The organism is Rhodoblastus sphagnicola (assembly GCF_002937075.1).
In the GTDB taxonomy this organism is placed as follows: Bacteria; Pseudomonadota; Alphaproteobacteria; order Rhizobiales; family Beijerinckiaceae; genus Rhodoblastus; species Rhodoblastus sphagnicola.
Genome location: NZ_NHSJ01000116.1, coordinates 1 through 42,142, shown reverse-complemented (window position 1 = coordinate 42,142; position 42,142 = coordinate 1). Strand labels below are relative to the sequence as shown.

Below are 42,142 nucleotides of genomic sequence, written 5' to 3'. Positions count from 1 at the left end.
GACAACGGAAACAGCCTACAGGCGCCGCGTTCGCTACGGCGCTATGATGAGCGCGCTCACGCGGCGCACCAAAAATTGAAGAGGTTCATAGGAGGGACTTGACACCGAGGGGGCCATTACGGAAGCCGATATTATTCTATGCGCGTTGCGGTTTCAAAATCCTTATCGTGTTACACTGCCCACAGTTTGGACATTTCATGAAACGCTCCGTTACGGATGGGGTAACCCCAGTTCGCTGCAAAGCTCCTCAGTTTCCGACATAGGGCGAGGGCAATTCGTCCCGACGGCGCGGGTGACGCGAGGGTGCGTCCTATTCCCTGTTTCCGACATAGGGCGAGGGCAACGCAAACCATAGGCCGCCAGGGTCGCAATCCGGAGCGCCTGATGCGAGCCATTCCTTCATGACCGCATCCAAGATTTTTTCATTCGTCTCGCCATACTGCGGCTGGTAAATCCAAAAATATTTGGTTCCAGCGCCGCCGACGACGGGCTTGGCGCCTTTCGCTAACAACTCGGACACACAACGACGAACGAATTCAGATAGTTCATCGCCAGTCAGGCCGAATTCATGTCGGCCAGCGGGCACGATCTGCCACAAACCCACGGAATCAATCGGTAATTCGTATGGAAACGACTCGATGCATTCCAAAACTGTTTGGCCCCAATAACGGCCTTTTGCTTCAAGATCTAAGGTCATCGCTGATGCACTTTGTACCGGGTGTTCAGTTGGGGATTATCGCTCTTGATGACGTCAAGCGTAAGTCCATTCTTTGGACTCTGTCTGACACCGAAGACAGTTCCGTCGGTCCTTTGATACCAAGTTCCGTCATAATTTGAAGGCGAAGCAGTCTGAACGGCCCCATCCATCAATTTGGACTGAAGTTGATCAAATTGCTCCGAAGTCACGGTCCTGGTCGAGGGCTGGGCACGAGAATATATATATACCCGACGGGCTCGCCATTCGGCAGCAGAATGTCGCTCATGCTGAGGCTGCTTGTGGCCTCCTCCACAACTGCGGGCGCCAGTAGAGCCTCGCCTCCAAGCAAAGCTGCGGCGCCAGCCGCTCCGACGACAATCGGGCTGGTCGCAATGGCGCGCCAGCGCGGGCGCGTTCCAACTTGCTCCCCCGTGTCCTGGTCGTATTCAGGCACTGGCGCTTGCAGCCACTGGCTGGCCGCATCGACCGCAGCCGACCACGGACCACGATGATCCGGCTTGTTCGCGTTCTCTCTTCCGTTTTGGTCAGCGCTTGCGCCCGTCGTGGCGAATCGGCCCGTCGGATCGCGAGGATGCAAGCTTTCGTCCCAGTCGGCTTTGAATAGCTGGACGTTGGCGCCTTCGATTCCCGCCGCTTGCAGGATCGTCCAAGGCGAAACGCCCTTGGCGAGAAAGGTTGCGCCGATTTTCAGCATTTCGGCGTCGCGCGGGCCGCGCAACGGCGGCAGGCCGATCTGCGCGAGACGAATGACGGCGCCGACGTTATCGCCCTGCGCAAGACTCTTGGCGACGCCGTGCAGGCCATGCAGGGTGTTTGGATGGATCGCCCTGCCCCGCGCCAGCGAAAGCAGCGCGAAAATTTCCGGCTCGCGTCCCTCGACCGCCAGTTCGGCGGCGCCGTTGGCGCGGCGCGACAGCGGGGCCAGGACGATGTCGCCGAGGACGACGCCGCTTTCGGTCAATTGCGCCTCGCGGCAAAAGCGCGGCGCGGGGTGAAAAAACGGCGCGTTCATTCCTTGCCGTTCTCCTTCGCCATGGTGCGATAATATTCGAACACGCCGCCGCCGCTTTCTTGACTCAGAGCCAGCGCCGTCACCGCCCAGACCAGGGCGTCGACGCGGTCGGGGGAATAGCCGGACCTTGACCGATCGAAATCGGGCGTCATGGCGCACATCTGGTCTTCGAGGCGGGCGAAAACGCCGCAATGTTTGACGCGACCCTGTTCGTAGAGGGCCGCGACAGGTTCGGCGCGGGCGAACTTGCCCCGGCTGGCGCGCACGGCGCGGTAGGGGATGTTGGCGTCCACCTGGCGCAGCAGGGTTTCGATCATTTCGCCGCCGTTGTTGACTTCGGCGACGATGCAATCGGCCTGAAAATGTTTGTAGGCCTCGACGGCGCGGGTGGCCCAGCCGAGCGGGGTTTCGCCCTGGCGGGAGAGGTCGGCGAGGACGCGCACGCGGCGGGCCTCATCCAGGCCCGCCGCGATCATCCCGCATTCATCGGCGTTTTCCCCGGAGGTGGCGGGCGGATCAACGGCGATGACGATGCGGGTGAGCTTCGGTTGCGTGGCGCCCGCCTGCGCCTGTTCAAGCAGGGCGCGGGTCCAGAGCGCGCCGGGAGCGTCGAGGAGCATTTCGGCGTGCAGCTCCTGGCGGCCGAGGCGCGTGCCTTCGTATTTGCGCACCACGCGGTCGAGAAAATTTTCGGCGAGATTGCCGATGTTTTCGAAAGTGGAATGGCGGGTCGAGAGGGTGAGCGGGTCGGCCAGCAGGTCGCGCATCAGTTTGGTCGGGCGCGGCGTGGTGGTGAGGATGGCTTGCGGTTTTTTTCCCAGGCGCAGGCCGAACACCGCCTGGTCCCAGGCTTCGGGGTAGCGCCAGGCGGCGATTTCGTCGCACCAGAGTTTTTGATGTTGCTTGCCGCGGAGGCGTTCGGGTTCTTCCGCCGAGAACAGCAGCGATTTCGCGCCGTTGGGCCATTCCAGCCTGCGTCTGTGCGCGACGTAGCGAGGGCGTTCGTCGCGCGGGCACGCAGCCAGCACGCCGGATTCGCCTTCAACCATTACGTCGCGCACATCATCGGCGGTCGCGCCGATCAGGTTGACCATGGGGAACTCGCGCGCCCATTGGCGCACGGTTTCGGCCCCGGTCCTGGTCTTACCCCAGCCGCGACCGGCGAGCGGAAGCCAATAGACCCAGTCGCCCGGCGGGATGAGCTGGTCGGGTCGCGCCCAGAACGGCCACAGCGTTTTGAGCGATTCCAGTTCGTCCGCGTCGAGGCGGGAGAAAAAACTGGCGCGCTCCCGGGGAGAGAGGCGCGCCAGTTCGCGCGCATGCGTTGAGAGGAGACGCATGGCGGCAACTCATGAATTTGTGTTGGATTTTTCCGACTTCTGCTGCTGGCCGCGCGCGAGTTGCTCCAGCTTGTTGATGAGCGACTGGCGGGCCTCGTCGAGCGAGGCGCCGGCTTCCGTGTTGGCGTCGAGGCCGAGCAGTTTGGCGCGGCGGTCCATGATCGCCAGCACGCGCTGGGCGGCCGCGGAATCGCCTTTCATCGCCTCCTTGTAATGCGCGGTTTGCAACTGATCGAGGCGCATCAGTTCGAGCTGGCGCAGGTCGCGCGCCGGCTGGTTGGGGCTGGAGCGCAGCGCCTTGCCGACGATGGCGTAGATGCGGCTGACGGAGACGCGGGCGAAACCGGCCTCGGGGAGCTTTCTGGCGATTTCGTGGAAGGTGAGGCCGTGAAGGCGCATGTTGAGGATGGCGAGATCGCGGTTGACGCGATCCAGCGGTTGTTCCTCGGCTTGGGCTTCCTGCTTGGTCCTGGAGCGGGCCCCAATGGTCTTCTTCAGTTTTTCGCGCGGAGCCGGAGCCATTTGTGATCCGTTGTTTGGTCGCCCGGCCCGGAGGCTTGGCAACGAAAAACCCGGGGGCTTCGCTTGGGGAGCGAAGCGCCGCCGGGCGCAAATCTTCAACATGGATATTTCTAGCGGAAGTCGGTCGACCCGTCAATGGGCAAAATGGGATTTTTGCGATTTTTTGGGAATTAGCCCATTTTGATTGGGAGCGAGCCCGTTGGGCATTGGTGGGATTTCGCGTGGTGTGTGGTCTTCGATGGCTGGGCGAGGCGGCTGCGCCAGCCGCGCGGTGGCGGGCGCCTCTCATCCGACGCCTTGCGCGCCCACCTTCTCCCGCGAGGGGAGAAGGTGAGTCCCTCAGTTGACGGTGAAGCGGCCGGCGAAGCGGCCGACGATCTGGATTTCGTCCGCGCCGGCTTCATAGGGGGCGTAGGAGGAATTGACCGAGATGATGCGCACGCGCATCGGGTCCGAACCCATCACGATTTGCAGGCGCTTGATCACCAGGCCGTAGCCGTCCCACAACGCAAATATGCCTTCGGGACTCGGCGTGATGTAGCGCAGGTCGATGAAGACACGGTCGCCCTCGGACAGGCGCGGCTCCATGGAATCGCCGATCACCTCGAACACCCTGATGTGGCGGGGGCTTGCGTGCAGGACGCCCTGCATGATCGCGTCCGGCAGGGTCCATTCTGCGGCGATGGCGTGAGCGGCGTAGGAATTGCCGAATTCATCATGCACGAAGGCTTCGACCGGCAAGCCCCCGCCGCCGGCGCCGGCGCGGACATCGACCTCGAAAATCGTCGAGGCGCCGCTCTCCTTGTTGTCGATGATGCGGCGGTCGACATTGGTGTCGAAGTGGCGGGTGGTTGGCGGCTCGTTGGCCAGATCAAGGTGGGGGGCGGCGCCCTTGCCGGCGATCAGCCAGTCGAGCGAACGGCCCAGCGCCAGCGCCAGCTTGTTGAGGGCCGGCAGCGAACCGCCGCGCCCGCGCTTGAGCGCGTCGCGCACATAGGTTTCGCCCAGGCCCGCGCGCACGGACAGGGCCTTCATATCGAGGCCCTGCCGCGCCATCTCGGACTCAAGCCGGCTTTTCCACTGGTCGTCCATGATGGGACAATTCCCATATTTACGTTAACGCGTCCAGTGGGCATTTTCCCATTGACGCCACAACCTCGTTCTTATTATGTTCCACCAGCCGTTGCAAGGCGAACCCCCACCCAGAGCCATCTCAATGACGAATATTGTGCCATTCAGCAGCTTCACGCCCTTTTCCACCACCACCATTATCGCGCCCCGCTCGGGCGGAGTCACGCGCGCCGTGAAGGTCGAAAAGGCCAAGCTGCGTCCCGCCGCGCCGAAAACCGGACGTTTCGGGCTTGCCGCCGAGCCACGCCCGGTCGCGCGGAAAATCGAGGTCAAGGCGCCGCCGCCGCCCGCCGCTGCCCAACTCTATGTGCATAACGGTCAGTCCTATGTGCGCTCGGAAGTGTTCGAGCATTGGCTCGACGAGGCGGCGCGGCGGGTGATCGCCCAAAAACCCGGCCGCATGTCCGGATCCTACGCGCTGGAAATCGTCGCGCCGCGCACGACGCGCACCCGCCATTTCGGCGTGATGGAGCGGCCGCTGATCGAATTGCTGATGCGCTGCCGGGTCATCACCGCCGCTTTGTCGCCGGACCGGTTGTCGGTTTCCTATGGCGAGCTTGGCGGCGAACTGAGCCTGACCCTCACCGAATTTTCCGCCCCCTGATTTGAGGTTTTGTCCATGGCCAGGCCACGCAAGAACAAGGTGTCGCTCCCCAAACTTGCCTGTCTCGACGAGACAGGCCCCGAAGGCAAGGCGCGGAAAATGCTGAAGACGTTTCAACGCGCGGGCTATCGCGCGCCGGAGGGGCCGAGCGTCGAACGGTTGATGCGGGCCGGCGACGCGGCGCGTATCGAAAAATTTTCCGAAGTGGTGGAGGTGGCGCGCGGCGACACGTTCGAGGCGGTGGAGGTGGATTTCGTCCGCATGCGCCTCGACGACGGGCCGCTGGCGCGGTTGCGCGACCGGGGGCAACTCGACCGCGACGACAAGGCGCGCAATCTCGCGCTCGCCATGGCCGGCGAAAAGTACCGGCAGATGTACGCCCGATCGGGGATGGACCCGCTGCATTCGCTGGACCCGACGCGGGAGGTCGCCACGGCCTATGCGCCGGGGGCCTTGTGGCGCAGCGAGTCGCAGGTCGAGGCGCTGCAGCATTTCCGCGCCGCGCGCGACGCCATTCCCGAGGATTTCCGCGCGCCCATGGCCGCCATCGTGCTGGAGGATCGCGAGATCGTCGATGTCGGGCGGGAGATCGGGGCTTATCGGGACGCCAAAATGGCCGGCGCCGTCGCCCTGTTCATCCTGCGCCGCGGACTGGCCGCGCTGGCGCGGCATTACCGGATGATTTCCGCCGCGGATGCGGCGTGAAGTCGCGCCGCCGGGGCATGACCTCGGCGGCGCTCAAACCAGCGGCTTCAACGTCCGAGCGCGCGCCTGATCTTGTCGCCGCGCGAATACAGCACGCCAAGCGCCGCGCTTTCGATCGCCTGGACGACAAGCGCGTCCTTGGACAGATAGCCGGTTATGCCGGCGCGAAACGCGCAGCGGCGGACGTCCGGCGTGTCGAGTCCGGTCAGCAGGATGACCGGCAGATTGTGTTTGTGATTGAAATCCTGAATCAGCGCGATCGAGGTCTCCTGACCCAGCCAATAATCGACAAGGGCGAGATCGAATCGTTCGCGATCCAGCGCGGCTTTCGCTTCGTCGCTGGACCCGCATTGGGTGTAGCAAATGTCGAGTTGCTCGCCGCCCTTCGACGCCCTCACGATGATCTCCCTGTCGATCGGATCGTCGTCAACGAGAAGAATCCGCACGGTTTCGCGCATCGGCGGCGTCAGGTAATCAAATTCGCCGCGGCCGTCAAAGTCGATTTTCTGGACTGCAAACATTGCATTCCCCCCTCGAAAACTGGACCAACACGATTAGACATCGCGTGACGCGCGACGCCATTCTTTCAAAAATTTGCAATTTGTGATGCTTCAGGCGAACGTGGCGATGCTCCGGGAGATCTTGACGATGCCCCAGGCGCGCGCGGCGCCGCATGCGTGGACGCCAACGCATCCACGGCGTCCAATATCTCGCGGACGATGCGCGTCAGTTCGGTCATGGTGTTCGGCTTGACGAATATTCTTGTCGCCCCGAGATCCATCGCGGTCACATGGGCGGTTTCATTCGCCGTGGTCGTCAGCACAAAAATGGGCAGTTCACGCAATCCGGGCGCATGGCGTAGCGCCCTTAAAACGCCGATCCCGTCAAGCTTTGGCATATTGATGTCGAGTATAACCGCCGCCGGCAAGTCAACGCCCGCATCCTTCCGCGAAAGGAGCGAAACGGCGTCGACGCCATTATCGACGCGTCCGCATTGAATTTTCGCGCCAGCGCCCCAGCCAATCCTTTTCAGGGCATTCCTGATCAGGAAAACATCGTCGTCGTCGTCGTCAACAACAAGGATATATGGAGACTTTTCTTGACTGGAGACATCCAGCATCTTTTGGTTTCCTTCGCACACGCACTCAACAGACCCACGAGATTTTTTAAACTAGGAATGGTAAGCCAATACTTAATACACGCATAAGTTGTTTTCACACTGTTTACCATACGTCCGCACGCCCGCCCCTGGCGCCCGGCTGGCGCCGGAACGCTCATCAGGCAACAGAGCCTATCTTCCTGTTACACAAGTTTTTTTGTAACAATGCCGGCCGAGGATCGGCTGCGTCATGGATTGGTTGGCGCAGCGTCAGATTCGGATCGCCAGTCGCCGGCTCAATTCCTTGGCGATGGCGCGCTCCCGCGCGAACGGACCCGTCCCCGTGGCGACGATAGAGGCCGCGTGCGCAAAACCTTCGGTTCCGAAGCGGGCGCGGATCGATTCGTCCACCCAGGCTTTTTGCTGCGCCGCGCGGCGGCTTTTCAGGGCGCCGGCGCGCTCGGCCCAGGCGCGATGATCGGCCAACGCCTTGTGCAGGTCGGCCACGCCGGCGCCGTCGAGCGCGGAGGCGAGAATCACCGGCACGCGCCAGTCGTCGTCGCGCTCGAACAGGGTGAGAGCGCCTTCGACTTCGCTTTGGGCGCGCCGGGCGACATCGCCCATGTCGGCCTTGGTGACGACGACAATGTCGGGCAGTTCCATCACGCCGGCCTTCATGAATTGCAGGCTGTCGCCGGAGCCGGGCTGGACGCACAGGATGACGCTGTCCACCGCGAAGGAAATGTCGGCCTCCGATTGGCCGATGCCGACGCTTTCGATCAGCACGCGGTCGAACAGGGCGCGCATGAGAACGCTGGCCGCGACGGTCTGGTCGGACAGGCCTCCAAGGCGGTCGCGGGCGGCCATGGAGCGGACGAACACGCCCTGGTCCTCGGGGTCGGTGGCCATGCGGGCGCGGTCACCCAGCAAGGCGCCGCCGGTGCGGCGGGAGGACGGATCCACCGCGATCACGCCCACCGTTTCATTGCTGGCGCGCCAGTCGCGCAACAGGGCGTTGGTCAGTGTGGATTTCCCGACGCCCGGCGGTCCTGTGAGGCCGGCGGTGTGGGCGCGGGTTTGCGCCAATGCGGCGTCGAGAAGGTCCGCGAGTTCGGCTGTGCCCTCGTGGGTTTCGATCAGGGCCAGGGCGCGGGAGAGGCCGCGCTTGCCGCCGGCTGCGATGGATTTCAGATCGGGAAAGGGCGGCACGGCGGAACCTTTGGCAGAGTCGGGGCGCCGACTCGGTAAAGCCAAATGGCGGGGATGAAAAGGGCTGTTTCGGCGGGGCCTATTCGCCGAGCGCGTGCAGCGCGACTTCGCGGCGGTGGGCGGCGCGGCGGTGCTCGAACAGGTAGAGGCCCTGCCAGGTTCCCAAACCCAATTCGCCGTCCGCGAAGGGGATGGTCAGGCTGGTCTGGGTCAGCGCGGCGCGGATGTGGGCGGGCATGTCGTCGGGGCCTTCGGTGTCGTGGATATAACGGCCCCTGCCCTCCGGCGCGATCTGGCTGAAGAAGGTTTTCAGGTCGTCTATTACCGTAGGGTCGGCGTTTTCCTGGATCAGCAGCGAGGCCGAAGTGTGGCGGCAAAACACCGTCATCTGGCCGAGGCGCAGACCGGTGGCGCGCAGGAAGGCGCGGGCGTCCGGCGTGAATTCGTGGAGGCCGGGACCGCGGGTTTTTACGACAAGGACCTGCTGGGCTTGACGCATGCGCGGTCCTCCATCCTGCAACAGTGAGCCAGCGGCTTGGCGTGGATGACCGGGACAAAGCCCGGTCATGACGTGCGTGGTGTGGCGGGCGCCCCTGGCGGCTTGTTACGCCGTCGTCGAAGCGCCGTTGTGCAGGGCGGCTTGCGCGGCGGCGAGGCGGGCGATCGGCACCCGGAACGGCGAGCACGACACGTAGTCGAGGCCCGTGCGCTCGCAGAAGGCGATCGAGGCGGGGTCGCCGCCATGCTCGCCGCAGATGCCGAGCTTGATTTTTTCGCGGGTCTTCCTGCCGCGTTCCGCCGCCAGCGCCACCAGTTCGCCAACCCCCTCCTGGTCGAGCGTCACGAAGGGGTCCTGCGGCAGAATCCCCTTCTGGACGTAGGAGCCAAGGAACGAGCCGGCGTCGTCGCGCGAAATGCCGAGCGTGGTCTGGGTCAGGTCGTTGGTGCCGAACGAGAAGAATTCCGCCGTCTCGGCGATGTCGCCGGCGCGCAGCGCCGCGCGCGGCAGTTCGATCATCGTGCCGACCATATAGGGCAGCGTCACCCCCTTGGCCTTGAACACCGAGACCGCGACCGCGTCGATGCGCGCCTTGACGAGATCGAGTTCGCGCTTGGACAGCACCAGCGGCACCATGATTTCCGGCGTGACGGCGACGCCGGTCTTCTGCTGCGCCTCGATGGCGCCTTCGAATATGGCCTTGGCCTGCATCTCGGCGATTTCCGGATAGGCGACGGCCAGGCGCACGCCGCGGAAGCCGAGCATCGGGTTGAATTCATGCAGTTCGTCGGCGCGAGCTTTGAGTTTTTCCGCGCTGGCGCCGGTCGCCGCCGCCACCTGCGCGACTTCTTCCGGCTTGTGCGGCAGGAACTCGTGCAGCGGCGGATCGAGCAGGCGAATCGTGACCGGCAGGCCCTGCATGATCTCGAACAAGGCGGCGAAATCCTGCCGCTGCATAGGCTCCAGCTTGGCCAGGGCGGAGCGGCGACCGGCTTCGGTTTCCGCGAGAATCATCTCGCGCACCGCGACGATGCGCGATTCCTCGAAGAACATGTGTTCGGTGCGGCACAGGCCGATGCCCTCGGCGCCGAATTTTCGCGCCACGCGCGCGTCGGCGGGCGTGTCGGCGTTGGTGCGCACTTTCAAGCGCCGAACCTCGTCGGCCCAGCCCATCAGCACGGCGAATTCGCCGGACAGTTCCGGTTGCAGCATCGGCACTTCGCCGGCCATCACCTGGCCGGTGGCGCCGTCGATGGTGATGATTTCGCCCTTTTTAAAAGTCTGGCCGGAGGCGGTGAAGGTTCCCGCGGCGTAATCGACGCGAATCGTTCCCGCGCCGGAGACGCAGGGCTTGCCCATGCCGCGCGCCACCACGGCCGCATGCGACGTCATGCCGCCGCGCGTGGTGAGGATGCCCTCGGAGGCGTGCATGCCGTGAATGTCTTCCGGCGAGGTTTCGACCCGCACCAGGATCACCTTGTGGCCGCCGGACTTGAGCGCTTCCGCCTCATCCGAATCGAACACGATTTCGCCGACGGCGGCGCCGGGCGAGGCCGGCAGTCCCGTTGCGACGATGTTGCGCGGGGCCTTCGGGTCGAGCGTGGGATGCAGCAACTGGTCGAGCGAGGCCGGCTCGATGCGGCCGATCGCCTCCTGCCGCGTGATCAGGCCCTCATTGGCCATTTCCACGGCGACGCGCAGGGCGGCTTTGGCGGTGCGCTTGCCGTTGCGGGTTTGCAGCATCCAGAACTTGCCGCGCTCGACGGTGAATTCCATGTCCTGCATGTCGCGGTAATGCTTTTCCAGCAATTGCGTGGCGCGGACGAATTCGGCGAACACCTCGGGGAGCGCCGTCTCCAGCGACGGCTTGTCGGATTTGGCGCCGATGCGCGCGGTTTCCGTGATGTTCTGGGGGGTGCGAATGCCCGCCACCACGTCCTCGCCCTGGGCGTTGATCAGGAATTCGCCGTAGAGCGCGTTCTCGCCGGTCGAGGGGTTGCGGGTGAAGGCGACGCCGGTGGCCGAGGTTTCGCCCATGTTGCCGAACACCATGGCCTGGACGTTGACCGCCGTGCCCCAGCTCTCGGGAATGTCGTGGAGCCGGCGATAGGTGTTGGCGCGCTGGTTCATCCAGGAGGAGAACACCGCGCCGATGGCGCCCCACAATTGTTCGCGGGCGTCCTGCGGGAAATCCTTGCCGGTCTCGCGCTTGACCACGTCCTTGTAGCCGGCGACGACCTGGGTCCAGTCATAGGCGGACAGGTCGGTGTCCTGGGCGAAGCCCTTGCGGTCCTTGTAGAGTTCGAGGATCTCCTCGAAATTGTGGTGGTCGATGCTCATCACCACATTGGAATACATCTGGATGAAGCGGCGGTAGCTGTCCCAGGCGAAGCGCGGGTCGCCGGAGGATGTCGCGATGGCCTCGACCGCGACATCGTTGAGGCCGAGGTTGAGCACCGTGTCCATCATGCCGGGCATGGAGGCGCGGGCGCCGGAGCGCACGGAGACCAGCAGCGGATTGGCCGGATCGGCGAAATTGCGGCCGGTGAGCGCGCCGACCTGGGCCAGGGCCGCCTCGACCTGGGCCTGGAGATCGGCCGGATAGGTGTGGCTGTTGGCGTAGTAATAGGTGCAGACTTCGGTTGAAATGGTGAAGCCGGGCGGAACGGGCAGGCCGAGATTGGCCATCTCGGCCAGATTGGCGCCCTTGCCGCCGAGCAGGTTCTTCATTGCGCTGGCGCCTTCGGCCTTGCCATCGCCGAACGAGTAAACCCATTTCGCCATTTTCTTATTCCTCCCGGAGGTACGACAAAAGTTGCAGGCCACGCCAAGTGGTCTGGTTCTCCGGGCTGGCTTTGCCGAGAACGAAGACTCCGGGCGACGAAAAGAGCCAATTGCGGATGAATAACGCCCGCCGCGACCGCGTCAAGGATTTCCTAAACAAAAGGCTAACACCTGCGGAATGCCGCTGCTTCAGCGCGCCGATTCGATAAACTTTCGTCGCCTTAATTGCCCCGGCGGCCCGTTGAGTATAAAGCAGCCCTTCGTCCCGCCTGCCGGGGACCCGAGATATTGAGTGCGCTGTGACCGATTTGACGTCCACTTCCCTGCTCGACAAGGTGAAATTCCCCGCCGATCTGCGCCGCCTGCCGGAGAGCGATCTGAAAGCCGTGGCCGAAGAGGTGCGCCGCGCAACCATCGACACGGTCGCGGTCACCGGCGGCCATCTCGGCTCCAGCCTCGGCGTGGTCGAACTGACCGTCGCCCTGCACTATGTGTTCGACACGCCGCGCGACCGCATCATCTGGGACGTCGGGCATCAGGCCTATCCGCACAAGATTCTCACGGGGCGGCGCGACCGCATCCGCACCCTGCGCCAGGGCGGGGGCCTGTCGGGCTTCACCAAGCGCGCCGAAAGCGAATACGATCCGTTCGGCGCCGCGCATTCCTCCACTTCCATTTCCGCCGGCCTCGGCATGGCGGTGGCGCGCGACCTGCTGGGGACCGGCAATGCCGTGATCGCCGTGATCGGCGACGGCTCCATGTCCGCCGGCATGGCCTATGAGGCGATGAACAACGCCGGCGCCCTGCAATCGCGGCTGATCGTCATTCTCAACGACAATGACATGTCGATCGCGCCGCCGACCGGCGCCATGTCGGCCTATCTCGCCCGGCTGTCCTCCGGCCAGGCCTTCCTGAAACTGCGCGACGTCGGCAAGGCGCTGGCGGCCCACCTGCCGAGGAGCGTTGATCGCGCGCTGACACGCGCCGTCGAACACGCCCGCACCTATGTCACCGGCGGCACCCTGTTCGAGGAACTGGGATTCTATTACGTCGGCCCGATCGACGGCCACAATCTCGATCATCTGCTGCCGATCCTGAAGAACGTCCGCGACGCCGATCCCGGCGGCCCCGTGCTGCTGCACGTGGTGACGCAGAAGGGCAAGGGTTATCCGCCGGCCGAGGCCGCCGCCGACAAATACCACGGCGTCAACAAGTTCGACGTGGTGACTGGCGCGCAGATCAAGCCGAAGGCCAATGCGCCGTCCTTTACGAAAGTTTTCGGGCAGGCGCTGGCCAAGGAAGGCGCCAAGGACGAAAAAATCGTCGCCATCACCGCGGCCATGCCGAGCGGCACCGGCGTCGATCTGTTCGAGCATGTGTTCCCGGAGCGCACATTTGACGTCGGCATCGCCGAACAGCACGCCGTGACCTTCGCCGCCGGCCTCGCCACCGAGGGATTGAAGCCGTTCTGCGCCATCTATTCGAGCTTTTTGCAGCGCGGCTACGATCAGGTCATGCACGATGTGTCGTTGCAGAACCTGCCCGTGCGCTTCGCCATCGACCGCGCCGGCCTTGTCGGCGCCGACGGCCCGACGCACGCCGGCTCGTTCGACGTCGCCTTCCTCGGCGTGCTGCCGAACATGGTGATCATGGCCGCCGCCGACGAAGCGGAGCTGGTGCATATGGTCGCGACCGCGGTCGCCCATGATTCCGGCCCGATCGCGCTGCGCTATCCGCGCGGCGACGGTTTTGGCGTCGAAATGCCGGAGGAAGGCGTTCCGCTGGAGATCGGCAAGGGTCGCATCGTTCGCCAGGCGACCGGGCAAGGCGACAAGGTCGCAATCCTGACGCTGGGCGCGCGCCTTCACGAGGCGCTCACCGCCGCCGACGAACTCGCCGCCCAGGGCGTTTCCGTGACAGTGGCCGACGCGCGCTTCGCCAAGCCGCTCGATGTCGAACTGCTGCGCCAACTCGCAAGCTCGAACCAAGCGTTGATCACCGTGGAGGAAGGCTCCATCGGCGGCTTCGGCTCCTTCGTCATGCAGCAACTCGCCGAGGACGGGTTCCTCGACAATGGGCTCAAGGCGCGCGCGATGGTGCTGCCCGACGTCTATCTCGACCACGACAGCCCGGCAAAGCTCTACGCCAAGGCCGGGCTGGACGCGGCGGGGATTGTCGCCAAGGTTTTGGACGTTCTGGGCAAGACGAAGGCGGCCAAATCAGCTTGAGGCCTTGAAAGGCTCGTTTGGCGGGATCGAGGATCGCGCCCCCGCATAGGGCGACCATAAGGACGCCCGTGTCAGGCGCATGTCGCGATGCAGCGGACGTTCCGCTGCTTGTTCTCATCCCCAAGGGATCGCACTCATGCCCAAGCGCGCCGATCTGGCTCTGGTCGCCCGTGGCTTGTTCGCGAGCCGCGCCAAGGCGCGCGAGGCGATCGAGGCGGGGCTGGTGCGGCTCGATGGCGCCTTGGTGCGAAAACCGTCCGAACCGGTGGCCGACGCGGCGCAGCTCGACGCGGAGGCCCCCTACCCCTGGGTCTCGCGCGGCGGCGTGAAACTGGCGGCGGCGCTCGACATTTTTGGCATCGATCCCGCCGGCAAGCAGGCGCTCGACATCGGCGCCTCCACCGGCGGCTTCGCCGACGTTCTGCTTTCGCGCGGCGCCGCCCACGTCACCTGCGTCGATGTCGGCACGGGCCAATTGCACGAAAAAATCGCGCGCGATCCGCGTGTGACCGCGCTGGAGAAATTTGACGCGCGAAAACTGACTTTGGCCGACCTGCCGGGGGCGCCACAGATCGTCGTCTGCGATGTCAGTTTCATTTCGCTCACCCTTGTCCTGCCGCCTGTTCTTGCCCTGGCCGAACCGGGGGCCACAGCCGCGCTCCTCGTCAAACCGCAATTCGAGGCGGGACCGAAACACGTGAAAAAGGGTTTTGTGCGCGACGCGCGCGTCCACGCCGAAGTGTGCGACAAGATCAAGGCGCTGGTCGTAGACCTCGGCTGGCGCGTTCTGGGCGTCACGCCCTCGCCGATTTCCGGCGGCGATGGCAATATCGAATTTTTATTGGGAGCGCGCCGCGCGTGATCGACCTCAACGCCCACCTGACCATCGAAAAACTGACCTCGCGCGGCGAAGGCATGGCGCCAGGACCCTCAAAATCGCCGGTGTTCGTGCCCTTCGCCCTGCCCGGCGAGGAGGTTCTGGCCGAAGTCGATGGCGAGCGCGGGCTTCTGATCGAGGTGCTAAAGCCCTCGCCGAACCGGGTGGCCGCCCCCTGCCCGCACTTTTCCACCTGCGGCGGGTGCGCCGTGCAGACCCTATCGGCGGCCGCCTATGGCGAATGGAAGCGCGGCCTTGTCGTGGACGCCCTGCGCCACGCCGGGGTGGTTGCGGATGTCGCGCCCTTGCGCGCCGCCTGGGGCGACGGCCGGCGCCGCGCGACGTTTCACGCCCGTTTCGATGCGCGCGGGCGCGCCCATGTCGGCTTCATGGAGGCGCGCAGCCACACCATTTTCGAACTCGACGCCTGCCCCATTCTCGCGCCGGATATGGCCGGGGCGCTGGCCGCCGCGCGCGAAATCGCGCAAGCGCTGGCCGGCAACGAGAAGCCGCTCGATCTGGTCGTGACCGCCAGCCGGACCGGGCTCGATGTGGATTTGCGCGGTTGCGGCAAGCTCGATTTCCACACGGAACAGGCTTTGATCGCGGTGGCGCAACAACGCGATCTCGCGCGGATTTCCAACCATGGCGCGGTCATGATCGAGCGCCGCGCGCCCGAAGTTTTGTGCGGACGGGCGGTGGTCACCCCGCCGCCGGGGAATTTCTTGCAGGCGACGGCGGCGGGCGAGGAAGCCTTGACCTCTGTCGTCGTCGAGGCCTTTTCGGGCGCGAAAAAGTGCGCCGACCTGTTTTCCGGGACGGGCGCCTTCGCCTTGCGTCTGGCGGAAAAAGCCGAAGTGTTTTGCGCCGAAAGCGATGCGGCGGCGCTGAACGCCTGTTTGCGCGCGGCGAACACCACGCCGGGCTTGCGAAATGTGACGGGCGAAGCGCGCGACCTGTTCATGCGGCCCGTCCTGCCGGCGGAACTGGAAAAGTTCGACGCCGTCGTGTTCGACCCGCCGCGCGCCGGAGCGGAAGCGCAAGCGCGCGATCTGGCGCGCAGCAGCGTCCCGAAAATCGCGGCGGTGTCCTGCAACCCCCAGACTTTCGCGCGTGACGCAAGACTCTTGGTCGCGGGCGGCTATGCGGTGGAAAGCGTCATTCCTGTTGACCAATTCCTCTATTCGCCGCATGTGGAATTGATCGGAATTTTCGCCAAGGTTTCCGCGCGCGCCAAGAAAAAGCGCCGGTTGCTTGGCTGACGTTTGAGGTTGAGATGGCTGAGGAAATCGCCAAGGCGCTGGCGGGCGTTGTCGGTGACAAATATGTGCTGACTGGCGCCGACATGGCGGCTTACATGAGCGAGCCGCGCGATCTCTGGCACGGCAAGGCGGCGTGTGTCGTGCGGCCCGGTTCGGCGGCGGAGGTCGCGGCGGTGCTGGGCTATGCCGACGCCAATGGCCTGAAAATCGTGCCGCAGGGCGGCAATACCGGGCTGGTCGGCGGGCAGATCACCGATACCTCCGGCACGCAAATCCTGTTGTCGCTGAACCGGCTCGACAAGATTCGCGAGATCGATCCGGCGTCCAACACCATGATCGTGGAGGCCGGCGTCACCCTGCAAAAAGTGCAGGAGGCCGCCGAAAGCGTAGACCGGCTGTTTCCGCTGTCGCTGGCGGCCGAGGGGTCCTGCACCATAGGCGGCAATCTCGCGTCCAACGCCGGCGGCACCGCCGTGCTGGCCTATGGCAACGCCCGCGATCTCGTCACCGGGATCGAAGTGGCGCTGGCAGATGGCAAGCTGCTGAACAACCTGTCCAAACTGCGCAAGGACAACACCGGCTACGACTTGAAACACGTGTTCATGGGGTCGGAAGGGACTCTTGGCGTGATCACGGCGGCGGTGGTCAAGCTTTTTCCGCGCCCGCGCGCGATCGAGACCGCATTGATCGGGTTGGACAGCCCGGAGAAATGCCTGGCATTGCTGGGGCTGGCGCAGGCCATGGCCGGGCCGGACTTGAAGACGTTCGAGTTCATGTCGCGTTTCGGCATCGAGATCGTGGTGAAGCACACCGAGGGCGCGCGCGAACCGCTGGAAGGGACGCACAACTGGTATGTGCTGCTGGAACTGGCCTCGCAGGCCGAGGCCGGCCTCAACGACAAGATGATGGGCCTGCTCGAAGCCGCGTTTGAAAAAGACATCATCGAGGACGCGGTCGTCGCCGCCTCGCTCGACCAGCGCAAGGCGTTCTGGACGTTGCGCGAAAATCTGTCGGAAAAGCAGAAGTTTGAGGGCGGGTCGATCAAGCACGACGTCTGCCTGCCGGTGGCGCTGGTGCCGGCCTTTTTGGCCGAGGCCGGGCCGATTGTGGAAAAAACCATTCCGGGCGCGCGGCCAGTGCCGTTCGGGCACATGGGCGACGGCAACGTCCATTATAACGTCAGCCAGCCGATTGGCGCTGACAAGGGGGCCTATCTGGCGCGCTGGGAGGCGTTGAACGAAGCTGTTCATGCGGTGGTGCTGCGCATGAACGGCTCGATTTCCGCCGAGCACGGCGTCGGCGTGTTGAAGCGCGACCTGCTGCCGGGGATCAAGGACCCGGTGGCGCTGGAGGTGATGCGCCGGTTGAAGACGGCGCTGGACCCGAAGGGAACGTTGAATCCGGGGAAGGTTCTTTAGAGCGGGATGTTTTGAGGGCCCACGAGCGGTGACGCTGCGCGCGCGTCATCAAGGCGCTGCGTCAAGGCGACAGAATCAGCCAGATGATTTCCCTACCCCGCGTCGCCGACCGGAAGCGTGAACTCAAAAATCGCGCCATAGGGGATATTGGGGCGGAAGCGGATCTCGCCGCCATGGGCCTCGACGATGCTCTTGCAGATCGATAGGCCGAAGCCCATGCCGAACCGCTTCGTGCTGTAGAAGGCCGAGAACAGTTGCTCCCGCGACTCCGGTTCGACGCCCATGCCATTGTCGGCGACGCTGACGCTGACATGGTCCGGGTCGGACTGCGCCAGCGCGATGACGATTTGCGGCGCGTCAGCGAAGCGCAAGGCGTCGTCGGCGTTTTGCAGCAGATTGACGATAACCTGTTCGATCTGGATGCGATCGACGACGACGTGAAAACTGCGCTCCGGCGCGAAAACGATATGCGCGCGCGAGCGCGGCGGCGACAATTGCAGGGCCTCGTCGATCAGGGTCACGAGATCTTCGTTCTCGCGCGTCGCCGGCCGCTTTTCGATGAAACCGCGCAGGCGCTTTAAAATCTCCCCGGCGCGACGCGCCTGGGCTTCGATCCGCCCGATCATCTCGGCCTCCGCGCCAGGGCCGGAGGGCGCGCGGCGATAGGCGGCGGAGAAGTTGAGGATGGCCGAGATCGGCTGGCCGACCTCATGGGCGAGCCCGGCCACCACTTCGCCCATTTCGTTGAGCCGGCCGACATGCATCAGTTCGTCGCGCAACGCATTGACCCGGCGCCTTTCATCGTGGATCGGACTCATGTCGCGCATGAAGCCGACGAAGATCGTTCCGCCATTGTCCTGCGCCTCGCTGACCGTCAGCTCCAAAGGGAACACCGACCCGTCCTTGCGCCGTCCCTCGACTTCGCGCCGGCGCCCGATGGTCTTGCTGTCGCGATTGCGCCTGTAGGCGTCGAGATAGCCGGGATGTTCGGCGCGCACGGGGCCCGGCGTCAGCAGATCGACGTTTTTTCCCAGCATTTCCGCCGCAGAGTAGCCGAAAAGTTCGCAAGCGGCCGGATTGGCCGAAACCATGCGGCCACCGGCGTCGATGGTGACAATGGCCTCCATGGCCGAATTGAGAATGGCGTTCAGCCGGCGTTCGTTGTCTTCCAGCGCCTGGCGGATGGCGACCCGCTCCGAAATGTCCTCGCTGAAGATCAGAACGCCGCCGACGCCGTCGCGCGGATGGCGCCAGGGCCGCACCTCCCAGCGCAGCCAGAGCGTCTCCCCGTCGGCCCGTTCGAACCGGTCGCGATCACACCGCACGGTTTCGCCCTCGAGCGCCCGCGCGTAAACGTGCTTCCACTCGTCGCCGATATCGGGAAAGATGTCCAGATGCGACTTGCCGACAATGTCGCGGGTGAGATGAAAGTCGTCGCGCCAGCGCGCGCTTGCGGCGATGTAGCGCATGTCCCGGTCGAACATGGCCATGGAGGCCGGGGCCTGCTCGACGAAATGGCTCATTTGCTCGGCGTTGATCCGGTCGAGGACGTCGACCGCGTTTTTCGCGCGCGACAGGCCCTCGAGCGCGCGGGCGAGCAGCAGCAGCATGGCGCTGTTGAATGTGAAAACAGCAGGGCGAAAATAATCCGGCCCGGCGAGCGGCGACCCGACCAGCCCCGAATTGTTGACGACGAGCGCGACGACGACGACGACGACGAGGCTTGAAGCTTCAAGCAGCAAGGCCGCCGCAATCAGGGCTGGAAAGAACAGGGCATAGGCGAGCCGGTCGCCGAGCGCGGCGTCGAGGCTCACGCGCGCCATGATGGCGCCGAGCGCCAGCGCCGCGATCACGCCGATCCGCAACACGCGCGGCCAGAGCGGGATTCGGCGCAGCCATGCGCCGGCGAGAAACGCCGGTCGCGGAATTCCCGCCACGCGACCCTCGCCGACTTTCGTTCCAGACATTGCGCCCTCCGGGCATGATGGACTCGCCACTAACGAGCAGGCGCTCCGCGCCCCCAGAGTTTAAGCTTTCGCGGAAGATACTGATAGAATCGGAAACTACGGAATATTGTGGCCTCGACGTGACGTACTGGCGCGATCCATGATAAAGAGTGATACGGCCTAGCCTGGGCTTTGAGAGAATGGCGACGCGACGAGAATTCGCGCGCGGGAAGCCCCGGACCAGCCCGGAGAGCATTGATGGTGAACGGCCCGATAGTCCATGTGATCGAGGACGATTCCGCCGTCCGCGAATCCCTCGACCTGCTGCTGCGGTCCGCCGGACTGACGCCGCGCCTCCATCCCTGCGCGCGGGATTTCCTCGATTGCAAGCCGGAACCGAACGGATGCGTCGTCACGGACATCCGCATGGCCGACATGTCCGGCATCGAACTTTTGGCGGAAATGAAGAATCGCCGCATCGCCCTGCCCGCCGTGGTGATGACGGCTTTCGCCGACGTGCCGCTGGCCGTGAAGGCGATGAAGCTGGGGGCCGTCGATTTCATCGAAAAGCCATTCGACGACGAGTTGATGGTGGGGTCGATCCGCGCAGCCTTGGCGCGCAACGCCGACCCCGACTGCACCGACACCCAAATCGGCGCCGCGCGCCGGCGGCTGGCCGGGCTGACCGCGCGCGAGCGCGACGTGCTGCATGGGCTGATGAAGGGCAAGCTGAACAAGACCATCGCTTTTGAACTCGGCATCAGCGTGCGCACGGTGGAGACCCACCGCGCCAATCTGATGACCAAGACGCAATCCGAGAGCCTGTCCGAACTGATCCGCCTGTCGCTGCTGGCCGAAGAAACGGAGGTTGGCTGAAGCCTGCGCCTATTCCTTGCGTTTCGGCGCCTCGGGGCCGGTCGGCAACGCGTTGAGCGGCAGGATATTGTCGGGCAGGCGCGTCCAGGTCTTGGTCTGGCCGAGCGCGGAAATGCCGACATAGCCGCGCAGCATCAGTTTCTTGCCGTCCGGACTCAGGTCCATGCGCGCTTCATAGACGGTTCCGTCGCGAGGATCGAGCACTTCGCCGTCCTCATAGGCCAGACCGTCGCGCTTCATGTTGGTGACGATTGGCAGGCCGAGAATCGGCAGGTCCTTGAACGTCCCCTCGCATTTATCGCAGGTCTTGACCTTTCCCTCTTCGCCGGGCTTGGGGTAGGACTTGACCAGGCGGCCTTCGTAAAGGCCGTCCTTTTCGATGAAATAAAACCAGGCGTTGGGCTTTCCGGCATCGTCGTAGGATTGCCAGAAGCCCTTGGCCGTCTGCTCCTCGGCGCGCGCCGAAGCGCCCGGGAGCAGCGCGGCGGCGACGAACGCCACGGCGAAAAGCGCCAGGGCGCCCACTGTCGGAAATCTTTTCATACGCAAGCTTCCAGTGACTGACTGACAGGCGGCGCGGAAGGTCCGATTGGCCGCCCCGCCTTCCTTGGCTCAAGCCGCGTCCTTATAAACCGCGCGCCGGAGGTTGACCAGACGGAATCGCGACCGGCGAACCGTCGTCGCAGCGCGGATCTTGCCCGCGCCGATCTTGCCCGCGCGCGAGCACGATGCTGCAATAGAGGCGCCAGCCACAGCCCGCGCCCGCCCCGCGCGCCACGCGAAACTCCAGTTGCGACACCGGACTGCCGTCGAGCGCGCGCGCCCGATGCGCCTCGATGCGCCATAGTCGCGGCCAAGGAATGCGCGACCAGGGAATTCGCGCGAGCAGCCATGCGGCTCCCGCCACGCCGCCCGCCATGGACAGCCAGAACAACGCCCCCAAAGCAACCTCCCCAGAACGAAAAGAAAACAAACGGCTTTGTAAGTTATTCTTACACATCTTAGTTAATTGTCAACGAATTTGCCCCAAAGTCACAAGCCGCGCGTCGGCCATTGATTCGAACCGCCGCCTTGCGTATGGTTCGCTTACGCGGAGGCGCGGCATGTCTTACAACCAAGACGAGGACAGCGAACGCGAGGGCGCGGCGCGCCACCTCGCCAAAATGCTACTTGGCGAGGCGCGCCGTCTGGCGCTGCAATTCGAATCCATTCTGACGCTCGACGCCGCCGTGTTCCACGAGGCGACCGCCGATCTCGCCGCCCTTGTCGAGGGCCTGAGATCCCAGGCCGGACCGCGCGCGAACGCGCCGGCGCGCGGCGAGGTCGAGCGTCCCTTCGACAGCGGCAATACCGAGAGTTTCATCCTCGACATCATCGGGATTTTCCCCGAAGGAGCGTCCGTCGAGAATATTTATAATGGCGTGGTCGAATCCGGCGCCGCCATGAGCCGCGAGGCGCTGACCGTCCGCCTGCACCGCATGTTGCGCGCCGGCAAGATCACCCGCCCCTCGCAAGGCCATTACGCCCTGCCCCGCACGCCGGTGACGCCGTTCCGACGCTCATCAATGTAAGTTTGCATTACACTGGCTGGCGCGACTGTCGCCAATAAAAAAGCGGGTCCGAAGACCCGCTTTCGATTGTCCCGCTTCCGAGCGCCGTGGACCGCCCTCGCCCTTCGCGACAGCCGCTTTCATCAGCTTCCTCGGGCTGAGGGCCAAGGATGGACTCAGGCCATCGCCGTCTTCAGGTTTTCGTCGATCTTGTCCAGGAATCCCGTGGTGGTCAGCCATTTCTGGTCCGGCCCGACCAGCAGCGCCAGATCCTTGGTCATGAAGCCGCTCTCGACGGTGTCGACGCAGACCTTTTCCAGCGTCAGCGAGAATTTCAGCAGGTCCGCGTTGTCGTCGAGCTTGGCGCGATGGGCGAGGCCGCGGGTCCAGGCGAAGATCGAGGCGATGGAATTGGTGGATGTCTCCTTGCCCTTCTCGTGCTCGCGGTAGTGGCGGGTCACCGTGCCGTGCGCCGCTTCGGCTTCCACGATCTTGCCATCGGGGGTCATCAGCACCGAGGTCATCAGGCCGAGCGAGCCAAAACCCTGCGCCACCGTGTCGGATTGCACGTCGCCGTCATAGTTCTTGCAGGCCCAGACATAGCCGCCCGACCATTTCAGCGCGGAGGCCACCATGTCGTCGATCAGGCGGTGCTCGTAGGTGATGCCGAGCGCCTTGAATTTTTCGGCGAATTCAGCGTCGAAGATCTCCTGGAACAGATCCTTGAAGCGGCCGTCATAGGCTTTCAGAATCGTGTTCTTGGTCGAGAGATAGACCGGCCACTTGCGCAGCAGGCCGTAGTTCAGCGAGGCCCGTGCGAAGTCGCGGATGGAATCGTCGAGATTGTACATGGCCTGGGCCACGCCGGCGCTCGGGAACTTGAACACTTCCTTCTCGATCACCGTACCGTCTTCGCCCTCGAATTTGATGGTCAGGCGGCCCTTGCCGGGCACTTTGAAATCGGTGGCGCGATACTGGTCGCCGAAGGCGTGACGGCCGATGACGATCGGCCGGGTCCAGCCGGGAACCAGACGCGGCACGTTCTTGCAGATGATCGGCTCGCGGAAGATGGTGCCGCCCAAGATGTTGCGGATGGTGCCGTTGGGCGACTTCCACATTTCCTTGAGGTTGAATTCCGTCACGCGGGCTTCGTCGGGGGTGATGGTCGCGCATTTCACGGCCACGCCGTATTTCTTGGTGGCCTCGGCGGAATCGATCGTGACCTGGTCGTTGGTGGCGTCGCGGTGCTCGACCGACAGGTCGTAATATTTCAGGTCGATGTCGAGATAGGGGTGGATCAGCTTGTCCTTGATGAACTGCCAGATGATCCTGGTCATCTCGTCGCCGTCCATTTCGACGACCGGATTGGCGACCTTGATCTTGCTCATGCCCTGACCACTCCCTGTTCCGCGGCTTATTGGCGCAGCCCGAAGCGCCAAGCCGCCGCCCTATAGCACCGGCTCACGCCTGCGCCTAGTAGGGCTTTCGGCGAGCGTCTGGAGAGTTTGGCGGTCTGTGGCTCTCGCGTTGGAGCGGGCGCCTCACGCCTTCCTGAATGGCGCGTGCTCGGCGTAATCCGCGATCGCCTCGTCCACCGCCTCGGCCTCCCGGGCGAAAAAATCCTCCGCGGCGTGAGCCAGGCGGGGGTCGCGGAATTCATGGGCGGAAAAGGTCGCGACCGGTTCATAGCCGCGCGCCAGCTTGTGCTCGCCCTGCGCGCCCGCCTCCACCCGCTTCAGCCCGCGCGACAAGGCGAAATCCACCGCCTGATAATAGCACAGCTCGAAATGCAGGCAGGGGTGATCCTCGATGCAGCCCCAGTTGCGGCCGTAAAGCGCGTCGTCGCCGATCAGGTTGAGCGCGCCGGCGATCAGGCGCCCCTCGCGCCGCGCCAGCACCAGCAGCACGCGATGCTTTAGTTTCTCGCCGAGCGCCGAGAAGAAGGCGCGGGTGAGATAGGGCCGGCCCCATTTGCGCGCGCCTGTGTCTATGTAAAAGGCGAAGAAGGCGTCCCAGTGTTCCTCCTTCAGGTCGGCGCCGGTGGCCCATTCCACCGTGATCCCCGCAGACAGCGCCTGTTCGCGCTCCTTGCGGATCGCCTTGCGTTTGCGCGAGGCGAGGGCGCCCAAAAAATCGTCGAAACTGGCGTAGCCCCGGTTGATGAAATGAAACTGCTGTCCCTTGCGCGCGGCGAGACCGGAGCCGCGCAAGAAATCCATGTCCGGGGCGTCGGCGAAATTCACATGCAGCGAGGACGCGCCGATCTTGGCGGAGAGCTGGCGCAAGCCGTCCAGCACTTTTTCGCGCGCCGCCTCGGGCGCGCCCGCCGCGACCAGCAGCCGGCGCCCGGTCACCGGCGTGAACGGCGTGGCGCACAAAAGTTTCGGATAATAGCGCCCGCCGACGCGGGCGTAGGCGTCGGCGAGACCGTGGTCGAACACATATTCGCCCTGCGAATGGCTTTTGAGATAAGCCGGCGCGCAAGCCACAAGCCTGTCGCCGCTCTCGACCAGCACATGGACGGGACTCCAGCCGGTGCGCCCGCCGACGCAGCCGGTCGTCTCCAGCGCATGAAGGAAGGCGTGGGTGAGGAAGGGATTGAAGCGCTCGCCGCCGTATTCCTCATGCTGAGAATCCGCTGAAGGCTGCGTCCCGAAGCACGGATTGGCGCAGGCGTCCCAGGCGTCGGGCGCGACTTCGGCGATATCTTGCGCGATACGGAGGCGGAAATTGCTCATGTCGCCAACATGGTAGCAAAAGCCGCGCCATTCCAGTGCGGCGTCGCCGTCAATCGCGACGGACCGCGCTGAACGCCTTGGCGATCGCGCCAAGCGGCGCGAGCGCCGATGCCCCCTCGAAGCCGAGGCCGCCGAGAAGCTGTTGCAAGAGCGTCTTGCGCGCCACGGTCGCGACTTCGAACAGGCGCGCCTCGTCCTTCAAGCGGAAGAGAAGATCGTCGCCGGTCGACAAGGCGTCCACGAGGCCGAGGCTCACGGCTTCGCTCGCCAGCCACACGTCGCCGTTCGCGATTTTGGCGATGTCGGCGGCCGGGCGGCGCTCGGCGACGAAGCTCTTGAAGGCCGTGTGAATGTCTTCGATCTTGCCGAGGGCATGCTCGCGGCCGGCCGGCGTGATTTCGCCGAGCACCGAGATGGAGCGCTTGAATTCGCCCGCCGTCAGCTCCTCATAGTCGATGTCGTTCTTCTTGAGCAGGCGATGGAGGTTCGGCGCCTGCGCCACGACGCCGATCGAACCGACCAGCGCGAAGGGCGCGGCGACGATTCTGTCCGCCGCGCAGGCCATCATGTAGCCGCCGCTCGCCGCCACCTGATCGACGGAGACCGTGACCTTGATGTTGCGGTCGCGAAGACGCGAGATTTCGGCGGCGGCGAGGCCGTAGCCGGTCACGGTGCCGCCGGGGCTTTGCAGGCGCAGCACCACCTCGTCCGTCTCCGGCCGGGCGACGGTGAGCACGGCGTCGATCTCCTGGGCCAGTTGCTTGACGGTCGAGGCCATCGGGTCGCCCTTGAAGCCGAGCACGTAGACGCGCTTGCCAGTCGACGCCGCCGCGCGCGCCTTGGCCTCGCGCTTGCTGGCCTTGGCCTCGCGCTTGCGGGCCTTGGCGCGCGACCGCCGCTCTTTCCTGTCGAGGATTTCCGCGTCGAGTTCGTCGCGCATCTCGTCGTAACGCTCGTTGATCGAGCGAACCTCGATTTCGCGCCGGCGCACTGCATCGCGGTAGGTCACGCGCGCGATGAGGGCCGCGAGGGCGCCAATCGAAGCAACAATGAGAAGGGCTTTCAGGGCAAAGGCGGCTATGTCCAACCAGAAGGCCATGGGAAGGAGTCCTTGCGTGCAATCGGTTCGCCGCGTCTTTCCACGGCCGCCGGCGGAATGCAAGCCGCGGCGTCACGGGGCGGATTGGCCTCGACGAGGCGAGGCGAGGCGGCGGGGATGGCGCGCTATATAGGGAGGCCCGTCGATAGACGGGGGGAATCGACTTTGAAGTCACCACTGCCGTGGTCCATGGCCGACCAGACCAACCGGCGGCTTTCCGTCGATTCCGAAAGATCGTCGATCCAACCCGGCAATGTCTGGATCTGGCGCCAAGCCGTCCTGGCCAGCGGCGTCCGCGTCCCGCCCGGCGCTGTGCCTGATCGGCGCCTGCCGTTCGATCCGCGCGCGTCGGGTTCTCGCGGCTCACGCCGCGGCGGCGCTGCCTTCGTCGGCGGTCACGCGGTTGCGTCCGCTGCTCTTGGCGAGATAGAGCGCCTGGTCGGCGCGTTTGAACAGGGCTTCGGGCGTTTCGCCGCCATGGGATTCCGCCACGCCGATCGACACCGTGACCGGCAGCGTCCGCGCGCCGCCCTTGATCGAAAACGGCGCGCCCGCCATGGCCGCGCGCACCCGCTCGGCCACCCGTATGGCCACGGCGAGCCGGGTTTCCGGCATGACGATCACGAATTCCTCGCCGCCGAACCGGCACACCAGATCGGCGCCGCGCACCACGCGCTTCATGCGGGTCGCGAAACCCTTTAAAATTTCGTCGCCGACATCGTGGCCGTGATTGTCGTTGACTTTCTTGAAATGGTCGATGTCGAGCACCATCGCGGAAATGGGTCGCCCCTTTTGCGCGCATTGCTCCATCAGGGTGACGAGATGGCTTTGCAGATAGCGGCGGTTGTTCAATCCGGTGAGCGGATCCACCACGGCCATTTCCATCGCCGCCAGCACGTTCGAGCGCAGCGAATCGGCGTAGCGCTTGCGCCGCACCTGCGTGCGGACGCGGGCGACGATCTCGTTCTTGTCGATGGGGCGGACCAGATAGTCGTTGACGCCGAGGTCGAGGCCGCGCAGCACGCGGGCGCGGTCCTCGATGTCCGACAGCAACAGGATCGGCGTGTGCCGCGTGCGTTCGACGGAGCGCAACTGGCTGCACAGGCGCAGGCCGTCATAGTCGGCCAGACCCAGGCTGACGATCACCAGTTCATAGGCCGTGTCGGCCGCGCGGAAAAGGGCTTCCGCCGGGTCGGTCTCGACCTCGACCTCGTAGCGCTCGCGCAGGCTGGAGACGATCTTCTCGCTGGAATTGACGCGGTCGTCCACGACCAGAACCTTGCCGCCCAGCCCGTCGTCGAGCTGGTGGGCGACGGCGCCGGTGACGCCAAGAGTCGCCGACGTCTCGGCTCGCGCGCGTAATTCGTCGATTGTGCCCTTGAGGCGCGCCAGCGAGCGCACGCGGGCGATCAAGGCCATTTCGTCGATCGGCTTGGTCAGAAAATCGTCGGCGCCGGCGTCGAGACCCTTGACGCGGTCGGAGGTCTGGTCGAGCGCCGTGACCATGATTACCGGCAGGTGCAGCGTGTCTGGATTGCTTTTGAGCTTGCGGCAGACTTCAAAGCCGTCCATGCCCGGCATCATCACATCGAGCAGCACGAGGTCGCAATCGCCGCGCTCACAGATGTTGAGCGCCTCGAACCCGTTGGTGGCTGTCACCACGTCGAAATATTCCGCCGTCAGCCGCGCTTCCAGCAGCTTTACGTTGGGGATGAGGTCGTCCACGACCAGAACGCGCGCGGTCATGACTAGTCTCCGATGAATCTACGCACGGTTTCGAGGAACTTGACCACGGAAATCGGCTTGGACAGATAGGCTTCGCAGCCGCCTTGCAGGATCTTCTCCTCGTCGCCCTTCATGGCGAAGGCGGTGATGGCGACGACGGGAATGTGCGCCAGCGTCGGATCGTCCTTCAACCATTGCGTGACCTGAAGACCGGAGACTTCGGGCAACTGGATGTCCATCAGGATCAGGTTGGGGCGGTGCGTCCGCGCCAGAGACACCGCCTCGACCCCGTTCTTGGTCTGAAGCGTCGTATAGCCGTGCGCTTCCAACAAATCGTTGAAGAGCTTCATGTTCAGTTCGTTGTCTTCAACGATGAGGACTTTTTTAACCATGGGGTTCCGTTCGGACGCGCCCGAGCCTTGAGGATTCTCGCGATCAAGCTAACCAAGAGAAATTGACGAATTGAAAATGTGCGCAATTTCGCGCTAGGAAAATGGTTGGATTCACCCTTTCACTCAGGATTTTGTATCTTGGCTCCCGCCGTCCCGCCAAAATCGAGAATGAGCCTTGAACTTGCCGAAGATATGGCGGCCGAGGCGCTGGGATTCCTGGCCGACGATGACGAGCGCCTGTCGCGTTTCCTGGCTCTGTGCGGGCTCGATCCCGCGCATCTGCGCCAGGCCGCCGCCGAACCGGGCTTTTTGCCGGGCGTGATGGCCTATCTGGCCTCCGACGAGGCGCTGCTGCTGCAATTCGCCGCGCAAACCCAGCGTCGGCCCGAAGAGGTCGCGAGCGCCTGCGCGCTGCTGGCGGGGCCGCAAGAGTTCTAATTGAACGGTTGGCGCTCAGGCGACGGCGGAAAGCGCCGGCACAGCCAAATATGCGCGAAAAACTTTCGTCACCTGGACTTTTTTGCGCGCCGAACTGGCGAAATCCGCTGTTCCCGACTAAAAGAGCGCAAAAAACAGGCGCCCAAAGCCAATCGGCCCGAAACGCAATCAAATCGGAAAAACCCATGGTCAAGGTCATCTACATCAACGCGAAGGGCGAGAAGCGCGAACTGGAGGGCCAGCCGGGGCAAACAGCGATGGAGGTCGCGCGCAACGCCGGCGTGGACGAAATCTACGCCGAATGCGGCGGCGCCTGCGCCTGCGCCACCTGCCATGTCTATGTCGCGAAGGAATGGGCGGACAAACTGCCAAAGCCAGAGCCGATGGAGAGCGACATGCTCGATTTCGCGGTCGATCCGCGTCCGACCTCGCGCCTGTCCTGCCAGATCAAGCTGACGGAAGAGTTGGACGGGCTGGTGCTGGAGCTGCCGGTCTCGCAGGGGTAAGCACGAAAACGCGCGTCTCACCCTCGCGCTTCGAGGCGGGCCTCCGGCCGCTCGGCGCGAGGACTGGTTTGGTCTTGAATTCAGCAAATGAACTCATCACCCCGATAAGGCCCCGCAGGGGCCGTCTCGAAGGGCGAGCGGCGATCAACGCATCTCACCCCGCCGCCTTCTCCTTGTCGCGCTTCAACAAAAACGGCGCGACATCGGAAATGCCAGGCGCCTTTTCCGTGATGAAGGGCATCGGCCGGCACACCGCCATGGCCGACAGGCCGATGCGCGCGGTGAGCAGTCCGTTGAGCACGCCCTCGCCGAGCCGCGAGGAAATGCGCGAGGCGACGCCGTGGCCAACGATCTGCTGGAGCAGCGAATCGCCGAGGGCGATGGTTCCGGTCAGCGCGAGATGGGTGGCGACCGCCCGCGCCAGTCGGAAGACGCCGAGCAGGCCGGGCCGGCCGCCATAAATTTCCGCGATGCGGCGGATCAGGCGAATCGCCTGGGCGGCGACGAAGATCACGTCGATGATCGCGCGCGGCGCGAGCGCCGTCACCAGCGAAACGGCGCGCGCGGCCTTGGCGATCTCCTGGCGGGCGGAGGCGTCGAGACTGGGCATGATCGCCTTTTCGGCGATCTCGACCCGCAACGCCCCGTCGATGATCTCGCGTTTCAACTCCTTCAAACGCTTCAGCGCGGCCGCCGTTTCCGGCCTGTCCGCATAGAGCGACGCCAGTTCGGCGATCTTCTGCTTGGCCAGCGCGCCGTCGTCGGTCTCGTGCGCGACGGCCAGCGCCCGATGCAGCCGCGCGATGGCGCGTTGGCGGAACAGCACGGAAATCTCGCGCCCCACCAGCACGGCGATCGCGGCCAGCACCAGGCCGACGAGCGCGACGGAAATCCAGCCGAGCGCCATGCTTTTCGCAAACAGGTTTTCGATCAGCGAATCCAGCCACAGGCCGATTCCGATGGAAAACAGCGCGCCGAGCGCCGACACCAGCACGCCGCCCCAGGTCCAGCCGCGTCCGCGCCGCAGGAATCCCTTGCTTTGCGCTTCCTCGGTGGCGCGTTCCGACGGCTCGGGCGCGACGGGCGCCGCCGCCTTCACCGCCTCGGCCTCGGCTTCGTAATAATCGGGCTGCGCCACCATCTCGTCGTTGAGCTGGTCGAGGCGGAAGGCGCGCGGACGGGGTCTTTCGGGATGGGGGGTGTCGCCCTGGCTCATGGCATCCAATCTCCGAACAGGAACTGACAGGCGCGATCGAGGCGGATCTGCGCCGGCGGCGTGTCCAGCGGCGTTTGCGGCGGCCGGAACCGCAGGAAGCGCACGTCGGCCTCGTGTTCGGGCGTGGCCAGCGTGTCGCCGCGAAAGGCCTCGCGCGGGTCGTCGGGCAATTGGCCGGGGAAGACAGCGGCTTCGGTGTCGCCGTCGAACACATGGCCGTCGAGCGCCTCGCCCTTGATCGGCGTGCCGACAATGGCGTCGAGCGTGTCCTTGCCATATTTGATTTGCGCTTCGCGGGTGGCGCGCACGGCGGCGAGCGCGATCACGTCCACCTGCGCGCCAAAGCCCTCGGCGCGGGCGATGGAGCGCGCGGAGAGCTGGCGCAGGATCGCCTCCAGCCGGTCATGGCTGAGGTGATGCAGATGGTCGGCCTTGGTCGCGGCGATCAGGATCTTGTCGATGCGCGGCCGAAACAGCGTGTTGAACCAGGTGTTGTTGCCGGTGCGAAAGGCGCCGAGCACGTCATTGATGCCGCGCTGCAAGTCGCGCACCGCCTCCGCGCCGGAATTGAGCGCGGCCAGCGCGTCCACCAGCACGATCTGGCGGTCGAGCCGGGCGAAATGATGCTGGAAGAACGGTTTGACGACAAAGGTTTTGTAAGCCTCGTAGCGCCGCTCCATCATGGCCGCCAGCGACCCCGGCTCAATGACGAAACCTTCCGACAGCGGCAGCGGCGCGAAGGTCAGGGCGGGCGAGCCGTCGAGATCGCCGGGCATCAGGAAGCGGCCGGGCGGCAGGGTCGAGAGCGCGTAGGAATCGGTCCGCGACGCCCGCAGATAGGCGGTGAATTTTTCCGCCGCCTGACGGGCCTGCCCCTCGTCCTCCGGCGCCCCCGGAAGCAGCGTGGCGGCGAAGCCGCGCCAGTCCGAGGCGAGGGATGCGCGCGCGGCGCCGGCGCTGGCTTCAAAGGTTTCGCGCGACCACTCGGCGTAGGTTTTTTGCAGCAGCGGCAGGTCGAGCAGCCATTCGCCGGGATAATCGACAATGTCTATGGTCATGGAGGAGCCGCCGGCCATGAAACCCTCGCGGCGCTCGAATTCGAGCCGCAGCCGCAATTGTGAAATCTGGCGCGTCGATTGCGGCCAGTGGCGCTCCGGCCCGGCCAGGGCGGCGAGATGGTCCTCATAAGCGAAGCGCGGCACATTGTCGTCGGGCTGCGGCTCCAGCCGGCCACCGATGACGCGGCCCTCCTCGGCGACGCGAAAAGCGGGCAGCGCGTTCTTGCCGTTCTTTCCGAGCAGGGTGAGGTGGCGCGCGAGCGCGGTGATGAAGACGGTTTTTCCGGCGCGGGACAGGCCGGTGACGCCGAGGCGCAGGCCGCGTCCGCGGACGAGGTCCGACAGGTTGGCCGCGCCGTTGCGGGCTTCGGCGAGGAGAATATCGAGGATCGGCAAAAGAGTCTCCGGGCGGTCTAGGCTCAGATGGGCGCCCGCTGCGACTTATACAGCGTCAGGACAGAAAGGCGAGCAATTCGCCGCCGCTCCATGACAGTTCGCTCCATTGTGTCTTCACATCGAAGGCGGCGAGCGCCGCCGGAGGGAAAAAGCGGTTGAGCCGGTCAATGTCGCCCCTTTGGCCGCCGCCCGTGAAAAGCGCCGCGAATTCGGCGAAAGCAGGATTGTGGCCGACGGCCAGCACATGCTCGACCTCATCGGGCAGCGCGCGGAAAAACGCCATCAACTCGCCGCGCTCCGCCTGGAACAGCCCCGGCTCCAGCCGCACCTCCGGTCTGGCCCCGCTGGCCGCGAGAACCAGATCGAGCGTTTCACGGGCGCGAAGAGCGTCGGAGCACAGCGTCAAATCGATACGGTCGCCGCGCGCCGCGAGCGCGCCGCCGACGCGGGTCGCGGCCGCGCGCCCGGCCGGCGTGAGCGGTCGTTCGTGGTCGCGATATCTGCCGGACGGGACGGCTTCGGCGTGGCGGAGCAGGTAGAGGCGCATGGCCGGAGGATAGCATGAAACGCCGGTCCGTCACCTGACACGGCGTCGCGCCGCGGTCACCCGCTATGACGATCCAGGACGAGCATCTTCCGCAGCCCTATGCCGGCGGCTCCGGCCGAAGCTCCAGCAGATCGCCGGGCTGGCGGTCCAGTTCGGCGATCATCAGTTTTAAGACGACGGGCCTTTGCGCCATGCTGAAGAGCAGCGCCGCGAACGCCTTGGCGTCACGCTCGCGCAAAAAACTGACGAACATACCGGCCTGGCGATAGGTCAATTGCGCGCCGCCGCCGGAGACCAGCACCGCGAGGCCTTCGACATACCAACTGGGAAAGCCAAGCAAGCTGAAGGCGCCGATGTGGCAGATGAGATGCGCGTGCGACAGTTCGTGGGTGAGATAGGCGTCGATCTCTGCATAAAGCTCGGCGAAAAGGAGGATTTCTTAAAGGTTTACGACGGCGTCGATCCGCGTGATCCCGCCCTTTTCACGGAAAACACCTTCGATGAAGCCGTTCCACCTTGCGGAAAAATGGCGAAACGCGCTGTGTGAGGGCCAGCGCGCCCTTTCGCCGCAAAATCGCCGCGAAGTTTAGGCTTTTGCGCACTGCTCCGATGGGCTAACGCTCAGGGGCGAAGGGTGGAGAGCGCGAATGACGAAGGCTGTGTGTTTTGTTGCGGCGGCGCTGCTGTTTTCCGGAGCTGCGCGCGCCGAACAGCCATCCCCGGCCGTGACCGATTTCAGCCATGGCGTTGGAACCCACGCCATGCCGACTCCGCCCGAAAGCTCCACCGCCGCGCCAGCCGGCGTGACGCCTCCCGCCGCAGCGCCCGCCGCTTCCGCGCCGCCGCCGGCGCCGAAACAATCAGCGGAGGCGCTCGCCTGCGCCAACAGCGACGGCAAGGCCGCACCCCAACAGCGCGACGACGCCTGCTCCCTGCTGATCGATTCGCATAAATGGCAGGGCAAGGAGATCGCCTGGGCCTACGCCAACCGCTGCGCCGTCCGTGTCCGGCTCAAACAGGTTGACCGCGCCCTGGCCGATTGCTCCGAGGCGATCGACCAGGACCCCGACCAGACCATGGCCTATCAGTTGCGCGCCGAGATCCATCGCACGCGCGACGAGCGCGCCAAGGCGCTGGAGGATTTCGACAAGGCCATCGCGCTGGGCGCGAAGAACGCCGCCCTGTTCGCCGGTCGCGGTTTCGTGCGTCTGATCGACGGCGATGCGGCCAAGGCGCTGGAGGATTTCGATCGGGAGGTCGCGATCGCCGGCGGGGCCGCCGAGCCCTGGATGGATCGCGGCAGCGCGGAACTGGGCGTCGGCGACGACGCCAAGGCGGAACAGGATTTCGCCAAGGCCGCCGAACTTGACCCGAACAACGCGCAAGTCTGGCTCAACCGGGGCGTCGCCGCGCTTGGCGCGGGCGACAGCGTTCGCGCCAACGCATTTTTCGTCGAGGCGCTCAAGCGCGATCCGAACCAAACCTATGCGGCGCTGTGGCGCTTCATCGCGCGCGACGGCTCCCCCGAAGCCAAGGCGGAATTGCAGGCCTACGCCGACAAGGCCGGCAAGGACTGGCCTTTCGCGGTGACCCAGTTCTATCTCGGCCGCGCCGAGGCGGGGGAGATTTTCGGCGCGGCGAAGAGCGACGATCAGCAATGCGAAGCGCGCTATTATGTCGCGCATTTTCAGATCATGACGGGCGCCGCCCAGGACGCGGCGGTCGGCATCAAGCGCGCCGTGGACAGTTGCCCGAAAAACTTCATCGAATATTTCCGCGCTGTCGCCGATCAGAAAAAGCTCGACGCGGCCAAGTGATGGAAGCAGGGTCTGCCGTGAACCAAAAGCCCGCCGCCGCGGGGCGGGCTTTTTCTTGGTAATGTCTTCAGCCCGTCGCGCTCGAACGCTCGTGCGTTCTCGTCTTGCATCGGTTGCCCCTGCGAATACGACGCATTTCGCAAGAGAAGCTATGCCATAATTTGAGCTGATCAGCAGCCCGCGCGCGCAAGATTTCCCCGACCGCGCGGGCTACGGAATGACGCGCTCACAAGGTTTGCGAACGGATCGTTCGGAAACCTTATCACTCCACCGGCAGCGCCACGAAACGCGCCTGACCTTGGCCATTGGCGACCAGCAGCAGCGCCGTCTTCTTCTTGTCGGCCTTGAGCGCCTTCACCTGCGCCTCGACATCTTCCGGCCGGGTCACGGGCGTCCGGTTGATCTCGGTGACGATCTCGCCCGGCGTCAGCTTTTGCTCTGCGGCGGGGGTATCCGAATCGACCTTGACGATCAGCGCGCCGACCTTCACCCCGTCCTTGATCTGAAATTTTCCGCGCGCCGCCTCGTCAAGCGGCGCCAGTTCCAGGCCGAACATCTTGACGCTGGCTGTGGTGAGCGGCGGCGCCGGCTTCGGCTCCTCGGCCTTGGCGAGTTTGGCGTTGCGTTCGTCGAGTCGGCCGAGCGTGACCTTTCGCGCCACCTCCCTGCCCTCGCGCACCACCACGATCTCGACCTCCTTGCCGACGGGGGCCTGCGCCACGATCTTCGGCAATTCATGCGCGTCCGGCACCGGCTTGCCATCGAAGGCCACGATGACGTCGCCGGGCTTGAAGCCGGCCTTGGCGGACGGCCCTTTGTCGTCGAGGCCGGAAATCAGCGCGCCGCGCGGTTTTCCCAGCCCGAGGCTTTCGGCAATGCCGTCATCGACCTTCTGGATGCGCACGCCGAGCCAGCCGCGCCGGGTCTCGCCGAATTTCAGCAATTGCTCGATCACCGGCTGCGCGGTGGCGGCGGGCGTGGCGAAGCCGATGCCGATCGAGCCGCCGGTGGGCGAGAGGATGGCGGTGTTGATGCCGACGACCTCGCCGGCCATGTTGAACAGCGGCCCGCCGGAATTGCCCTTGTTGATGGCGGCGTCGGTCTGGATGAAACTGTCATAGGGGCCGCTGTCGATGTCGCGGTTTTTCGCCGAAATGATGCCCGCCGTCACCGAGCCTCCCAGAGCGAAGGGATTGCCGACCGCGATCACCCAATCGCCGACCCGCGCGTGATCGCTGTCGCCGAATTTCACCGCCGCCAAGGGTTTGGCCGGCTTGACGCGCAAGACGGCGACATCGACCTTGGCGTCCTTGCCGACCACTTCCGCCTTGAGTTTCGAGCCGTCGGTGAAGATCACCTCGATCTCGTTGGCGTCGGCGATGACATGGTTGTTGGTGATGACGATGCCGGCGGCGTCGATCACGAAGCCCGAGCCGAGCGAGGACGAGCGTTTTTGCCGGTTGTCGCCGTTCGGCCCGCGGTGGCGCTTAAGAAACTCCTCGAACTGGTCGTCGAGTTGCCCGCCCGGCGGCAGCTTTTCCGCCTTCTTTTCCTCGACCTGGGTGGCTGATATGTTCACCACCGCAGGCGTGACCTGATCGGCGAGATCGGCAAAAGTATCCGGCGCGCCGCGCGCGAAGGCCGGCGCGGCGAAAGCGAGCAGGCCGGCGAACGCGGCGGCGAACAATTTCATGACGACCTCACTTGTTGGGCTTGCCCGAGGCGGAATTGAAGAAGCGGAAGAAGTCGGCGCCCGGCGACAGCACGAATCGCGCGCCGCCCGTCTTCAGCGCGACCTCATAGGCCTGCATCGAGCGGTAGAAGGCGAAGAAATCCGCGTCCTGCCCGAAAGCGTCGGCGAAGATTTTTGCGCGTTCGGCGTCGCCGTCGCCGCGCAGGGTTTCGGCTTTTTGCCGCGCGTCGGCGACGATGACCGTCGCGTCGCGCTGGGCGCTGGCGGTGATCTGGGCCGATTCCTGCGCGCCGAGCGCGCGATATTCCGCCGCCTCGCGGCCGCGTTCGGCGCGCATGCGGTCAAACACCTTTTCCGAAATCTGGCGCGGCAGATCGACCCGGCGAATGCGCGCATCGACGATGGTGAGGCCGAACTTGTGCGCCTCCCCATCGACCTGCTCGCGGATTTTCGCCGTGAGCTGGACGCGCTGGTCGCGGACGATCTGGGTCTGGTCGGCGTCGCCGAGCACGCGGCGCACCGTCGAATTGAGCACGGAGGCGAGCTGGTTGCCGGCGCCGGCCACCGATCCGACGGTCTGATAGAACTTTAGCGCGTCGCTGATGCGGTAGCGGATGAAGGCGTCAACCTCCAGTCGTTGGTTGTCGGACGCCAGCACTTCCTGCTGCGGCGATTCCAGATCGAGAATGCGATTGTCGATGTAAACCACCGATTCGATCCACGGCCATTTGGCGTGCAGGCCCGGCGTGGTGACGAGACCCGCCGGTTCGCCGAAGCGCAGGATCAGCGCCTGCTGGGTCTGGCGCACCTCGAAAAACGTGGCGAAGGTCAGCAGCAACGCCAGCGCGACGACGAAGAGAAGGATACGGCGCATCATTGGCCTCCCGCCGGCTTGGCTTGCGAACCGCCCAGCAACGGATTCAGCGGCAGCACCGGCAAGGCGCCGGCGCGGTCCAGCAAAATCTTGTCGCCGGCGCCGAGCACGCGCTCCATGGTTTCAAGATAGAGGCGCTCGCGGGTGACATCCGGCGCCTTCTTGTATTCGCCAAAGATTTTGAGATAGCGCGCGGTCTGGCCGCGCGCCTCGGCGACCGTCTGCTCGCGATAGGCTTCGGCGGCGCGCTGGATCTGCGACGCCTCGCCGCGCGCCTGCGGCACGATCTTGTTGGCTTCGCCTTGCGCCTCGTTGACGAAGCGGCTGCGGTCCTGTTGCGCCGAGGTCACGTCGCGAAAGGCCGAGATCACCGTCGGCGGCGGATCGACCGACAGCAATTGCACCTGAAGCACGGTGACGCCGGAGTGGTAATTGTCCAGGATGGCCTGCATGGCGGCCTGCGCCGCCGGCTCGATCACCTTGCGCTCGGCGGTGAGCAGCGGCTGGATTTGCGTCCGGCCGACAATCTCGCGCATGGCGCTTTCCGCCACGGCCTTGATGGTCTCGCCCTGGTTCTTGATGTTGAAGGCGAAATCCTCGGGCCGAATCGGATCGATCTGCCAGATCACGCGGAATTTCACATCGGCGATGTTCTCGTCGCCGGTCAGCATCAGGCTTTCCTCGGGCGCCTCGCCGAGGCTGGACAGGCTGGGCACGCCGCGCGCGCCAATGTCGATGGAATTGCGGTCGGTGACGTTGAGCTTGACCACGTCGCCGACCGGCCCCGGCCAATTGTAGTTCAGGCCCGGCGCGGTCTTGCCGATATAGCGGCCGAACACGAGGTTGAGGCCGACCTGGTTGGGATCGATGGTGTAAAAGCCGCTGGCGAGCCAGAGCAGGGCCAGCACGCCCGCGACCATGGCGCCGACGCGCGGCGTCACGTCACCGGGGCCGAGCTTTTGCAGCCGCTCCTGCGCGCCGCGAATGAACCCTTCGATATCCTGTGGATTGGGACCGGAACCCCAGGGATTCTTGGGTTCCGAACCCCAGGGATTGTCGTTCTTGGGGGGGGCGCCCCACGGATTGCCGTCACCCGCGCCGTTATCGGGCTTACGGGAGCCATCGCCGCCTTGATTTTTCCAGGGCATGAAGTCCTCGATTGCGTTCAGCTCTATATAGCGCGCCGGGGCCATTGCGGAACAGGGCTGCGTTCATTCCGTCGGCGCGAGATAAAGTCGCCGCAACTCGGTCTTCAACACCTTGCCGGTGGCGCCATGGGGCAATTCCTCGGCGATCGCCACGCGGTCGGGCATGGCGTATTTCGCCACCCTGCCGGCGAACCAGGCGCGAATCGCCTCGGGGTCGGGCGTTTTTCCCGTGCGCGGCACGACGATCACCAGCGGACGCTCGCCCCATTTGTCGTCGGGAACGGCGATGGCCGCGGCTTCGGCGACATCGGGATGGCTGACGGCGATATTTTCCAGCTCGATCGAACTGATCCATTCGCCGCCGGATTTGATCAGATCCTTGCCGCGGTCGGTGAGTTTCAGATAACCGTTTGCGTCGATCACGCCGACATCGCCGGTCGGCAGCCAGCCGTCGCGCGACAGGATTTCGGACTCATGCCGGAAATAGCCGCTGGCGATCCAATGGCCGGCGCAGGAAACTTCGCCGGGGGTGCGGCCGTCCCAGGGAACCTCGCCATCGCCGCCGAGCACGCGCACATCCGCGCCAAACAGCGCGCGGCCCTGCTTGCAGGCGTGATCCAGCGCCACGGCGCCGCTCTGGTCGGCGGTCGCGGGTTTTGGCGCATTGAGCGTCACCACCGGGCTGGTCTCGGTCATGCCCCAGCCCTGGAAGGCGTGAACGCCCAGTTCGGCGAAACCTTCGACCAGGGCGCGGGGCAGAGCGGCGCCGCCCGACATCACCCGCTTCAGCGTGTCAAAGCGTTCGCCGGTCGCGCGCATGTGGGCGAGCAGGGCGTTCCAGACGGTGGGCACGCCGACGGCGACATCGGCGCGCTCCACGTTGATCAAGTGCAGCACGGCGACGGGATCGAGTTGGCGGCCCGGCATCAGCAGGGTGGCGCCGGTCATGGGCGCGGCATAGGGCAGACCCCAGGCGTTGACATGGAACATGGGCACGACCGGGAGAACGCGGCTTGTCGCGCGCAGACCGACCACATCGGGCAGCGCGACCGCGAAGGCGTGCAGCAGGCTGGAGCGATGCGAATAGAGCACGCCCTTGGGCCGCCCGGTGGTGCCGGACGTGTAGCACAGGCCGCTGGCGGTGTTTTCATCGAACACGGGCCAGTCCGGGGCGATGTTCGCCTGCGCGAGCAGGGTTTCATAGGCGTGCAGTCTCACGCCCGGCGGCGGCGGGCCGGGCTTGATCTCCGCTTCCTCGCCGAGAACGACGATGGCCCGAACAACGCCCGGCGCCTTGGCGGCGGCGCCCACGGCCAGGGGCAAAAAGCCGGGATCGACGAACAGCAGCCCATCCTCGGCATGGCCGAGAATATAGCCGATATCGTCCATCGACAGGCGCGGGTTGATGGTGTGGCACACCGCGCCCATGCCGGAAATGGCGTAATAGAGTTCGAGATGGCGGTCGCTGTTCATGGCGAGCGTGGCGACGCGGTCGCCGAATTTCACGCCGAGTTCGGCCAGAATGCCCATCAGTTTGCGGGCGCGAAGCTCGACCTCGGCATAAGTCGTGCGGACGAGGGCGCCATTCTCCCGCCGCGAAACCACTTCGCCGGCGCCATGATGGCGCGCGGCATGGACAATGATCGAAGAAATCAACAATTCGCGCCGCTGCATCAGGCCGAGCATGGCATTCCTCCCGCAATGGTCCTTTTCGGAGCCGTTGACGGCAATGATAAAGCCGTTCGCGCTTAACTTGAAGCGCGAACGGCTGAGGTTAACGACAATGCCTTTTTCAGCAGGGAAACCAAACAAATAGTCCTCACCCTGAGGAGCGCCGTCAGGCGCGTCTCGAAGGGCGGGAGCGGTCCACGACTCTGTCCGCGCAACCAAGCCCCTTGATTACTGTCCGGTTCGACTAAACGAGAATGGTTATGTTTTCCGGCTCGGTCGCAATCCACGCACGTCTAATTCATGGCGCTCTCATCCCCTGAGCCCTCCAAACCCCGCCCGAAATAGTCTGCCCTCTCCCCTCACCGCCTTTTCTTCCCCTTGTGCCGCCAAGGCCCCGGCGCGGGCGCGGCCCCTGTCGCCTTCGGCTTGCCTTCCCCGCCGCCGAAATTATGCGGCCCCATATCGGCGTCGGTCGGCTTGTGAATTTTTGAGGACGAAGCCCTCGGCGGCAGGTTCGCCGCCGCGCCATATTTGCTGTCGCCGCGAAAACCGCCTCCGCCGGCCTCCACGTCGCCCTGCCGCGCCAGCGGATCGTCGGCGACCGTCAGCTCCACCGCCCGCAACCTCTTGATCTCATCGCGCAGCCGCGCGGCGGTCTCGAAATCGAGATCGGCGGCGGCGGCGCGCATCTGCTTTTCCAGATCGGCCAGCGTCGCCTTGAAATTGTGCCCGAGCGCCGGCGCCGCCATGCCCGTATCCACGGTGACGTGGTCCTGCTCCGCCACCGAGCCGAGGATATCGGCGATGCCGCGCTTGATCGTCATGGGGGTGATGCCATGCTGCTCGTTCCAGGCGAGCTGTTTTTCGCGGCGCCGCTGGGTCTCGCCCATCGCCCGCTCCATCGAGCCGGTGATGCGATCGGCATAGAGGATCACCTTGCCGTCGACGTTGCGCGCAGCGCGGCCGATGGTCTGCACCAGCGACCGTTCGCTGCGCAAAAAACCTTCCTTGTCGGCGTCGAAAATCGCCACCAAAGCGCATTCCGGTATGTCCAGGCCTTCGCGTAAAAGGTTGATGCCGATCAGCACGTCGAAGGCGCCGAGGCGGAGGTCGCGGATGATTTCGATGCGCTCGATGGTGTCGATGTCGGAATGCATGTAGCGCACGCGCACGCCGGCCTCGTGCAAATATTCGGTGAGGTCTTCCGCCATTCGCTTGGTCAGCACAGTGACAAGGGTGCGATAGCCGCGCGCCGCCATGTCGCGGATTTCGCCCAAAACATCATCGACCTGGGTGCGGGCGCCGCGCACCTCCACCGGCGGATCGACCAGCCCGGTCGGCCGGATCACCTGCTCGACGAACACGCCTTGCGCGCGCGCCATCTCCCAGTCGCCCGGCGTGGCCGAGACATGGACCGATTGCGGCCGCATCGCGTCCCATTCCTCGAAGCGCAGCGGCCTGTTGTCCATGCAGGAGGGCAGACGAAAACCATACTCGGCCAGCGTCGCCTTTCTGCGAAAGTCGCCGCGATACATGCCGCCGATCTGCGGCACGGTGACATGGCTCTCGTCGGTGAAGACGAGCGCATTGTCGGGCAGGTATTCGAACAGGGTTGGCGGCGGCTCGCCCGGCTTGCGGCCGGTGAGATAGCGCGAATAATTCTCGATGCCGGCGCAGGAGCCGGTGGCGTTGAGCATTTCGATATCGAACAAAGTGCGCTGCTCCAGCCTTTGCGCCTCAAGAAAGCGGCCGGAGCCGTTCAGTTCGTCGAGCCGCTGGCGCAACTCGGATTTGATCGAATCCACCGCCTGCAACAGGGTTGGCCTTGGCGTAACGTAATGGGAGTTGGCGTAGAATTTGACTTGCTCCAGCTCATGCAGCTTCTTGCCGGTGAGCGGGTCGAATTCGGCCAGCGATTCGACCTCGTCGCCGAAAAAGGTGATGCGCCAGGCGCGGTCCTCATAGTGGGCGGGAAAAACTTCCACGGTATCCCCGCGCACGCGAAAAGTTCCGCGCGAAAAATCCGGCGTGCGCTTGTATTGCAGCGCGACGAGGTCTTGCAGCAATTGCCGCTGGTCCAGCTTTTCCCCGACGACGATGGAGAAGGTCATGGCGGTATAGGTCTCGACCGAGCCGATACCGTAGATGCAGGAGACGGAAGCGACGATGATGACGTCGTCGCGTTCGATCAGGGCGCGGGTGGCGGCGTGGCGCATCCGGTCGATCTGCTCGTTGATCGAGGATTCTTTTTCGATGTAGGTGTCGCTGCGCGGCACATAGGCTTCGGGCTGGTAGTAGTCGTAATAGGAGACGAAATACTCCACCGCATTGTTGGGAAAGAAGCTCTTGAACTCGCCGTAAAGCTGCGCGGCGAGGGTCTTGTTGGGCGCGAGAATCAGCGCCGGGCGCTGGGTCCGGGCGATCACCTGCGCCATTGTAAAAGTCTTGCCGGAGCCGGTGACGCCGAGCAGGACCTGATCGCGCTCGTTCTGTTCGAGGCCGGCGACCAGTTCGTCGATGGCGCGGGGCTGGTCGCCCTGCGGCGTATATTCCGAGACCAGATCGAAGCGCACCCCGCCCTCGGACTTTTCCGGCCGCTCCGGGCGATGGGGAACCCAGGGTTTGGCTTCCCGCAGATTGGGGTCGCCCTTTTCCAGCAGGTCGGCGAGCACGTCCGCCGTCGCGCCGGAGCCGGTGGTGAAATTTTCGCGCGCGGGTTGGAGGCGGCGGGGTTTCTCGCGCACCATTTTCGGTTCCTGCCCCAGGCCGATGCGGGCGGCCTCCTCGGCGTCGAGCGATTCCCCGAGAAAGGGCGCGGCGGCTTCCGCCATGCCGGGCGGGACCAAAGCCGGATTGAGCAGCGCCGCGAGATGTTCGTCGAGCGGTTGCACGTCGGGCTTCGACGCCTTGCCGCTGCGATAGGAGGGTTTTTTCGCCATGACGCCAATATGGCGGCGCAGGGCCGCAATGGGAAGGGTTTTGCGGGGAGGAAAGCCGGGGTTGGTCCCCTCTCCCCGCTTGCGGGGAGAGGGGACCAACCCCGG

The 42,142-nt window shown here is 64.8% G+C and carries 39 protein-coding genes; 12 read left to right on the top strand and 27 right to left on the bottom strand.

Translation table 11 applies throughout. The annotated features are described in order from the left end of the window. Positions 1–310: 310 nt before the first annotated feature. From CCR94_RS18850 to CCR94_RS18830, 5 genes are all read right to left on the bottom strand, one after another. A complete protein-coding gene (locus tag CCR94_RS18850; RefSeq protein ID WP_104509370.1) occupies positions 311–697 on the bottom strand; it encodes a hypothetical protein in 387 nt (128 codons plus the stop codon). Positions 698–902: 205 nt separating this feature from the next. After that, the gene (locus tag CCR94_RS18845) at positions 903–1,730 is read right to left on the bottom strand and encodes a hypothetical protein (RefSeq protein WP_104509369.1); all 828 of its coding nucleotides are present in this window, start codon (positions 1,728–1,730) and stop codon (positions 903–905) included. Further along, positions 1,727–3,070: a DNA-packaging protein gene (locus CCR94_RS18840; RefSeq protein ID WP_104509368.1), complete on the bottom strand. Its 1,344-nt coding sequence runs from the start codon at positions 3,068–3,070 to the stop codon at positions 1,727–1,729. The genes CCR94_RS18845 and CCR94_RS18840 overlap by 4 nt, the downstream gene beginning before the upstream one ends. Before the next feature lie 9 nt (positions 3,071–3,079). Next, the gene (locus tag CCR94_RS18835; protein WP_104509367.1) at positions 3,080–3,592 is read right to left on the bottom strand and encodes a hypothetical protein; all 513 of its coding nucleotides are present in this window, start codon (positions 3,590–3,592) and stop codon (positions 3,080–3,082) included. A gap of 339 nt (positions 3,593–3,931) precedes the next feature. Continuing rightward, on the bottom strand, positions 3,932–4,684 hold the full coding sequence (locus CCR94_RS18830) for a LexA family transcriptional regulator (protein WP_104509366.1): 753 nt from the start codon (positions 4,682–4,684) through the stop codon (positions 3,932–3,934). A 124-nt stretch (positions 4,685–4,808) separates the two neighbouring features. Here CCR94_RS18830 and CCR94_RS18825 point away from each other — a divergent pair, with 124 nt between their 5' ends. Together CCR94_RS18825 and CCR94_RS18820 are read left to right on the top strand one after the other, a co-directional pair. Continuing rightward, on the top strand, positions 4,809–5,327 hold the full coding sequence (locus CCR94_RS18825) for a hypothetical protein (protein WP_104509365.1): 519 nt from the start codon (positions 4,809–4,811) through the stop codon (positions 5,325–5,327). Between the two features lie 15 nt (positions 5,328–5,342). Continuing rightward, positions 5,343–6,032 carry a hypothetical protein gene (locus tag CCR94_RS18820; RefSeq protein WP_104509364.1) on the top strand — a complete coding sequence of 230 codons (690 nt, stop codon included), beginning with the start codon at positions 5,343–5,345 and terminating at the stop codon, positions 6,030–6,032. A gap of 47 nt (positions 6,033–6,079) precedes the next feature. On the opposite strand, the gene CCR94_RS18815 is transcribed toward CCR94_RS18820, so the two are convergent. The 5 genes from CCR94_RS18815 to ppdK form a co-directional block, all read right to left on the bottom strand. Next, complete coding sequence (locus CCR94_RS18815; protein WP_104509363.1) at positions 6,080–6,553, bottom strand: response regulator; 474 nt, start codon at positions 6,551–6,553, stop codon at positions 6,080–6,082. 65 nt (positions 6,554–6,618) lie between these two features. Continuing rightward, a complete protein-coding gene (locus CCR94_RS18810; RefSeq protein ID WP_104509362.1) occupies positions 6,619–7,152 on the bottom strand; it encodes a response regulator in 534 nt (177 codons plus the stop codon). Between the two features lie 249 nt (positions 7,153–7,401). After that, positions 7,402–8,340 (bottom strand): methylmalonyl Co-A mutase-associated GTPase MeaB, encoded by a 939-nt coding sequence (meaB, locus tag CCR94_RS18805; RefSeq protein WP_244594136.1) that lies wholly within the window; start codon positions 8,338–8,340, stop codon positions 7,402–7,404. A gap of 79 nt (positions 8,341–8,419) precedes the next feature. Then, positions 8,420–8,839, bottom strand: a complete 420-nt coding sequence (locus CCR94_RS18800; RefSeq protein ID WP_104509361.1) for a secondary thiamine-phosphate synthase enzyme YjbQ — start codon at positions 8,837–8,839, stop codon at positions 8,420–8,422. Between the two features lie 105 nt (positions 8,840–8,944). Next, entirely contained in the window at positions 8,945–11,623 is a 2,679-nt protein-coding gene (gene ppdK, locus CCR94_RS18795; RefSeq protein ID WP_104509360.1) for a pyruvate, phosphate dikinase, read from the bottom strand. Positions 11,624–11,922: 299 nt separating this feature from the next. Between ppdK and dxs the strand changes: the two genes are divergently transcribed. The 4 genes from dxs (at position 11,923) to CCR94_RS18775 (ending at position 17,408) form a co-directional block, all read left to right on the top strand. Beyond that, on the top strand, positions 11,923–13,851 hold the full coding sequence (dxs, locus tag CCR94_RS18790) for a 1-deoxy-D-xylulose-5-phosphate synthase (protein ID WP_104509359.1): 1,929 nt from the start codon (positions 11,923–11,925) through the stop codon (positions 13,849–13,851). Positions 13,852–13,987: 136 nt separating this feature from the next. Next, positions 13,988–14,713: a TlyA family RNA methyltransferase gene (locus CCR94_RS18785; RefSeq protein WP_104509358.1), complete on the top strand. Its 726-nt coding sequence runs from the start codon at positions 13,988–13,990 to the stop codon at positions 14,711–14,713. Further along, on the top strand, positions 14,710–15,990 hold the full coding sequence (locus CCR94_RS18780; protein ID WP_244594135.1) for a class I SAM-dependent RNA methyltransferase: 1,281 nt from the start codon (positions 14,710–14,712) through the stop codon (positions 15,988–15,990). The genes CCR94_RS18785 and CCR94_RS18780 overlap by 4 nt, the downstream gene beginning before the upstream one ends. A gap of 14 nt (positions 15,991–16,004) precedes the next feature. Next, entirely contained in the window at positions 16,005–17,408 is a 1,404-nt protein-coding gene (locus CCR94_RS18775; protein ID WP_104509357.1) for an FAD-binding oxidoreductase, read from the top strand. Between the two features lie 92 nt (positions 17,409–17,500). Here the strand turns inward: CCR94_RS18775 and CCR94_RS18770 are convergent, their stop codons facing one another. Continuing rightward, entirely contained in the window at positions 17,501–19,375 is a 1,875-nt protein-coding gene (locus CCR94_RS18770; RefSeq protein WP_104509356.1) for a PAS domain S-box protein, read from the bottom strand. 237 nt (positions 19,376–19,612) lie between these two features. Here CCR94_RS18770 and CCR94_RS18765 point away from each other — a divergent pair, with 237 nt between their 5' ends. Beyond that, complete coding sequence (locus tag CCR94_RS18765) at positions 19,613–20,230, top strand: response regulator transcription factor (RefSeq protein WP_104509355.1); 618 nt, start codon at positions 19,613–19,615, stop codon at positions 20,228–20,230. Positions 20,231–20,239: 9 nt separating this feature from the next. Here the strand turns inward: CCR94_RS18765 and CCR94_RS18760 are convergent, their stop codons facing one another. Next, complete coding sequence (locus CCR94_RS18760; protein WP_104509354.1) at positions 20,240–20,773, bottom strand: DUF2147 domain-containing protein; 534 nt, start codon at positions 20,771–20,773, stop codon at positions 20,240–20,242. Between the two features lie 82 nt (positions 20,774–20,855). Beyond that, positions 20,856–21,173, bottom strand: a complete 318-nt coding sequence (locus CCR94_RS18755) for a hypothetical protein (RefSeq protein ID WP_104509353.1) — start codon at positions 21,171–21,173, stop codon at positions 20,856–20,858. A gap of 160 nt (positions 21,174–21,333) precedes the next feature. Here CCR94_RS18755 and CCR94_RS18750 point away from each other — a divergent pair, with 160 nt between their 5' ends. Next, complete coding sequence (locus CCR94_RS18750) at positions 21,334–21,801, top strand: hypothetical protein (RefSeq protein WP_104509352.1); 468 nt, start codon at positions 21,334–21,336, stop codon at positions 21,799–21,801. 155 nt (positions 21,802–21,956) lie between these two features. Here CCR94_RS18750 and CCR94_RS18745 read toward each other — a convergent pair whose 3' ends face one another. The 5 genes from CCR94_RS18745 to CCR94_RS18725 all read right to left on the bottom strand — a co-directional run bounded on the left by CCR94_RS18745 (position 21,957) and on the right by CCR94_RS18725 (position 27,734). Then, entirely contained in the window at positions 21,957–23,168 is a 1,212-nt protein-coding gene (locus tag CCR94_RS18745) for an NADP-dependent isocitrate dehydrogenase (RefSeq protein ID WP_104509351.1), read from the bottom strand. 153 nt (positions 23,169–23,321) lie between these two features. Then, positions 23,322–24,518, bottom strand: a complete 1,197-nt coding sequence (locus CCR94_RS18740) for a GNAT family N-acetyltransferase (protein ID WP_104509372.1) — start codon at positions 24,516–24,518, stop codon at positions 23,322–23,324. Positions 24,519–24,567: 49 nt separating this feature from the next. Further along, positions 24,568–25,617 carry a protease SohB gene (gene sohB, locus CCR94_RS18735; RefSeq protein ID WP_104509350.1) on the bottom strand — a complete coding sequence of 350 codons (1,050 nt, stop codon included), beginning with the start codon at positions 25,615–25,617 and terminating at the stop codon, positions 24,568–24,570. 363 nt (positions 25,618–25,980) lie between these two features. Further along, the gene (locus CCR94_RS18730; protein ID WP_104509349.1) at positions 25,981–27,363 is read right to left on the bottom strand and encodes a PleD family two-component system response regulator; all 1,383 of its coding nucleotides are present in this window, start codon (positions 27,361–27,363) and stop codon (positions 25,981–25,983) included. A gap of 2 nt (positions 27,364–27,365) precedes the next feature. Then, entirely contained in the window at positions 27,366–27,734 is a 369-nt protein-coding gene (locus CCR94_RS18725) for a response regulator (RefSeq protein ID WP_104509348.1), read from the bottom strand. A gap of 168 nt (positions 27,735–27,902) precedes the next feature. Between CCR94_RS18725 and CCR94_RS18720 the strand changes: the two genes are divergently transcribed. Both CCR94_RS18720 and CCR94_RS18715 read left to right on the top strand, forming a co-directional pair. Further along, positions 27,903–28,172 (top strand): DUF3572 domain-containing protein, encoded by a 270-nt coding sequence (locus tag CCR94_RS18720; RefSeq protein ID WP_104509347.1) that lies wholly within the window; start codon positions 27,903–27,905, stop codon positions 28,170–28,172. 185 nt (positions 28,173–28,357) lie between these two features. Continuing rightward, positions 28,358–28,678 (top strand): 2Fe-2S iron-sulfur cluster-binding protein, encoded by a 321-nt coding sequence (locus CCR94_RS18715; RefSeq protein WP_104509346.1) that lies wholly within the window; start codon positions 28,358–28,360, stop codon positions 28,676–28,678. A gap of 154 nt (positions 28,679–28,832) precedes the next feature. On the opposite strand, the gene CCR94_RS18710 is transcribed toward CCR94_RS18715, so the two are convergent. The 4 genes from CCR94_RS18710 to CCR94_RS18695 all read right to left on the bottom strand — a co-directional run bounded on the left by CCR94_RS18710 (position 28,833) and on the right by CCR94_RS18695 (position 32,235). Further along, positions 28,833–29,894 (bottom strand): YcjF family protein, encoded by a 1,062-nt coding sequence (locus CCR94_RS18710; RefSeq protein WP_104509345.1) that lies wholly within the window; start codon positions 29,892–29,894, stop codon positions 28,833–28,835. Then, the gene (locus tag CCR94_RS18705) at positions 29,891–31,348 is read right to left on the bottom strand and encodes a YcjX family GTP-binding protein (RefSeq protein ID WP_104509344.1); all 1,458 of its coding nucleotides are present in this window, start codon (positions 31,346–31,348) and stop codon (positions 29,891–29,893) included. Before CCR94_RS18705 ends, CCR94_RS18710 begins: the two co-directional genes overlap by 4 nt. Before the next feature lie 55 nt (positions 31,349–31,403). Then, the gene (locus tag CCR94_RS18700) at positions 31,404–31,895 is read right to left on the bottom strand and encodes a SixA phosphatase family protein (RefSeq protein ID WP_104509343.1); all 492 of its coding nucleotides are present in this window, start codon (positions 31,893–31,895) and stop codon (positions 31,404–31,406) included. A 97-nt stretch (positions 31,896–31,992) separates the two neighbouring features. Continuing rightward, positions 31,993–32,235, bottom strand: coding sequence for a hypothetical protein (locus CCR94_RS18695; RefSeq protein WP_104509342.1), 243 nt, complete (start codon positions 32,233–32,235; stop codon positions 31,993–31,995). A gap of 33 nt (positions 32,236–32,268) precedes the next feature. On the opposite strand from CCR94_RS18695, the gene CCR94_RS25220 reads away from it, so the two are divergent. Both CCR94_RS25220 and CCR94_RS18685 read left to right on the top strand, forming a co-directional pair. Next, positions 32,269–32,442: a hypothetical protein gene (locus CCR94_RS25220; RefSeq protein ID WP_158254830.1), complete on the top strand. Its 174-nt coding sequence runs from the start codon at positions 32,269–32,271 to the stop codon at positions 32,440–32,442. Between the two features lie 100 nt (positions 32,443–32,542). Next, on the top strand, positions 32,543–33,712 hold the full coding sequence (locus CCR94_RS18685) for a tetratricopeptide repeat protein (protein WP_104509340.1): 1,170 nt from the start codon (positions 32,543–32,545) through the stop codon (positions 33,710–33,712). A gap of 262 nt (positions 33,713–33,974) precedes the next feature. Here the strand turns inward: CCR94_RS18685 and CCR94_RS18680 are convergent, their stop codons facing one another. The 5 genes from CCR94_RS18680 to uvrB all read right to left on the bottom strand — a co-directional run bounded on the left by CCR94_RS18680 (position 33,975) and on the right by uvrB (position 42,037). Next, on the bottom strand, positions 33,975–35,405 hold the full coding sequence (locus tag CCR94_RS18680; protein WP_104509339.1) for a Do family serine endopeptidase: 1,431 nt from the start codon (positions 35,403–35,405) through the stop codon (positions 33,975–33,977). 7 nt (positions 35,406–35,412) lie between these two features. Further along, positions 35,413–36,279 carry a protease modulator HflC gene (gene hflC / locus CCR94_RS18675; protein ID WP_104509338.1) on the bottom strand — a complete coding sequence of 289 codons (867 nt, stop codon included), beginning with the start codon at positions 36,277–36,279 and terminating at the stop codon, positions 35,413–35,415. Next, positions 36,279–37,427 (bottom strand): FtsH protease activity modulator HflK, encoded by a 1,149-nt coding sequence (gene hflK, locus CCR94_RS18670; RefSeq protein ID WP_104509371.1) that lies wholly within the window; start codon positions 37,425–37,427, stop codon positions 36,279–36,281. The genes hflC and hflK overlap by 1 nt, the downstream gene beginning before the upstream one ends. A gap of 63 nt (positions 37,428–37,490) precedes the next feature. Beyond that, positions 37,491–39,113 (bottom strand): long-chain fatty acid--CoA ligase, encoded by a 1,623-nt coding sequence (locus CCR94_RS18665; RefSeq protein WP_104509337.1) that lies wholly within the window; start codon positions 39,111–39,113, stop codon positions 37,491–37,493. A 344-nt stretch (positions 39,114–39,457) separates the two neighbouring features. Then, positions 39,458–42,037, bottom strand: a complete 2,580-nt coding sequence (uvrB, locus tag CCR94_RS18660; RefSeq protein WP_104509336.1) for an excinuclease ABC subunit UvrB — start codon at positions 42,035–42,037, stop codon at positions 39,458–39,460. Positions 42,038–42,142: the final 105 nt, after the last annotated feature.

Excerpts from the sequence above, each read along its gene's own strand:
- CCR94_RS18830 (WP_104509366.1), bottom strand. The coding sequence starts at position 4,684 with ATGGACGACCAGTGGAAAAGCCGGCTTGAGTCCGAGATGGCGCGGCAG.
- CCR94_RS18835 (WP_104509367.1), bottom strand. The coding sequence starts at position 3,592 with ATGGCTCCGGCTCCGCGCGAAAAACTGAAGAAGACCATTGGGGCCCGC.
- CCR94_RS18680 (WP_104509339.1), bottom strand. The coding sequence starts at position 35,405 with ATGAAATTGTTCGCCGCCGCGTTCGCCGGCCTGCTCGCTTTCGCCGCG.
- CCR94_RS18840 (WP_104509368.1), bottom strand. The coding sequence starts at position 3,070 with ATGCGTCTCCTCTCAACGCATGCGCGCGAACTGGCGCGCCTCTCTCCC.
- CCR94_RS18770 (WP_104509356.1), bottom strand. The coding sequence starts at position 19,375 with ATGTCTGGAACGAAAGTCGGCGAGGGTCGCGTGGCGGGAATTCCGCGA.
- CCR94_RS18715 (WP_104509346.1), top strand. The coding sequence starts at position 28,358 with ATGGTCAAGGTCATCTACATCAACGCGAAGGGCGAGAAGCGCGAACTG.
- CCR94_RS18700 (WP_104509343.1), bottom strand. The coding sequence starts at position 31,895 with ATGCGCCTCTACCTGCTCCGCCACGCCGAAGCCGTCCCGTCCGGCAGA.
- CCR94_RS18710 (WP_104509345.1), bottom strand. The coding sequence starts at position 29,894 with ATGAGCCAGGGCGACACCCCCCATCCCGAAAGACCCCGTCCGCGCGCC.
- CCR94_RS18720 (WP_104509347.1), top strand. The coding sequence starts at position 27,903 with ATGAGCCTTGAACTTGCCGAAGATATGGCGGCCGAGGCGCTGGGATTC.
- CCR94_RS18800 (WP_104509361.1), bottom strand. The coding sequence starts at position 8,839 with ATGCGTCAAGCCCAGCAGGTCCTTGTCGTAAAAACCCGCGGTCCCGGC.
- CCR94_RS18810 (WP_104509362.1), bottom strand. The coding sequence starts at position 7,152 with ATGCTGGATGTCTCCAGTCAAGAAAAGTCTCCATATATCCTTGTTGTT.
- CCR94_RS18785 (WP_104509358.1), top strand. The coding sequence starts at position 13,988 with ATGCCCAAGCGCGCCGATCTGGCTCTGGTCGCCCGTGGCTTGTTCGCG.
- CCR94_RS18850 (WP_104509370.1), bottom strand. The coding sequence starts at position 697 with ATGACCTTAGATCTTGAAGCAAAAGGCCGTTATTGGGGCCAAACAGTT.
- CCR94_RS18815 (WP_104509363.1), bottom strand. The coding sequence starts at position 6,553 with ATGTTTGCAGTCCAGAAAATCGACTTTGACGGCCGCGGCGAATTTGAT.
- CCR94_RS18775 (WP_104509357.1), top strand. The coding sequence starts at position 16,005 with ATGGCTGAGGAAATCGCCAAGGCGCTGGCGGGCGTTGTCGGTGACAAA.
- CCR94_RS18845 (WP_104509369.1), bottom strand. The coding sequence starts at position 1,730 with ATGAACGCGCCGTTTTTTCACCCCGCGCCGCGCTTTTGCCGCGAGGCG.
- CCR94_RS18745 (WP_104509351.1), bottom strand. The coding sequence starts at position 23,168 with ATGAGCAAGATCAAGGTCGCCAATCCGGTCGTCGAAATGGACGGCGAC.
- CCR94_RS18750 (WP_104509352.1), top strand. The coding sequence starts at position 21,334 with ATGTCTTACAACCAAGACGAGGACAGCGAACGCGAGGGCGCGGCGCGC.
- sohB (WP_104509350.1), bottom strand. The coding sequence starts at position 25,617 with ATGGCCTTCTGGTTGGACATAGCCGCCTTTGCCCTGAAAGCCCTTCTC.
- CCR94_RS18730 (WP_104509349.1), bottom strand. The coding sequence starts at position 27,363 with ATGACCGCGCGCGTTCTGGTCGTGGACGACCTCATCCCCAACGTAAAG.
- CCR94_RS18765 (WP_104509355.1), top strand. The coding sequence starts at position 19,613 with ATGGTGAACGGCCCGATAGTCCATGTGATCGAGGACGATTCCGCCGTC.
- hflC (WP_104509338.1), bottom strand. The coding sequence starts at position 36,279 with ATGCGCCGTATCCTTCTCTTCGTCGTCGCGCTGGCGTTGCTGCTGACC.
- CCR94_RS18740 (WP_104509372.1), bottom strand. The coding sequence starts at position 24,518 with ATGAGCAATTTCCGCCTCCGTATCGCGCAAGATATCGCCGAAGTCGCG.
- CCR94_RS18820 (WP_104509364.1), top strand. The coding sequence starts at position 5,343 with ATGGCCAGGCCACGCAAGAACAAGGTGTCGCTCCCCAAACTTGCCTGT.
- CCR94_RS18665 (WP_104509337.1), bottom strand. The coding sequence starts at position 39,113 with ATGCTCGGCCTGATGCAGCGGCGCGAATTGTTGATTTCTTCGATCATT.
- uvrB (WP_104509336.1), bottom strand. The coding sequence starts at position 42,037 with ATGGCGAAAAAACCCTCCTATCGCAGCGGCAAGGCGTCGAAGCCCGAC.
- CCR94_RS18725 (WP_104509348.1), bottom strand. The coding sequence starts at position 27,734 with ATGGTTAAAAAAGTCCTCATCGTTGAAGACAACGAACTGAACATGAAG.
- CCR94_RS18760 (WP_104509354.1), bottom strand. The coding sequence starts at position 20,773 with ATGAAAAGATTTCCGACAGTGGGCGCCCTGGCGCTTTTCGCCGTGGCG.
- hflK (WP_104509371.1), bottom strand. The coding sequence starts at position 37,427 with ATGCCCTGGAAAAATCAAGGCGGCGATGGCTCCCGTAAGCCCGATAAC.
- CCR94_RS18825 (WP_104509365.1), top strand. The coding sequence starts at position 4,809 with ATGACGAATATTGTGCCATTCAGCAGCTTCACGCCCTTTTCCACCACC.
- ppdK (WP_104509360.1), bottom strand. The coding sequence starts at position 11,623 with ATGGCGAAATGGGTTTACTCGTTCGGCGATGGCAAGGCCGAAGGCGCC.
- CCR94_RS18685 (WP_104509340.1), top strand. The coding sequence starts at position 32,543 with ATGACGAAGGCTGTGTGTTTTGTTGCGGCGGCGCTGCTGTTTTCCGGA.